This is a genomic window from Bradyrhizobium sp. AUGA SZCCT0283 (assembly GCF_018130385.1).
Taxonomy (GTDB): Bacteria; Pseudomonadota; Alphaproteobacteria; order Rhizobiales; family Xanthobacteraceae; genus Bradyrhizobium.
This window is the reverse complement of record NZ_JAFCLU010000023.1, coordinates 1-55,923: the sequence shown is the minus strand read 5'-3', so window position 1 is coordinate 55,923 and position 55,923 is coordinate 1. Positions and strand designations below refer to the sequence as shown.

Below are 55,923 nucleotides of genomic sequence, written 5' to 3'. Positions count from 1 at the left end.
CAATTTGTTAAGAGCCGGCCATCGGAGCGCAGTCAAGGCCGCAAACCGGCGGAGCCGGTCGTATGCACCGCGAGCCTTTATTGCGACCGTCAGTCTGGCAGTGGTCCCCAGGCAATCGCGGCTCGACATCCTCCTGAGCGCACGCAACAAGACGCTCCGATGCGAATGATGGCGTTCGGAACACAGATGTTGAATGCTTTCTCAGTTCGAGCGGCACCGTGCCGCTTCATGCGGCACCGCTGCTGTGTCATCAAAATCAATCAATGTGCAGACAAACCCTTCGATCACCGGCAGCTGGCGCGATATCGTCGCTGTTATTTTGCCGGTCTCGCCGTCTCGCGCGGGCGAAGCAATCCAGAGCCTGCAGACGGTCGGGATCGCTTCTCCGCTGCCGCTTCGCTCGTTGCGCTAGTGGGGGACGAGCTGCACTTCCAAACGATATCAGGAGGTTGGCATGACGGGGTCTCTGATATGGCTCGCCTTTGTCGGGCTGATTTCCACTCTCTATGTGAAGAAATTGTGGATCTTAGACAAGGTTTTTGGCCTCGGCACATCCGATCCGATCATGGGCTCGGGGGCGATTACCTCGCATCTTGTGGTGCCGCTCTATTTCGCCAAGCGAGGTTTTGAAAACGCGGCGCGGTTTATCAAGCGATGACCAGAATGCAGGCAGCGGATGTCAGAGCTATCGTCGCCGAGACTCTGGCCGAACAACAGAGGATTGGTCGAGACGATATCGATGCAATGGTTCTCAAAGCCGTCGCGACAACACTGACTTCATTTGGAATCGACGAAGATGATCGCAAAGAGCTTCGCTCGGACTTTCAACACTTGCGGCGCTGCCGTAGAGGCGTCGAGCAGGCACAAAGCTATGCATTCAAGGCTGTCATCACGGTGATTGTAACTGGTTTTGTCGTGGCTGTATGGCTCGGCATCAAGGCAACGCTCGGCAAATGACCGGACATCAACGATGAGCGCGAGTTCAGGTGCGGCGGATGTATCGGAGTCGCGAGGTCGACGCGAATAACAATGACGTTGCCGATGTTGCCCGCTCACGTCAAACTGAAAGCTCCGACCGATGGCCGCGTAACGCTGACACTACAATCTTCCAGGGCTTCAGGAGCGCACGCTGAAGAGTATGTTAGCTTGAAGGTGATGACCGCTGGAGGGCGGTCGTCAGGCGGTCAAGCTCGCCATGCTGGAGGAATGCTGTCTAAGAGCTAATGACCATTTAGAAATTATACAACGGGCGTTTTGGATTTCCTTCGGGATTGCGTGTAGCCATCTTGCAGAACTGGCGTTCGACCTTGATTGGTCCCCCTCCGGAACTTTTGGTTCCATCGGGCGTTCTCGTCTCGCAGAAATCGGCGGCCCGGGAAGGGTGCAATGTCGAAATTCCCTGTTGGAATCGTCGTTCTGGGAGTGTCCTGCCTGTTTCTGGCCACTGCGCCGTCGAGCACCGCTCTGGCGAGAGGCCTACACATGCGGATTGGCGGCGGCCCCATCGGCATTGTGAAATCCGTTGCCTCGCTGGCTTTCCGAGGCCTGTATGACCGGCGCGGCGAGCGCGTTAGAACGGCAAACCTCCATGACGAGGCGACCGGCGCGTTGTCGCGCGCCGATGTCACCCGCGGCGCCGACTGGGTCATAAAGCCGGTGGCACGGGTGCAGGTCGGAGCCGCCGCCGCGCTGGCGGGATGGCAAGGCCGCCGTGGCGCGAGCGGATGGTGGCAGCATGGTGATGGCGGGTATGGATGGGTGGGTCCGTTGTTCTGGCCGTTCGCCTATTACGACATCTACGACTACACGCTCTGGGGCGATGGCATCGGCTTCTGGGGCTATGGCTATCGCGATATCTACGCGGCGATATTCACGCCCTATGGCTACGAGGACCTCACCCGCTATATGGCGTCCTCGCGCAGCCGGCGGCATGGCAGGCTGCCTTCGCTCGCACAAATCTGTGGCGATGATGCAAGCGAGTTTGCCGGTCTGCCGATCAAACAGATCAGGCAGGGGATCCTGCTGAGCGAGGAGCAACGCGCGGCGCTCGACGACCTTGCCAACGCGTCAGTCAAGGCCGCCCAAATCATCCGCGCGGCCTGTCCGGTCGAGGTCGCGCTAACGCCGTCTGGCAGACTCGCCGCGATGCAACAGCGCCTGGAGGCGATGAAATCCGCGATCGCGTTTGTAACGACGCCATTCGAGACATTCTACGAGCTGTTGGACGACGACCAGAAGGGGAAGCTCGCCGAGTTTTCCGGTCAGCGCGCACCATTTGCGCCCAAGGTTCCGGCCATTCAGAGCTGCACGCCGCCCGAGGTGCTGCCATGGCCCGGCAGCGAGATCGAGGCGAGGCTGCATCTGAACGACTTACAGCGTGAGGGGCTGGACGCGCTTCAGCGGATGAGCGCGCTTGCCAGGAACACGCTGAATTTCAATTGCCAGCCGGACGAGAACCTCAATCCGCCCGACCGCCTTGCGACAGCCGATACACGGCTCGACGCCATTCTAGACGCGATCAAGCTGTTGCGGCCGGCCCTGGACGATTTCCTCGCAACGCTGAGCGACGAGCAAAAGGCTCAATTCGAGACCATCGGGGCAAAGCGCACGAGCTGACGGATCAGCCGGCCGGGAGCTAGTGGTCCGATTCCAACATTCACGTCCCGCCCCACAAGGATCGGGCTTGCATTCGCGCCCGGCGCAAATGACCACGGCCCGGGGGCGCGATGAAGTCAGTTCGGCCTGCGCCAGCATATTCCAGCCGAAGATTGCCATCAGCTGATGCGGCGTCGCGCCGTTCTCCGCGGCGACGGTCGCGCCGGCCTTGCGGAGGCCGGTGGGCGCGGCCGGGGACGCCGGCGGACTTTGGGGTGCCAGTAAACCCCTAGGAGGGAGAGCCACCCCGGCCCCCCGCACCGCCCATTGTCCGGTTATTCAGTTAGGGAGCGGAGAAGGTTCGATCCCAGTTGCTCTCCCTCCGGCGCTTTGTCCGGTGGGATTCAATTGCAAAGGCGCAATATAGCCATTTCCAATTCGATTTTCGGTTCGCCAGATTCTAGAATCTCGCTCTTACTTGTCCGAAGGCCGGTTTCTCTCCGATCCTCTGAACTCCGCTAGTTCAGCACGGACCTCGAGATCCGATCGTTCCACCCGCAAATGAGCTTTTACCTGAAAGAGGTTGTTGGATATTCTCGAATGGGCGAGAGCCTCCGACTACGAAATCAGGCGATAGCACAACAAAGTTTTTCTCTGATCCGCCATCTCGAGGTTCAATTCCTCCCACCCCAGCCACACATTCTTGCTTTCGGCCAGGCTCCCTAAGAAACGCGAGACTGCCGCCCGGGGCGGCATCCAATTTCACGCGCTGAAACGAACTCGCGGCGGACGAGCGTGAACACAACACCAGAGCAACGAGAGCCGTTCGTCAGTCGCAAAACCAATGCATTCCAGGCACTTCCCTGACCACTAAGCACGCCCACCCGAATTCAAAAATGTTGCCGAAGAGGGTCGAACTCCCAACCTTCGGATTACAAAGCCACGGTACGCTGCGACCCTCCAGTGCTTTCAATGTCGCGGGGGTTTCGCCGATTCCCGCGCCGTGCTCGGCTAGGCTGCCGCATCGCGAAACAAGGGCGGCTCGTTGATTTTTCGAAAGGGAGGCTTGAACCGGCTCGACCGCGTGAGTCACCGCGTTGGGCCTTCATACTCTTCGTGCGTACCCACAAATTTGATGAGAGCGATTTTGAACTTGTAAGAGAAAAGGACAACAAGTCTACTCGAGCCACAACTTCATTCGCACAGGTTGGCGCCTGTTCAGTCCCAAGGATCTTGGGACATGGCCAAATACGCTTTATCGGCGCAAGGACGTGAAATAGCGGCTCGGCCGTTCGGCGCCTCAAATTGCTCTGCTCGGCCGGGGGCCCTCGCGGATAACGGGCCGTTTTGTGCTTTTGGCAATAGCTCGTGGCGGAATAGCCATGCTTCGCGTGCGCCTTGATCATTGCCGGTCAGCCGGTAGACTGGCAAAGCTCGGGCGGCGCAAAGCAACGGAGCAGGCGAGGAAACATATGGCTGGAGACGGCGGAAAGCCGGAAGCAGGTTCGTCCGCGGGGCCGGGCGCGGACAGCTATGTCGCCATGGTTGCGCGTGCCAAGGCCCTGATTCCAGAATTGCGCGATCGTGCCTCAAGGACGGAAGAGCTTCGGCGCCTGCCGCCGGAGACAGAGCGCGATTTGCATGACGCCGGCTTGTTCCGAATCGTGCAACCCAAACGCGTTGGAGGGGCCGAGCTTGACTATGTCGCTCTGGTCGATTGCGCCGACGCGCTGGGGCAGGCGGACGCCTCCGTGGCGTGGAATTTCGCCAATCTTGCCAGCCATCACTGGATGCTGGGCATGTTTGACCGGCAGGCGCAGGACGCTGTCTGGAGCAGGAATGCCGATGCGCTGATCGCGTCATCCTTCATCTTTCCAGCCGGTCGCGCGAGAAAGGCGGATGGAGGATATGTCCTTCGCGGTCACTGGCCGTTCTCCTCGGGTGTCGAGTCTTGCGACTGGAACATGCTTGCCGGCGTGGTGTCTTCCGAAGATGAGGCTGACGGCATCGAGTATCGTATATTCCTGCTCAACAGGAGCGAGTACAGGATCAACGACACCTGGAATGCGACGGGACTGTGTGGCACCGGATCGAACGACGTATGGGTCGAGGATGTCTTTGTTGCGGAGAAAATGACCGTCGCGGTCAGCGAGCTGACCGGCGGACCGACGCCGGGAAGCGTAGTCAATCCAAACGCGCTGTATGCGCTGCCGGTATTCTCTCTCTTCCCTTACGTGTTGTCGGGTGTCGGCTTGGGTAATGCGCAAGCCTGTCTGGATGACTACGTCGAATTCACGCGGCATCGGGCCTCGACCTACAATCGGGCCAAACTCAGCGACCTGCAGACGACCCAAATCAAGATCGCAGAGGCCTCCGCCAAGATCGATGCGGCGCGCCTCGTCATGCGCACGAACTGCATCGATGCGATGGCCGATGCAAGGCGGGGCCATGTTCCCGACCTCGCGGCAAAGACGAGACTGCGGCGGGATGGTGCGTTCGCGGTGAAGCTCTGCACCGAAGCGGTCTCGCTGTTGTTCGCGGCAAGCGGTGCGCGCAGCCTGTTCACGTCGGGCGCGCTGCAGCGGCAATTCCGCGACGCCCACGCGGTGAATTCGCACCTCGCATTCAATTTCGATGCGGCGGGAACCAACTATGGACGCGTGGCGCTGGGCCTGCCGTCCGAAAATCTGACGCTCTGAGGCCTGGCGGATGTCTGACGCACCCAAACATCCGGCCGATCCGGCCAATGAATTTGCCAGCGACAACTCGGCGATCGATCCCCGGGACTTTCGCAATGCACTTGGCACTTTCGCCACAGGCGTCACTATCGTCACGGCGATGGCGGCCGATGGAAGGCCGTATGGCGTGACCTGCAACTCGTTTGCCTCGGTGTCGCTCAATCCGCCGCTGGTATTGTGGAGTCTCGGGATGTTTTCTCAGGGACTCACGATCTTCCAGAATGCCAGCCATTTCGCGGTGAATGTTCTCGGAGCTTCCCAGGAAGCACTGGCATCGCAGTTTGCAAAATCGTCGGAGGACAAGTTCGCCGGCGTGAGCTGGACGCCGGGGCTTGGCAATGCGCCGGTGTTGACCGACAGCGTCGCCAATTTCCAATGCCGCGCGGCCAATCGGTATTACGGCGGCGACCACATCATCTTCCTGGGCGCTGTCGAGGCCTACACCTATAATCGGCAGGAACCGCTACTGTTTGCGCGTGGCAGCTTCGGCCGGTTTATTGCCGGGGACGGCAACAAGTCCTCGTGAGCGGATCGCCGAATCTCGCTGGAGATCCCGCGGCCCTGCGGTCGACCCGCAATTTAATTCTTTGCCATCTCCGCGCGATACCAGTCGCCGATCTCGCTGGCTGTCATCAGTGCCACACCGTCGTGACCTAGGACGTAGTCGAGCAGCGCTTCCAGATACTTGATGCGATGCGGAACGCCTGTGATGTAGGGGTGAATCGAGATAGCCATGATCCGCGCGTTCGACGCGCCTTCGAGATATAGCCGGTCGAACTGGTCAGTGCAGCGTTTCAGGAACTGCTCGGAAGGCAGATGCTGCAGCGCGTGGATGACGATATCGTTGGTTTCGACCGAATAGGGGATCGTGGTGATGGTGCCGTGAGGCGTGGCGATGTCCTGCGGCAGATCGTCGATTACCCAGTCCGCGACATACTCGATGCCGTTGAGGCGAAGCAGATCAAGGGTTTCCTCGGTCTCCGTGAGGCCGGGGCTTTCCCATGACCGTGGCGGCTTCCCTGCAAATTTCGAAATTGTCTCGACCGAGCGCTTGATGGCATCCGCCTGGCTTTCGACCTTGTGCATCGGACCCTGAACAAAGCCGTGGCCCATGAATTCAAAGCCGGCTTCGAGCGCTGCGGCTGCGACGCGCGGGTAGGTGTTAACGACATTGGCGTTGAGCGCCAGGGTCACTGGCATTTTGCGATCGGTCAGCGCCTTGAATTGGCGCCAGAAGCCCGCGCGCATCCCGTATTCGTGCCAGGACCAGTTCGGCACGTCGGGCAATAGTGGCTGACCCATCGGCGGGCTCAGCACTGTGCGAGGCATGGCGCTCTCGATCCGCCATTCTTCGACATTGAGGATAACCCATACCGCAAGCTTCTTGCCGCCGGGAAGCGTCAGCTTCGGTCGGTCGACCTGTGCTTGATAGGGGATGCGATCGCTCAGTGCCACGGCAAGCTTCCTGGTGTAGCTGGACTATTCGGCGGCCTTGGAGGAGCCGGATGCGCCGGCATTGACGCGCGGCATGACCTTTTCGGCCATCAGGATCATTGACTGGCGTCCGAGTTCGCGATCCTTCCAATCCTTGCCGGCGTAGAGCAGTGTGCCGAAGGGCCCGGTCTCCTCCTGAAACGCCAGCAGTTGATCGGCCACGCTCTCCGGCGTGCCATGAATGATCAGCTTGTCGCAGATCGATTCCAGCGTCACTTCGTCGTCGGGCTGATCGCGGCGCGTTTTGAACAATTCGATACGGCCACCGCGCTTCAGCTTGGTGAACAGCGAGCGATAGTAATAAACATAAGGCCCGTTCGGATCGATGGCGTAGGCCTTCGCCGTTGCTGCGTCCTTGGCGACGAACACGCTCTTGGCAACGCGCCAATTTGCTGTATCCGCAGGACGGCCGGCGCGTTCGCAGCCCTCCACGTATTTCGGCCAGTGGCTTTTCACCCAGGCCGGCATCAGGAAATTTGCTGAGATCGGCTCCCAGCCGCGTGCGGCGGCTTCCGTCACACCCTTTGAGAACGGTGCCACCGCCGTGACCACGATCGGTGGGTGCGGCCGTTGCAGTGGGCGCGGAATGAAGCCCTGGCCGATGTCTTCGATCAGGGTCTTCTGAACCGATATGTTCCAGAATTGGCCCTGAAGATTATAGGGCGGCTCGCTGGCCCAGATCTGAAGTACCTGATTGATCGCCTCGAGGAACATGGCATTCCTGTCCGCCTCGAGATTGCCGAACGCTTCCGCGTCTGACAGCAGGCCGCCGGGGCTGATGCCGAAGATCAGGCGTCCGTCGAGCATATGATCGAGCATCGCGATCGAGGCTGCAATCGCCGCCGGATGTGCGTTCGGCATGTTGACGGTACCGGTGCCAAGCTTGATCTGCCTGGTCGCCGCCGCGAGCCACGCGATGAAAGCTATGCAGGAAGTAATATTCTCCGCTTTGTCGGTGACGTGCTCACCGACGTAGGCTTCAGTGAAGCCGAGTTCATCGGCCAGCAAGAAAGCCTCGCGGTCCTCCTTGAGCGAAAGCCGCCAATCCTTGTCGACAGGATGGATCGGCATCGTAAAAAACCCAAGCTTCATGGTCTGCTCTTCCCCAAAGGCAGGCTTTTTGTTGGGACGGAACGTGCGTCGTTCGTCGCACGAAAACAAGCTCAAAGTCGAAATAATCACCCGACAACAAACTTGACCTTTGGCGGTCTCAGCCGTCTAATCCCGCAAAAATGCCGATCGTTGGCCGGGGAGGTCACCAAAAATGAAGGCCTCGGCTTTCGCTTACGCCCGCGCAACCAGCGTCGCAAATGCGCTGGAATTGCTGACCGCGCATGGCGAAGGGGCCAAGGTGTTGTCGGGCGGCCAGAGCCTGTTGCCGGCGATGAATCTTCGCCTGCTCGCGCCCGATCTCATTGTCGATATCGGTGAGTTGGCCGAGTTGCGCGGGATTGTGGTGAAGGAAGGCGCCCTCAGCATCGGTGCGCTGACACGTCACGCCGATCTATTGAAATCTCCGGAAATAGCAACCCATGCTCCCTTGCTGACGGATGCGGTCGCCCATGTTGCCCATCCTGCAATCCGCAACCGTGGCACCCTCGGGGGAAGCCTTGCGCACGCAGATCCGGCTTCCGAACTGCCGGCATGCATGCTGACGCTTGGCGCTACGATCATTGCTCGCGGGCCGGGTGGCGAGCGGCGGATCGCGGCAAGCGAGTTCTTCGCCGGGATCTACGAAACTGCGCTCAAGCCGCAGGAACTGTTGGTCGCGGTTGAATTACCGGTGACCCCGAAATATTCGACGCATTTCTTTCACGAGTTTGCCCGTCGACATGGCGACTACGCAATCGTGGGTCTCGCAGCGCAGGCCTTCGTCAGGGATGGGCGGTTTACTGATCTTCGCCTTGGTTTCTTTGCCGTGGGCGATCGCCCGTTGCTGGCCAGGTCTGCCGGCAAACTGGTCGATGTCGCGATCACGTCTGCGGTGTTGTCCGAGGCGTTTTCCGCATTGGATGAAGAGCTCGACCCTCTGGACGATCATCAGGCGACACCCGCCATGCGCCGGCATCTGGCGAAGGTCCTGTTGGCGCGTTGCGTATCGTCGCTGCTTGGCCGCCCTGATCTCCGCATGGGAGCATCAGCGTGACGACTGCGGTTACGATTTCGCTGAATGTTAATGGTGAACGTGTTGAAGCGAGCGTACTTCCGCGCCTGAATTTGGCGGATTTTCTTCGCGACCATCTCAAGCTGACTGGCACGCATGTCGGTTGCGAACACGGGGTGTGCGGAGCATGCACGGTCCGCGTCAATGGCGATATCGTCCGTTCCTGCTTGCTGCTTGCGGTGCAGATGCACCATGCGACGGTTGAGACGATCGAGGGTCTCTCCGACAGCGGCGAGATTGCCGATTTGCAGTCTGCATTCCGGGAGCGTAACGCATTGCAGTGCGGCTTCTGTACGCCGGGAATGCTGATGGCGGCACAGGATCTGCTGAAGCAGTCGCCGTGTCCGGATCGAGAACAGATCCGCGAACATCTTTCCGGCAATTACTGCCGCTGTACGGGCTACCAGGCCATCATCGACGCCATCGAGACCACAGCGCGGGCGCGCACCGGACGCTTGCCATGACGTCGACACAGGCAAATCCTGAAACGCTTTCTGCGCTGGACCGTCCGAATTCCTATATCGGCAAGACAGTGCCGCGGCCGAACCTTGACCGGCTGATGCAGGGGCGCGGGCTCTATGTCAGCGACATGGAGTTGCCGCGCATGGCGCATGTCGTATTCCTGCGCTCGCCGCATGCGCACGCAAAGATCAATGGTATCGACGCTTCGGCGGCCAAGCAGATGCCGGGAGTGATTGCCGTCGTTTCAGGCAAGGAACTCTCGACGGTCATCACGCCGTGGGTCGGCGTACTCTCGCATTTGAAGGGCCTCAAATCCGCCCCGCAAAGTGCCATCGCGGTTGACCGCGTGTGCTGGCAGGGCGAAGCGGTCGCGGCCGTGGTGGCGATCAGCCGCGCTCTGGCCGAGGACGCCGCGGAGCTCGTCTCGGTCGATTATGAGGAGCTCGATGCCGTAACGGACATGCGCACCGCGCTTGATCCAGCTACAGCCGTGATCCATGTCTCGCTGGGCGACAATCTGGCTTTTGAGCGCAATCACGATGCGGGCGCCGTCGATCAGGCCTTTGCCGAATCGGACGAGGTGGTGGAGGCAGAGTTCGTTTTCGGACGGCACACCGGCGTGACGCTGGAACCGCGCGCGGTGGTAGCAGACTGGAACGCCGCGGAAGCGAGACTGACCATCTATCAAGGCACGCAGGCGCCGCATATGGTGCAAAATATCGCAGCGGTCCACCTCGGTTTGAAGGAATCGCAAGTTCGCGTGGTCTGCAAGGACGTTGGTGGCTCCTTCGGTATCAAGGTCCATATCTATGCCGACGAGATGGCGACCTACGCGCTTTCCAAGCTGCTGCGGCGCCCGGTCAAGTTCGTTGCCGACCGGGTCGAGAGCTTCAACACCGATATTCATGCCCGCGACCATCGCTGCAAGGGAAAGATCGGCGTCAAGCGCGATGGCACCATCACGGCATTCGAGATCGACGATCTCACGGGGATCGGGCCCTATTCGATGTATCCGCGCACCAGCGCGATCGAGGCCAATCAGGTCGTCAATCTCGTCGGCGGCCCCTATGTGACCAGGAATTATCGCGCCCGGGCCCGCGTCGTGTTCCAGAACAAGAACGTGATGTGCCAGTACCGTGCCGTTGGCCATCCGATCGCCTGCTCGGTGACGGAAGGCCTGGTCGATCTGGCGGCCATGAAGATCGGCATGGATCCGATCGAGATCCGTCGTCGCAATCTGATTGCCGATGACGCTTATCCCTGTGCCTCGCCGTCAGGTTTGCGCTTCGAGCAACTGTCGCACCATGCAGCGCTCGCCAAGCTCGTCAAAATGATGGACTACGACGCGTTGCGCGCCGAGCAGACCGCCCTGCGGGCGAAGAACATCCATCGTGGTATCGGCATTGCGAGCTTCATCGAGGTTACCAATCCCAGTGCGGCGTTTTATGGCGTCGGCGGTGCGAAGATCTCCTCGCAGGATGGCGTCGCGGTGCGGCTGGACGCGCAGGGGTCAGTGATCTGCCAAACAAGTATCACTGAGCAGGGACAGGGATCCGAATCGCTCACGGCACAGATCGTCGGAAGCGTACTTGGCGTCTCGATGGATCGCGTCCGTGTGATTCTGGGCGACACCGATAATACGCCGTATGGCGGAGGCACTTGGGCCTCGCGCGGCGCCGGTATCGGTGGGGAGGCCGCACTTCAAGCCACCAAGGTACTGCGCAACAACATCCTCGACGTGGCGGCCGCCGTCCTGCAATCGACGCCAGGGGAACTCGACATTGTCAACAATGGCGTCGTGGATGCCGTCGATGGCACGCCGCGGATCGACTTGAGCGAACTCGCGCGCATTGTCTATTTTCGTCCCGATACGCTGCCGCCGGGCATCCAGCCCGAGTTTATGGCTACCAGGCACTTTGTCCCGCGCGAATACCCCTTCGCCTTCACCAACGGCGTTCAGGGCTCCTGGTTGGAGATCGATACCGATACCGGTTTTGTGAAGCTGCTCAAGCATTGGGTGGTCGAGGATTGCGGCACCATCATCAATCCACAATTGGTCGATGAGCAGATCAGGGGAGGCGTGGTGCAGGGCCTCGGCGCCGCACTGTTCGAGAAATGCGTGTATGACGAACGCGGCCAGCTCACCAATGCCAATATGGCCGATTATCTGGTCCCGATGTCCGGTGAGATGCCTGACATCGATGTCGGGCATGTGGTTTCGCCGACCTTGGAGTCGGAGCTGGGAGCAAAAGGCGCAGGTGAGGCCGGCACGGCGGGGGCGGCTGCGGCCGTCACCAATGCGGTCAACGACGCACTCCGGCCGTTTGGGACAATCATCACAGAAATTCCGCTGACCCCGCAGGTTATCCTGACCGCGTTGGGGCGGATATAATACGGCGACAAGATCGATCAGCCAGAACGAGAAGCCATATGGATCAACCCCACCGTGCCATTCAGACCGAGTCCAACGAAGTCCTGTATGACGTATCCGATCATATCGCGGTCATCACGCTCAACGCTCCCGCGCGCATGAATACGATTTCCGGGCCGATGCTGAATGATCTGACGCGGCTGCTTATCAGGGCAAATGAGGATCGCGACGTTCGCTGCGTCATCCTCACCGGTAATGGGCGCGCGTTCTGTGCCGGTCTGGATTTACGTAAGGAGCGCAGTGGCGATGGCCTCAGTTCGGCTTCGTCAGCTACCTCGCTCGACCTCCGCAACACGCCGCCGACCGTTCTGCAGGCGATGGACAAGCCGACGATTTGCGCCGTGAATGGCGGGGCCGCGGGTTACGGCATGGATACGGCGCTCGGCTGCGACATTCGCATCATGGCTGAATCGGCCAAGCTGGCGGCTGCCTTCGTCAAGCGCGGCGTGGTGCCGGAATCAGGCGGCACGTGGTTTCTGCCGCGCATGCTCGGCTGGGCCAAAGCATCCGAATTGATCTTCACCGGCCGCACGCTCTCGGCGCGGGAAGCTCTCGACTGGGGTCTTGCCAACGAGGTCGTGCCGGATGCCGCCCTGATGGGCCGGGCGCGCGAGGTGGCACGCGAGATTGCGGCCAACGCGCCGCTGGCGGTCCAGGCCGCCAAGCGCATGATGCGAATGGGACTCAACGAAACGTTTCCCGATCATGTGCATCACGTCTATCTGCAGCTCTTGCCACTGTTCAAGACGCAGGACATGCAGGAGGGCATCAAGGCGTTCATGGAGAAGCGGGAACCGAACTTCGAAGGCCGTTGATTGCCGTTCGCGCTATTCGGCTGCCGCACTCGCGATCGCGCCCGCCTGCCGGTTGGTGACAACCACCTTGATCGCATCGTCGACGCGCTCGCGGGCATATCGCAGCGCAGTCGGCAGATCGGCCAACGGAAATGTGTGGGTATGGATTTTCGTTGCGTCGAAACGCTTCTCCGCCATCAGCGCCATGGCGCGGCGGGTGGCGCTGCGGCCTTCGCCACGAATTCCATAGGCATAGATATTGTTCTTCACGAGATGCGCAAGATCCATCGTGACTGGGTCGTGCGGGAACGCGGCGAGGCAGATTTTCCCGCCGCGATTGGTCATGTGAATGGCCTGATTGATCGTCGCCTCGGTGCCGGCGCACTCGACCACATAGTCCGCGCCGATACCGCCGGTGAGGTGCCTGACCACCTCAACCGCGTCCTCGTCGTTGATATTGACGACGCGATCGGCGCCGAGCTCCCGGCCGATCGCCAATCTTCTGTTGCGCGTCCCGGTCAGGATGACCGGGCTGGCGCCGAGCGCCTTGGCAACAGCCACCGCGAGTAGTCCGATCGGCCCCGGGCCGATCACCACGACGCTCTCGCCTGCAACCAACCCTCCCAACTCCGTCAGCCCATACATCGAGGTACCCGCGGTGACGACCAGCGTCGCCTCGGCGTCGCTCATCGTGTCGGGCACCCGCGCCAGTGTATTGATGTGATTGACGGCATATTCGGCAAAGCCGCCGTCTGTCGTGAAGCCGTTAGCGCGATGGCCTTTCTCCGGCTTCCCGTAGTTCAGACACGACGTATACATGCCCTGGCGGCAGCGCTTGCACTGGCCGCAGCCGGCGTGGATCTCCACGCTGATCCGCTCTCCGATCTCGAATTCGTCGACGTCGAGTCCGAGCGCGGCAACCGTGCCCATATACTCGTGGCCCGGCGTGAAATTCTTATTGAAGGGCAGGCCGCCTTCGATGCTGGCCGGTGATCCGGAATGAATGATTTCGAGATCGGTGGCGCAGATCGCAACCGCGTCGATGCGGATCAGGACTTCGGCGCGTGCCGGAACGGGCACGGGTTTTTCAAGCAGCAACAGCTGCTCCGGGTCGCCCAGCACCCATGCCTTCATCCGGTCGGGAATGGGAAGTGCCGGCGATGTCTTCACGCCTGAAGGTTGGTACATGGGCGTATCCTCTCGCGCCGGATGCTACCGGAAATCGCTGGCCGACAAAATTGCTGAATACGGGTGGCGCCGGGGACATTTGCTGCACAGCAAAATGCCTTGTCGCAAAACCTTCATGCGCGGCCTATACTTGCACACCGGTTGGTGATGAGATTGTCAATTGCCGCCCTAAACCGGAGTGACCCATGAAGACCGTCCGTTTTGTACTTGCCTTGCTCGCGCTGTCCCTGATTGCGCCCTGGCAGTCCGCCAAAGCGGCCGACGTCATCTGCTACAATTGCCCGCCGGAATGGGCCGACTGGGCTTCGATGCTCAAGGCGATCAAGGCCGATCTCAACTACGACATCCCGCACGACAACAAGAATTCCGGCCAGGCGCTGGCTCAGATCCTCGCCGAGAAGAGCAATCCTGTCGGCGATATCGGTTATTTCGGTGTCACCTTCGGCATGAAGGCCAAAGCGCAGGATGCGCTAGAGTCCTACAAGCCGGCGAAATGGGACCAGGTCCCCGCCGGTCTGAAGGATGCCGACGGCTACTGGACCACGATTCATTCCGGCACGCTTGGCCTGTTCGTGAACAAGGACGCGCTCGGCGGCAAGCCGGTGCCGGCCTGCTGGAAGGATCTTCTGAAGCCCGACTATAAGGGCATGGTCGGTTATCTCGATCCGTCGTCGGCCGCGGTCGGCTATGTCGGTGCGGTCGCGATCAATCTGGCGCTCGGTGGCTCCGAATCAAACTTCGATCCCGCGATCAATTTCTTCAAGGATCTGCGGAAGAATGATCCGATCGTTCCCAAGCAGACTTCCTACGCCCGGGTTGTCTCCGGCGAGATGCCGATTCTGTTCGACTATGATTTCAATGCCTATCGCGCGAAATATTCAGAAAAGGGCAACTTTGAATTCGTGATCCCCTGCGAAGGGTCGGTGGTGTTTCCCTACGTCGTTGGCCTCGTCAAGAATGCGCCCGACAAGGACAAGGCCAAGAAGGTGTTGGACTATCTGTTGTCCGACAAGGGGCAGGCGATCTGGACCAACGCCTACCTGCGCCCGGCGCGGCCGATCGACCTGCCCGAAGCCGTGAAGAAGAAGTTCCTGCCTGACAGCGACTATGCGCGCGCGAAGAACGTCGACTGGGGACAGATGGAAAACAAGCAAAAAGGCTTCGTCGACCGCTATCTCGCCGAGGTCCGCTGAGGCAATATGGTGCCCTTCGCTCGGGCGCTTTCTTCTGATGTCACATAAGTCCTTTGTCTGGCTTTGCCTGCTGCCGCTAGCGGTACTGACGGTGGCGTTCTTTCTGCTGCCGATGGTACGGCTGGTCGTGACCGGCGCGGAAGGCCCGCAGGGGCTGGCGGGCTATCTCGCGATCCTGAGTGAGCCGCGTTACCGCGCGACCCTCGTCAACACGGTTCTGCTCGCCGCCGCGACCACCGTCGTGACCCTTATCGTAGCGACGGTTGCGGGGATGTTCCTGCAGCGGCATCGTTTTCCCGGGCGCGCCGTCCTGATTGCGATGCTGACCTTTCCGCTGGCGTTTCCCGGCGTGGTGGTCGGCTTCATGATCATTCTTCTCGCCGGGCGACAGGGCCTGATCGGCGATTTCTCCAACCGCCTGTTTGGTGAGAAGCTGGTCTTTGCCTATTCGATCTACGGCCTGTTTCTCGGCTATCTGTATTTTTCCATCCCGCGAGTCATTCTTACCATTATGGCCGCGGTACAGAAGCTCGATGTCGGCCTGGAAGAAGCCGCGCGTTCGCTCGGCGCGGGCCCGTGGGCGGTACAGCGCGATGTCGTTCTGCCGGCACTGGCGCCGGCCTTCGTCGCCTCCGGCGCCATTGCGTTTGCGACCGCGATGGGTGCGTTCGGAACGGCGTTTACTCTGGCGACGAACATCGATGTACTGCCGATGCTGATCTATACCGAATTCACGCTGGCCGCGAACTTCTCGATCTCGGCCGCGCTGTCGGTCGGGCTTGGCATCATCACCTGGTTCATTCTTGCGCTTGCACGTTCCTTCAGCGGAAGCGCCGTTGCGGCGACTGGATGAGGCCATGCGTGATCGCCTGATCTTCACCGGCCAACTCATTTTCACACTGCTGGTCGCCGCATTCCTGGTTGTGCCGGCGATCCTGTCGATTTCCGCCGGCGTCACGGTGAACTACTTTCGCGGCATCCAGTCCGGCGTAACCCTGCAATGGGTCGTGCAGGTATGGGAGCTCTATGCCGGCACAATTCTGCTGTCATTCGTGGTCGCTTTTGCGACGCTTGCCGTGACGCTCGCGGCAGGCGTTCCAGCCGCCTATGCCTTGCATGTAAGGGCAGGGCGCCTGTCGCGCGTTGTCGAGGAGATCATCACCTTGCCGCTCGCGATCCCCGGGCTGGCCATCGCGCTGGCACTGCTCTTGACCTATGGCGGTTTTGGCGACTTCCGCCGTTCCTGGCTGTTCATTCTTGCAGGCCATGTCATCTTCACCATGCCGTTCATGGTGCGGTCGGTGATGGCCGTATTCGCGACCGTCGACATCAAGACGCTGGACGAGGGCGCGGCGTCGCTTGGCGCATCGCCATGGCGGCGCTTCCGCGATGTGATCGTGCCCAACGCCGTGCCGGGGATACTGGCAGGCAGCCTGATGGTGGTGACGCTGTCGCTAGGCGAATTCAACCTGACCTGGATGCTGCACACGCCACTGACCAAGACGCTGCCGATCGGGCTCGCTGATAGCTACGCCTCGATGCGGCTGGAAGTGGCGTCGGCCTATACGTTGATCTTCTTCGTGATGATCATTCCGCTGCTGGTTGCCATGCAATTGTTTGCCGAGAAGGAACAGAAGAGATGAGTGCGCAGGCCGGACACGGCGCCTCGGTGCGTATCGAGGCCTGCGGCAAGACCTTTGCCGACGGAACGCGCGCGCTCGAACCCGCAACGCTTGAGATCGCCCGTGGTGAAACCCTGGTGCTGCTCGGCCCCTCCGGCTGCGGCAAAACCACCATGCTGCGTATCATCGCCGGCCTCGAATTACCCGATGCCGGCGGCAGAGTGCTATTCGACGACAAGGACATGACGGCGGTGCCGATCGAGCGGCGCAACGTCGGCATGGTGTTCCAGTCCTACGCGCTTTTCCCCAACATGACCGTATCGGACAATATCGGCTATGGCCTGAAGATCCGCGGGATACCGAACAAGGAGCGGGCGGCACGCGTCGCCGAACTGGTGGCGCTGACCAACATCTCCGGGCTCGAGAACCGCCGGATCGACCAGCTTTCCGGCGGGCAGCGGCAGCGGGTGGCGCTGGCGCGCGCGGTTGCGATCCGACCGGGCATCCTGTTGCTCGACGAGCCGCTGACGGCGCTCGACGCCGCATTGCGCGACCGGCTGCGCGGCGAACTGAATCGCTTGCTGCGCGCGCTCGGTATCACCACGATTTATGTGACCCACGATCAGTCCGAGGCCATGGAGCTCGGCGATCGTGTCGTCGTCATGCAGAAGGGAGCGATTGCCCAGATAGGCACGCCGCGCGAGATCTACTTCACGCCACGACGTCGCTTTGTCGCCGAATTCATTGGCGCCGCGAATATTGTCGAAGCGGCCATCGAGGGCGGCTACCTCGTGTTGCCGGGCGGACGGCAGCCGATTCACTGCGATGTGGACATGCCGGCGGCGGTCGCGATGATCCGCCCCGAAACCATTCGCGTCACGTCAGCCGGAAGTGCGTCGCTTTCGGGCACTGTCGACAGCGTGAGCTTCATCGGTGACAGGCAACGGCTGGTCGTCAGTGGCGCGTCCAACAGGTTGCTCACCGTCGACGCGCCTAATACGGTTCGAGTCAGGTTGGGCGAACGGATCGGATTGTCAATTTCGCCGGACGCCGTCCGCCTGTTGCCGCCCGAGAACTGAGAAGGTCGATGTCGCCAAAACCGGTTCATATTGCCCAGATTTCCGATCTGCACATCAAGCCGCCGGGATCGCTTGCCTATGGCAAGGTCGATACAGCGAAGGCGCTCGAACGATGCATTGCCACACTAAACGAATTCGACCCCACACCCGATTTTGTGGTGATCTCTGGTGATCTTGCCGACACGCCGACGGCTGAAGAATATCAGTATCTCAAGCGGCTGCTGGCGCCACTAAAGCTTCCGTTTGCCGGTATTCCCGGCAATCACGATTCGCGCGAGTTGATGCGGGCCGCGTTTCCTTCCGCTTCGTACGCCTTCGTGTCCGGGCCGCTCAATCAGAAGATCGAGGTCGCCGGCCTCGATCTGCTTTTGCTGGATTCAAGCGTGCATCGAAAACCGCATGGCGAACTCGATGGGCCTACACTGCAATGGCTCGAGGGGATGCTGGCTTCGTCGCCCCACCGGCCGGCGCTGCTGTTTTTGCACCATCCCCCGTTCAAGGCGGGCATTTGGCACATGGACCGCCAAAATCTCCTCAACGCGGGCGATCTCGCGCCCATCGTGCGCCGTCATCCCCGCGTGCAGCTGATCGCAACCGGGCATGTCCATCGCGCGACACTGACCATGTTTGCGGGCGTGCCGACCACAATCTGCCCGGCCCCGAACCATGCCGTCGATCTCGATCTGGCCGAACTGCGCGAACCCTCCTTCAAGGTCGAGCCGCCCGCCTTCCATCTCCATAGCTGGTTTCCGGGCGAGGGATTCGGCACGGTCGTCACCCATCAAGTCCCCATAGGTAGCTTTGACGGCCCGCATCCGTTTTTTGGACCGGACGGCAAGCTCCTTTAGTCACCGCGCGCCCCTTGGTCGGCATTCGCTGCCCCGGGGGTAGTCCACGTTCCGGACCGATTGCAAAGCGCAGAGTTCGAGCGCAATCTTTCCTCAAGAGAGGCGGCTGCAATTGCGCAAGTCTGCCCGGTCAGGGGGAAATGTATGCGTCTGTTCCATTTGCTGATTCCGGCACTCGCGCTGTTCTCAAGCCACCAAGCGATTGCGCAGGGGAGTTATCCCGACCGGCCGATCAAGATGATCGTGCCTCTTGCCGCGGCAAGTGCTGTCGACGTCGCCGCGCGGATCGTGACCCAGAAGATGGCCGACAATATGGGCCAGCAGATCGTGATCCTGAACCAGCCGGGCGCGTCGGGGCTGATCGGAGCCGAGGCCGTCGCCCGCGCCGAACCGGACGGCTACACGATTGGCGGGTTCAACGACAGCGTCATGACCATGGTGCCGAACCTGCAGTCCAAGATGCGATGGGATATTCTGAAGGATTTCGAGCCGGTATCGCTGGTTGCGACAGTGGAATGGGGGCTGGTTGCCAACAATCAGGCCAGCTTCAAGAGCGCAGCGGATCTGATCGCGGCCGCGAAGGCCGCGCCCGGGAAGATCGATTATGGCTCGGGCGGGCCGGGAAGCCCACAGCATCTGGCGATGGCGATGTTCGCATCGGCTGCCGGCATATCGCTGACGCATGTGCCCTACAAGGGCGCCACCCAGGCCGCGACCGACATTGCCGCCGGCCAAATTCCCGTCGGCTTCCAGGGCCTGGGCACGGTCGCAACGCTGGTGCGCGGCGGTCAACTCCGGCTGATCGGGGTGACCACCGAGAAGAGATTGCCGCAATTCCCTGATGTGCCGACCGTCTCGGAATCCGGACTGCCCGGCTTCCTCTTCAACTCATGGTTTGCAATTCTGGCCCCTGCCGGCACCCCGAAGGACATCATTGCCCGCCTGAATGCCGAGGTGCTGAAGGCCGTCGGCGATCCCGAAGTGCGCCGCAAACTTGAAGAGCTGGGCTTCGCGGTGCGCGGCAGTTCGGCCGAGGCGTTGCGCGCCATGACGCGCGATCAGCTCGCCAAGTATGAGCGCGTGATCAAGGAAATGGGAATCGCCAAGGAATAGCCCGCCGACGGCGGCAATCGGACTCGGAGTTGCGTTTTCGGGAAGATCGATCGCAGGTCTTTTTACCAATGTCGAAGGAGTCGTCTTTGCGGCATCCGGCTATTTCTACGCGACCGGCATGGTTTACGGGTTCATGGCCGCATTTGTGATACTGTTTTCCGCCTATCAGGGATGGGGACGGGCGACGGCTCCGCTGCTTGTCAGCCTGTTGAGGGTTGCCTGTCGTATTGGCCGGCGGATGGATGCTGCAGCAGCAAGCGCCCCGGCTCGATTGGCTGTACCATCTTGTCGCAGGTTCCACGGTTATTGGAGCGTTAACGCTGGGCATGGTTTTCGCCTTTCGGCCGCCAAATAGACGCGTTTTGATGCTTTCCGGTTGAAAAGCTGACCAGCGTTGATTACGGAAGAGCGGTAATCCCGTGTCCCCTGGAGTTTGACTGGCGTGCCTCAACAAAGGACGGGTGAAGCTCACGGATTCTCGAGCAGCAAACTGTCGGTCTTGCGCAAGCACCCGATTTTTGCCGACCTCGAGCCGGAGGCTTTCGAGCAGCTCTGCCGTTACGCCAAACACGCCACGCTGAAGCGGGGCGCCACGCTGTTTTCCAAAGGGGATCCCGGCCACAGCCTGTACGCGGTCATTTCGGGTACGGTGAAGATGAGCATTTCCTCGCCGGATGGCCGCAACGCGATCCTGAACATTGTTGGGCCTGGGGAAATTTTCGGCGAGATCGCGCTGCTCGACGGACAACCCCGCTCGACTGACGCCATCGCAAACAGCAATTGCGAACTCTTCGTCATCGACCGGCGCGAGTTCATCCCCTTTGTGAAGGCTCAGCCGGCGTTGGCAATGAAATTCATCGAATTGCTCTGCGAGCGGTTGCGATCGACCAGCGATCAGGTCGAGCAGATTATCCTGCAGAATCTGCCAGGACGGCTGGCCAGTGCGCTGCTTCGCCTGTCCGAAAAGCACACCTCTGCTCCGCAGGGCCGAACCATCGCGATCACGCAGCAGGAGATCAGCGAGATGGTTGGCATGACCCGGGAGAGCATCAACAAGCAGTTGCGCGCCTGGGCAGGGCGCGACTTGGTGCGCCTCGAGCACGGTGCCATCGTTGTGCTGAATGCCGAGACGCTTCGTGAAATGGCAGAGGCAGGGGCGGGACACGACGGCGAATAGGCCGGCGATGCACGTCGCGAAGGCGGGCAGTGAAGTCCGGACGCTCTGGACTCATTGACTGGCAGGTACGGGATTGGCGCCACGTTCAATCGTGAATTCCGCGTCAATCAGCCCACGCGAGTGATTCAGGTCCGATTGCGACATCAGCAAGGTCAGATCCTTGCCCTTGAGGGATGCAAGTACCTCCGACAGCCGTTCCGACAGCGCCGGCGCGATGCCTTCGAACGGCTCGTCGAGCAGCAGGCACTTGGTGCCAATGGCAAGCGCCCGGCCGAGCGCGACCAGTTTTTGCTGTCCTCCGCTCAGCAATAACGCCTTGCGCTGCCGCATCTCGGCGAGTTCGCCGATCACCTCATAGACGAAGTCGAGCCGGGCCCTGCGGTCGAGATGCTCCGCGACCCACAACGGCAACATGATGTTTTCCTCGACCGTCAACTGGGGCACCAGGCAGCGATCCTCCGGCATATAGCCGATCCCGAGTGCCGCGCGCGCATAGCGTGGACGGGACGAAAGGTCGCTGCCTTCGAACCGCACCATGCCCCTGGCCGGCGTGAGGTGCCCCATGATCGAACGCATCAGCGTCGTCTTGCCCGCGCCGTTACGGCCCACCAGACTGACCATGGCGCCTTTCGCGACGTGCATTGTAAAGCCGCGCAATGCCGGCATCGACTGTATCTCGACGACAAGATTGTCGATTGCGAGCAATGGCGCCGCGTCGTTCATCGTACGCCCCCGGTGACATAGCGGCGGACTTCCTGATTATTCAGGACCTCGGCGGGCACCCCGTCGGCCAGAACCCGGCCCTGATAGAACGCCACGACGCGATCGGCATAGCGGCTGACGATTTCCATGTCGTGCTCGACGAATACGATGGTCGCTGCCTCGGGCGCCACGGCGTGGATAACGCGATCCATGGTCGCGAATTTTTCTTCCGCCGATACTCCGGAGGTCGGTTCATCCAGCAGCAGCAGTTTTGGACGGCGCACCAATGCCATGGCGATGTCGATCAGTTTGCGCACGCCGCCCGCAAGCTCCGAGATCGGGCGATCGGCCAGATCGGCAAGGCCAAAGCGCTCCAGCAATTCGACGGCCTTGTCGCGGCGACCTTGGGTCTCTGCCGGCGCCCGGAGTGACATTCGTGTGCCGATGCCGGAAATCGCCACAGTGAGATTTTCGGCGGCGGTGAGTTCGACAAACAGTTGTGGAATCTGGAAGGAACGGGAGATGCCAAGCCGGGCTACGCTTCGCGGCGAATGTCTGCCGATGTCCATTCCGTCGAGCAAGATCGTTCCGCTGTCGGGTTTGAGATAGCCGGTGACCATGTTGACGAAGGTGGTCTTACCTGCGCCGTTGGCGCCGATAAGGCTGATCTTCTGACCAGCCGGAATATCGAGGGTGAGCGCATCGGCCGCGACCACCGCGCCAAAGCGCTTCTCGAGCCTGCGCACCGAAAGAACCGGGTTCACGGTGCGGCTCCTCGTTCGACGGTGAGGTGAGCCGTCGTCGAGATGCGCCGCTTGCGCCGGTCCCTGATCCAGAGCGAGCCGATGCCGCGCGGCAGAAACAGAATGACGCCCAGAAGGAAGACGCCGAGAACCAGTTGCCAGGTATTGGGCAAATAGAGATTCGAGAACGAACGGACCAGCTCCAACGCCATCGAGGCGACGAAGACGGCGGCCACGCTCTGGTTGCCGGCAAGTACTGCCACGAAGACGAATTCGCCCGATGTGGTCCAGTATGCGAATTGCGGATCGATATGCCGCTGCGCCATCAGGGCAAAGGCGCCGCTGGCGCCGGCGAAGATCGCGGCTATCAGGAAGTTGATCGATATGATCCGGTTGGCCGAGAGGCCGAGATATTCGACTCGCAGATTGTTTTCGCGCACCGCCAGGCTGGCAAGACCGAATTCGGACCGGAACAGGATGGTTGCGGCGATGCCGGCAAATCCGGTCACGATGACCGAGATGGCATACAGCATGTAGTCGGCCTCGCGCGGATCGGTGAAGCTCATGCCAAACAGGCTTGGCCGTCCGACATTGAACCCGTCGGAGCCGCCAAGCGCGGTCGATTTGACCAGCGCGCCGTAAAACACCATCGATAGCGCCAACGTCAGCATGCCAAAGAAAATCCCGCTATAGCGCGCGATCAACGGCCCGACGACCAGGCCGAGCAGGCCGCCGCAAAGCGCGCCGACGATCACCTGCGCCACCGCGTCGGTGAGACCCCAGGCATTGGCGATCAGCGCCACGCCATAGCCGCCGGCAGCAAAGAACAGCCCCTGGCCGAACGACACGTTGCCGGTGCGCGCCAGCACGACGATGCCAAGGGCGATCAGCGCATTGGAGGCGGCAATCGTCGCCAGCGACAAGGTCCAGGTCGGCAGCGCGCGTCCGGCCAGCGTCACCGCGGCGACAAGGGCGATCATGACGACGGGATGCAGGCTTTTCCTCATCAAATCCGCCTTGCCGTCTCGCGCTTGAACAGACCCTCAGGGCGAAACATCAGCACTGCCGCCATGATCAAATAGATCATGAACAGTTCGGCTTGCGGCATCAGATGCACCGAAGCAGCGCGCGCCAGCCCAACCAGAATCGCACCGATTGCCGCGCCCTCGACGCTGCCAAGCCCTCCGATCACGACGATAGCGAAGCTCAGGATGATGACGTCCGAACTGAGGCCCGGCTGCATCGATATTTTCGGTGCGGTCAGGGCGCCGGCGAGGGCGGCGAGCAGGGCGCCGAACGCAAAGGCGATCGCATAGACGCGGTTGACACGTACGCCCATGCTCACGCTCATTTCCTCATTGTGTATGACGGCGAGCACGATCTTTCCGATCACGGTGCGATTGAGGCCGAACCAGATCGCAAAGCCGACCACGGCGGAAATCGGTATCAGCACCAGATCGTAGCCGACGTAATAGAGTCCGGCGAATTCGAGATTGCCGAACAGCTCATATGGCTGCGTCGCATAGATCGGATTGACGCCCCAGATCAGCTTGGTGACGTCTTCAAGGATCAGAAACACGGCATAGGTCACCAGCAGCAGCACCACTTCGTCGCGGCCGTAGAACATTTTCAGGAGGCCCCGTTCCAACAGAAGTCCGATGGCGGACGCGATCAGCACCACCGAGAGCAGCATGGCGACGAAACCAACGCTTGGGGGGAGGCCGCGCGCGGCCACCATGGTTACCGCGGTTGCCGCGATATAAGCGCCGAGGGCGTAGAAGCTGCCATGGGCGATGTTGAGAATCTTCAATACGCCGAATACCAGCGTCAAGCCGAGGGCGACGATGAACAGCCACGAGGCCTGAATCAGGCCATCGAGAATGATCGTCAAAAAGAAATTCATGGCAATCGAGTCACGCGGGTCGTTGGTGGGCAGAAAAAGGCGGCGCGGAGCTTAATCACGTGCCGCCGTGTGCGCATCAAAGGATGCCAGTGCGGCCTAATTGCACTTGGCGCCCTGCATGCCGCCTTTGATCCAGTCGATCGACTTCACGCCCGGGGGCGGGTTGACGCATTCGGCGGCGAAGTACTGGATATCGACCAGATCGACCCGCTTAAGATCCGGATTGTATTTGGTGCGGCTGATGGCGATCGGCTGGATCGCCTGATGGCCGTCGGCGAGCTTCATCTGGATGAGCCCGCCGGGCGACGGCCACTCCAGACCGGTCATTGCCGCGACCATTTCATCGGTCGAAGGCTTCCTTCCACCGTTCTTGCTCATGGCCTTTTCGGCCGCGGCCTTCAATCCAAGAATCGATTGGGCAATGCGATAGGCGGCCTGGACCGGATAGACGCCGTTGGCGGCCTCGTAACCCTTGAACAGCCAATCGTTCAGCGGCGACTTCTGCGACATCAGGCCATAGGCACCGCGCGCGCCGATGATGGTGCCGTCGGGCATCTTGTCGCCGAGCGGCGGCAGCACGTGGTCGGCGGCGCTGAACACGAGCTGGCTGCGCTTCGGCAATCCGCGGGGAGCCGACTGCAGGACGAAGGCCTGCAAGTCGCCGCCCCACAGGCTCGAATAGACGACGTCGGAGCCGGCGCCTACCAGCGCGGAAATTTCGGTGCCGTACTGACCCGCGCCGAACTTCGGCAGCAGGTCCGTCTGAACCTTGACGTTGGGGTAGAGCTGCTGAGCTGCGGCGACGAAGTCGGCCCGGCTGTCCTGGCCCCAGGCGTAGTCCTGATTGATCGCCGAAAGCGTTTCCATCTTGACGTTCTTGGCCTTCATGTATCTGACGAGGCCGACGTTATCCATCGTGGCATGGGCAGCGGTACGGAATACGTAGTTGTATTTGGCTTCCTCGAAGATACGCGGTGTGCCGCAATCCATCAGCACCAGCATCTTCTTCAACTCTTCTGCGATCGGCGCTACCGCCAGGCAGTCGCCCGAGCTGATATAGCCAAGCACGACGTCGACACTGTCGCGCTGGTACAGGTTACGCAGCTCCTGGACCTGCTTGGTGGCGCCGCCGTTCTCATCGATGATGACGGGCTCGATCTTCAAGCCGCCGAAGCCGACCTTCTCGTAGGGCGAGGGGGCCGCCCCCTTGTTCAGCTGATCGATGACGAACTGCGCGCCGTTGCGGGCGGGAACACCAAAACTATCCGCCGCCGGTCCGGAGAGGAACGTCACGATGCCGAGTTTGAAGGTTTCCTGTGCAGATGCCGGGGCCGCCAGCGTAAACGACGACGTTGCGATGGATGCGAGTAGGACAGCGCAGATAGTCCGCCAAGAACGGTCCATGGTCTCCTCCCTGATGTCGGCGGCTGTTCCCGCCCGATTATCCGCGCCGTTCAACGGCGTCGGCCGTCATTGACGCGAGTTTAGGCAAGCTTTGACGGCCCGTCTATACGCGCCATGCCGAGAAGGGAGGAGCGAGGATGGCCTGATGCCACCCTTTGGCGACGTTCACATGTCAAACACTGCGACCGCGCGGATCGGTGAAGCCGTCCCGCCGCGCCACTTCATCGGCAGGCCGATGAAGGTGAACTGGCCGCGGCCAAGCAGCGTTTCGAGATTGCACAGGCTCTCGATATGGGTGATGTCGAGGTCGAGGCAGGCCTTGTGGACGAGGGCATTCACCTTGCCCTCAGGTCCCGGCCGCATCGAATCGATACCGAAATGCACGACGCCCTGCTGCGCCAGCCATTCGGTGGCGGCGACGTTCACGCCAGGATTGTCGCTGGAATATTCCTTGTGGGGGAATGTTCGCTCATGGTGACCGGTGCAGAGCAGCACGGTGCCGCCCTTCGGCACCGGCACGCCGGCTTTCGTCACCGCCACCTCGAGATCGGCAGGCGTAATCTCGGCGCGCGGCGCAATGTGCCGCAGATCGATGCAGATGCCCGGCACGATGCATTTTTCCAGCGGATACTGATCGATGGATATGCCGCCCTTGCCGAAATGTCTGGGCGCGTCGATATGGGTACCGGCGTGGTCCACCATGGAGATGAACATCGACGCCAGCCCGTGCACATTGCCCGACTCGGCAAAGGATTCTTCGTGGGTCTTCCAGACGCCATGGATGACCGGAGGGTGGCCGGGATAGCTCGGGGTGCGATGATAGAGCTCTCGGCTAAGGTCGACAATCTTCAAGCGGAGTCTCCCCGCCGCGAACTGCGGCGTCCGTTCTAGAATCCAAACGCCCTCGGCAGCGCCAGCGACAGCCAGGGTACGTAGGTTACGATCATCAGCACCGTAAACATCACGTAATAGAATGGCCAGATGCCGCGCATCACCTCATCGACCGAAACCTTGCCGATGGCGCAGCCGACGAACAGCGTCGTTCCGACCGGGGGTGTCAGCAGGCCGATACCGAGATTGAGCAGCATCACGATTCCGAAGTGCACGGGATCGATGCCGAAGCTCTTCACGACGGGTAGCAGGATCGGTGTACAGATCAGCAGCAGGGGGGCGAGATCGAGCGCCGTTCCAAGCACCAGCAGCATGATGTTCAACCACATCAACAGCACGTATTTATTGCTCGATATGGCAACGAAGAACTCGGTCATCTTTGCCGGCATCTGCATCAGGGCGGCGACATAGCCGAAGCATGACGCGGTGGCCACCAGCGTCAGCACCATCGCCACGGTCTGCAGCGTCTTGTAGACCAGTAACGGCAGTTCGGACCACTTGTAGTCGCGATAGATGAACATCGTGACGAAGAACGCCCAGACGCAGGCGACCGCGCCCGCCTCGATCGGCGTGAACACGCCGGTAAGGATGCCGCCCAGCACGATCACCAGCGTTACGATCCCCCATATGGCGTCACCGAGCATCCTGATCGCCTGTCGGATCGGCACAGGCTCGCCCTTGGGATGCTTGTCGCGATAGGCATAGAACAAGCAGAGCAGCATCAGCGAGAAGCCCAGCAGCAATCCGGGAATTACGCCGGCCAGGAAAAGGCTCGTGATCGACACCACGCCGCCCGTCGCCAGCGAATAGATCACCGAATTGTGGCTCGGCGGAATGATGATGGCCTGCAGCGAGGCGCTGATCGTCACATTGGTTGCGAACACGCGCGGATAGCCCTTGGCCGCCATCTGGGGAATCATCACCGAACCGATCGCCGATGTATCAGCAACCGACGATCCGGAGATGCCGCTCATGATCGTGGTCGCCAGGATGTTGACCTGCGAGAGGCCGCCCCGCATGCGCGTGAACCCGACAACGACGGCTGCGAAGTCGACCAGTCGCTTGGCCATGCCGCCCTCGGCCATGATGGCGCCCGCCAGCACGAAGAACGGGATGGTCAGCATCGAGACCTTGCCGACGCCGCTGGCAAATTGCTGCATGACCGCGCCGACCGGCAAGTCGATCCAGAGCGCGCCGACGAGCGAGGACAATGCCAGCGCATAGGCGATCGGCATGCCGATCGCGAAGAAGAAGCACATGCTGAGAAGCAGAATCGCGATATCCATAGAAATTACTCGATCGGTACGTGGGCGTCGCTGCCGTCCCGCGGCGGCGGGCCGATGGTCAGGCGTTCGACGACGAACAGGAGCATCATGGCGCCGCTGACCACGATCGGAAGATAGGTGATGCCGACCGACAGCCATGGAAATTCGTCCACCGAATTTTCCCAAGTGGTGTGAACGAGCCGCAGCCCCCACACCACCATGAAGATCGCAATCACGCCCATCAAGACTTCGCTCAGGAAGAGAGAAGCGCGGCGTAACAGCGGTGGCAGCAAATCCGTCCCCACCGTCATGTTCATGTGGATGCGCTGGCGATAGCAGTTGGCCGAGCCGATGAAGGTGATGCCGACGGTCAGCAGCACGGCCATTGGCTCAGGCCATGACGCGGCGCTGTTCAGGATGTATCGGGTATAGACGGCCCACGGAATGACCGCCGAGACCAGCACGAGCGCCACGCAGGCGACTACGGCGCCGGTCCAGTAAACCGCATCGGTCACACGCCGGAAAATTCCGGCCGCAGAATTGGACATTTTGACCTCGGAGAACAACGGCGCTTCAAGTCGCTTCGGTGGCGCGGAGAGGTGGTGGCCGGAACGGACGTCGTCCGGCCACTCACCGATCGCGACCCCGGCGCTAGTTCACCGCCTCGATGCGCTTGACCATCGCCGCGTATTTCGCGCCGTATTTGTCCCAGACCGGTTTGACTGCATCCTGGAATGGCTTCTTGTCGATGTCGGTGATGATCTCGGTGCCGGCCGCCTTCATTTTTTCGATCGCGGCGTTCTCCGCTTCATACCAGAGCACGCGCTGCTCGGCCTGTGCTTCCTTCGACAGTTTTTTGATCAGCGCCTGATCTTCCGGCGACAGCTTTTGCCAGGAGATGCGCGAGAAGACCAAAAGCTCCGGAATGATCAGGTGTTCGGTCATCGTGAAATACTTGGCCACCTGATAATGGTTCTGCGCCATGAACGATGGCGGATTGTTCTCCGCGCCGTCGACCACACCTGTCTGCATCGAGCTGAACACCTGATCGAAGCCGAGCGCGACGCCGTTGCCGCCCAGTGCGTTCATGGTGTCGACAAAGAGCGGATTGCCCATCATGCGGACCTTGAGGCCCTTGAGGTCGGCAATGGTCCGGATCGGCCGCTTGTTGTTGTAGACGTTGCGCGAGCCCGCGTTCATCCAGCACAGCGCGATCAGGCCGGTCTTTTCGTTCGCGGAAATCTTCGCCAGCAATTCATCGCCGATCTCGCCGTCGATCACCTTCTCCATGTGCTTGGAGTTACGGAAGACGAACGGCATATTGAAGACGTTGACGTCGTCCACGACGGGGCCGACGGCGCCGACCGAAATACGGGCGATCTGGAGCGCGCCGAGTTGGGCCTGCTCGATCATCTCCTTTTCACCGCCGAGTTGCATCGAGGGGAACATCTGGATCGTCAGCCGGCCATTGGTGGCGGCTTCCAGTTTCTTGCCCATCCGGACGACGGCTTCGACCGTCGGATAGCCCAGCGGGTGAACGTCCGATGCCTTCAGCACCATTTTCGTTTGAGCAAATGCGGATGATAGCGGCGTCGTGGCCGCCATCGTAGCCCCGAGCCCTGCGCTCAACTTGATGAAGTCGCGGCGTTTCATGGTATTCCTCCTGATGTTGTTTATCGTTTTATGGACTTTTCGAACTCTAAGATCGCTCGTCGAAGTACTCCGGATTGATATGTTGAGTAGCCGAGATGTTCTCGAGAAGGCTTTCAAGGTGGACTTCCATCGCCCGCCTTGCGCCCTCTGCGTCATGCGCCTCGATCGCGGTCAGCACAGCCTCGTGTTCGATGATCACCTTTGCGATCCGCCCGTGTTGAGGCAGGGTCAGCCGGCGATAGCGGTCGACGTGGACCTTCACCTGCTGGATATATTTCCAGATTCCGGGATAGCCGGCGACATCGGAGACCGTAGCATGAAACATTTCGTCGGCCTGATGGAACGTTTCACTGTCTCCGGCGGCGCTGGCTTCGCGCTGCCGTTCCAGGATCGACTGCAGCGCCAGGATCTGGCTCGGCGTCGCGCGTTCCGCGGCGAGCCGCGCGGTGGTTTCCTCCAGCGCCTTGCGGATGATGATGGCTTCCGGGAGCGCTGCAACCGGAATGCGGGAGACGAAGATGCCGGATTGGGGATAGATCTCCAGCAGGCCCTCATCTGATAATTTGAGAATCGCCTCGCGAACGGGGGTGCGGCTCACTCCGTAGGAGAGCGCGATCTGCGCTTCCGAGATGGCTTCGCCGGGTCGGCGCTGCAGCGACACCAGCTCGATCCGGAGATCCGAATAGATCTTCGACGCCGCCGTCGCTGCGCGTGGGCGGCCGTTGCGGCGATTGCCGGCGGCCATTCGGCGAACCCTGGGTTCGGCTTTTTTCGATGCGCGTGCGGGCATGATTGCTTTCTCGATTGATATATTAGTATATGAATTGCCTTTGACAACCGGAAATCGAGCCGTCCACCATTTTGGTGCTGCGTCCGCCTGCGGCCCGGCCTCCGATGGGGCGAGTGCGGTGGCGACTAATCCCGATCGCTGATGAAGCCGGCACGTTTCCGCTGTTCATGCTGTCCGGCGCCGGTCAACAAGTCGATCAGGTCCTGGGCTTGTTGCGGGTGGGCGGCGGCGACCGTGATGCCCGCCGCGTACATCGTTGCGAGTTCGCAGCCCGGCGGCAGTGCGCCGGACAAGGTCACGCCATGGGTGCTGATAATCTCGGTCGATTGCGTGCACCCGATCGGACGCTGCGCATCGGACGCGGCCAGCTCGCGCATCGCCGTAGCGCCATTCGGGAAGATTCTGAGCCGGGCGGCGACGACATCGGCGATGCCGAGCTGCTGAAGGACATTTGCAACGTGAATGCCGGCTGTCGAGGCCTTGGTATCCGGCACGTAGATCGCGTCCGACGCCAACAAGACCTCGCGCAAATCAGCGGCATCGCTGACGGCGGCCTGGGGATCGCCGGTGCGAATGGCGAGGGCGGTTTCTACCAGGCCGACATCGGAAATCGTCGCGGCAACGACCAGCTTCTCCTCCGCCAGTCTGGCGAGGAGCGCCGCGGTCAAAATGACGATGTCCGTAGGCGTCCCCTTGCGCAGTTTGTCGGCCATGACGCCGACCGCGCCGAACTCACCCGCAATATCGAAACCGGTTTCTGCCTTGAAAGCCGATGCCAGGCTTCCGACCAGGCCATGCGCCGCGCCGCCGCTCAGGATGTTCAGGGTGCTCATGAGGTGAATTCCATGGCGGCAATGATCCTGTCGCGCGTAATCGGCAGATCGCGCACCCGCACGCCGAGTGCATCGAACACCGCATTGGCGATGGCGGCCGTAACCGGGCCATGGGCGGCCTCGCCGGCGCCGACCGGGTCGATATCAGGTCGCTGGATCACCTCAACCTCGACATCCGGCACTTCGCTGAAGCGCAGGATCGGATATTCCGTCCAGCTTGTGCTGGTGATGCGTTGCCGGTCGAAGCGGACGCGTTCCTTCAGCACCCAGCTCGTGGCTTGAATGGCGCCGCCCTCGATCTGGTTGATGACGCCGTCGGGATTGATCGCTTCGCCGACATCGACGGCTAGTGTCAATTTCCTGACACTGACCTCCTCGGCACCCTCGATCTCGGCGATCGCAGCGCAATAGGCGCCGGTGTTCTTGTAGCGGGCAAAGCCGATGCCATGACCGATGCCCGGTCGCTTCTCGGGCTTCCATTTGGCGCGAGCGGCAACGGCGCGGATGACATCCTTGGCCCGCTCATCCCGCAAGTGACGCAGCCGGAACGCAATCGGATCCTCGCCGCGCTCGGCGGCGATTTCATCGAGGATGGATTCAATCGCAAACACATTGCCCTGACCCCCAAGTGTCCGCAGCGCCGAGGTGCGGATTGGCATGGTGGTCAGGCGATGGCTTTCGATGTGCCACGACGGAAAATCATAAAGCGGGATCGAGTTGCGATCGCCCCCTCCGCCATTGGCCTGCGGCGGATTGGTCGAGATCGTGCGCGGAAAAGGATCCGCCAGTTCGAAACCCGCCAGCAACGCGGGCTGTGCCGCGCGCCCCGGCCGCGCCGCATGGCCGTTGCTCCAGATGGAATGTCGCCAGTCGATGATTTCACCCTGCGCGTCAAGATCGACCTCGATCTCGACCGCCATCGCTGCCCCAAACGGCGCATCCGACATCTCGCCCTGGCGCGACCACTGCACCCGCACCGGCCGGCCGCTGGCGGCCTTAGCAAGCAGTACGGCATCGAGCGCGACATCGTCGGCGGCGTTGTGCCCGTAACAACCGGCGCCTTCCATGTGCTCAACCGTGATATTTTCGACAGGCAGTTTGAGAACCAGCGCCAGATCGGCGCGCAAAAGATAGACGCCCTGGCTATGGGTCCAGACATGGACGCGGTCGCCGTTCCACTGCGCCATCGCGCAGGACGGTGCGATTGACGCGTGCGCAATATAGGGGCGGGTATATTGCCGCCGGATGGTCCGCGCTGCCGTGCCGGGTGACGCTGCCGTTTTCTTGTCGATGATCGTCGATTCCGATGGCTGAGCCTTCAGGAACGAAGCCAGATCGCTTTCATCGGGCAGGGGCTCGCCGTCGGACCAGGACGCGCCTTTGCGCAAGGCGTTGAGAGCCGCCTCCGCGCCATGCTCGGTCTCGCTGACGACACCGGCAAAACTGCCGTCGCGTACGATGGCGACGAGACCGGCCACCGTGCGAGCGCCATCCTCCTTCAATTCTGTAAGTTTCGCGCGCGCGTTCTCCGGCCGCAGCATGCGGCCATGCAGCATTCCCGCCAACGCCTGATCGTGGATGAATCGCGGCCGGCCCAAAACCTTGTCCGGAATGTCGATCCGCTGAATTGAATTCCCGGCCAACGCTCGGCGCGATGCGATCTTTGGCGTTACTCCGAGCATGGCGTCACGATCGAGCGAGACTTCCTCGGCGAGTTCCCAATAGCTGGTCCTGACATTGCCGGGGCCCGAAATGGTGCCGTCTTCGATGTCGAGCGCCTCGATATCGACTCCCAGCCGTTCCGCCGCCTGCTGAAGAAAGATCCGGCGGACTTCGGCACAGGCGTGGCGTAGCGCGCGGCCCGATTGCTGGATGGAGAGACTGCCCGAGGTGACGCCTTCGTTGGGGCTACTGGCGGTCGACGCCCGGATCATCTGCACGCGCGACAAGTCGATATTGAGCTCGTCGGCGGCTATCTGCGCCAGCGCCGTCACGATGCCTTGCCCGATCTCCACCTTGCCCGGCGAGACCGTCACCTGTCCATTGCTTGAAATTTTCAGCCACGAGGACAGTTTCGGGTTTGCCGCGAGGCTTACCGGCAATTTGGGCGGGGTCGGAGCGGGGGCCGGCTGGTTCATCCTGGCGCCATTTCTTCCGCCGCGCGCAGCACTGCCCGCACCATGCGATTATGCGAACCGCAGCGGCACAGGTTACGGTCGAGCGCCTCCTTCACCTCCCGGCTTGTCGGCGACGGATTTCGCTTCAACAGCGCCGCTGCGCTGATCAGGATGCCGGAGACGCAATAGCCGCATTGCAGCGCCTGCTCGGCGATGAAGGCGCGCTGCAGCGGGTGCGGCCGCTCGCTCGTTCCCAGCCCTTCGAGCGTCGTGACATCCTTGCCTGCCACCGACCAGAGCGGCGTATCGCAGGCCGACACCGCGCGATCGCCGATAATCACATTGCATGCGCCGCACTCGCCGGCGCCGCAGCCGAAATGCGGTCCGGTCATGCCGATCTGCCCGCGCAGAATATCCAGCAATGACCGGTCGGGATCGGCATCAATTTCCATCTCGGCGCCGTTGAGGCGAAATCGAACGCTCGGCATCGAGGGCGAACCTTCTCGCAGCTTGCTATTGCGGCGGCTTGTCGAATTTCTTGACCACTTCCGCCCACTTCACAATATCGCCGCGCAGGAATTTGTCGAATTCCTCCGGCGTCATCGACATCGGAACTGCGCCCTGCTGGGTCCAGAGCTTGACGACATCGGGCCGTTTCACCACCGCGTTCACGGCTGCATTGAGCTTATCGATGATCGGCTTTGGCGTGCCCGCGGGCGCCATCAGGCCGAGCCAGATGGTGGCCTCGTAGCCGGGAATGCCCGCCTCGATCACCGTTGGTGCGTTGGGCAGCACGGTTGAGCGCGTCTTGCCTGTCGTCGCCAGCGCGCGCACCTGATTTTCGGCGACGTTGGGGGCCATCGCCGGAACCGCATCGATCATCATCTGGACCTGGCCGCCGATCACGCCGCTGCGCGCCTCGCCGCTGTTGCGGTAGGGCACGTGCAAGATGTCGATGCCGGCCATGGCTTTGAACAGCTCGCCTGCCATGTGGTACGGCGTGCCTTGGCCTGATGACGCATAGTTCAATTTTCCAGGCTGCGATTTGGCAAGCGCGATGAATTCCTGCAGCGTCTTCGCCTGCACGGACGGATGAACCACGATGACGAGGTCGGAATAGTTGACCGGCGCGATCGGTGCGAGATCACGCATCAGTTCGTATTTGCGTTGCGGCACCAGCGACTCATTCGCAGTCTGGGTGTTCGACATCATCAGCAGCGTATAGCCGTCCGGTGGTGACTTGATGGCTTCCTGCGTGCCGATCACGCCGCCGGCGCCGGTTCGGTTCTCGACGATGAAGGGCTGGCCAAAGCTCTCCTGCAGGATGTTGCCGATCTGGCGGGCGGTGACGTCGGCAGGTCCTCCGGCCCCGAAGGGAACAATCACCTTCACTGGCCGAGAGGGATAATCCTGCGCCTGCGCCCCAGTGAGCGATGTTGCGAGCAGAGTTACAGCCAGAGCCAACGCAATTCTTGAGCCCATCATTTCGATCCCCCGACTCTTGTTTTATTCTTTCCCGCAAGTTTAGCTGCAATGGGAACGGGCTGTCGACGAAAGACTGGCTGCGTGCCCTTGGAATAAAAGATAGCCTCGGGTGTAACGGACCGAGCAGGAACGAGAGCCCGAAGAGAAGGCTCAACAAACGATTGGTGGGAGCGCCTATGAAGAACTCAATCTCGCGACGCAATGTGCTTCAGGGGGCCGGCGCTGTTCTCGCAGGTGCAGCATTTTCCACGCGCGTGATGGCCGCAGCACCGCCACCGGAAGCGGTGACGCCGGGGCTGATCGACGCGGCGAAAAAGGAAGGCAAGGTCATCTATTACACCTCGACCGATTTGCCGGTCGCGGAGAAACTGGCCAAGGCGTTCGAGGCGAAATATCCGGGCATCGCCGTCCGCGTCGAGCGCACCGGTGCCGAGCGCGTGTTTCAGCGTATCGGGCAGGAATATTCCAGCAACATCCATGCCGTCGATCTCGTGAACTCGTCCGATGCCGCGCATTTCATCGTTTGGAAGCGTGACGGCATTCTGGCGCCTTACGTGCCAGAAGACGTGGCAAAATTCTATCCGGCCGAGCACAAGGACCCCGATGGCCAGTTTGCGAGCTTCCGCGTCTGGCTCAGCATCATCGCCTACAACACCAACCTGGTGAAGGCGGAGGACGCGCCGAAGAGTTTTGCCGATCTGCTCGACCCCAAATGGAAGGGCAAGATCGTCAAGGCGCATCCGGGCTACAGCGGCACCATTATGACCGCGACCTACCAGATGCAGCGCGATCTCGGCTGGAGCTTCTTCGAGCAGCTTGCCAAGCAGAATATCATGCAGGTGCAATCATCGGCCGATCCGCCGAAGAAGCTCGATCTCGGTGAGCGCGCGGTGATGGCCGATGGCAACGAATACAACATCTTCCAGATGAAGGAGGCGGGCCGACCGGTCGAGCCGGTCTACGCCATGGAAGGGTCGCCGCTGATCATCGGACCGAACGGCGTGTTCAAGGATGCGCCGAATCCGAACGCGGCAAGGCTGTTCCAGTCATTCAGCCTCAGCCGGGAGGCCCAACAGCTCATCGTCGATGTCGGCGGCCTCCGCTCGGTGCACTCTCAAACCGTCGAGAAGGCAGGGCGCAAGCCGCTCAAGGACATCAAGACCATGAAGGATGATGCCGCGGCGGTGGAGAAGGAGAGCGAGGCCATCAAGGCGCGCTACACGAAAATCTTCCGCGTTTGACCGATGGCCTCCGGACTGCCCAGGATTTCGGTCGCTGAAACGCTTGCCGAAAAGATCGCCGCACTGCAATCCGGTCCATTGCCGGCTGCAACCGCGCGCAAATGCGAGGACCTGCTGATCGACGTGGTCGGGCTGTGCGTCACCGCGCGCAACGAGGACTACGTCAGAAGCGCGCTGGCGGGCTGCGACGATGACGGCCCCTGCACGGCGATCGGGCATCGGCGCACGCTGAATGCGGCGGGCGCCGCCTTCGTCAACGGGACGGCCGCGCATGGCGAGGATTTCGACGACACCTTCGAGGGCGGCCCGGTCCATGCTGGCGCCGTGATCGTGCCGGCGGTGCTCGCTGCCTGCGAGCGGCATAATCCGGATGGCCGCATGGCGCTGATCGGGATCGCCGTCGGCACCGAAGTACTCTGCCGGTTGAGCCTCGTGGTGCCGAAAGCCGTCCACAAGGCCGGCTTCCATCCGACGGCGATCTTCGGTGCGATGGGCGCGGCCGCCGGTGTCGGTGCCGCGCTTGGCCTCAACGTCAGGCAGATTGTCGATGCGCTCGGCGTCGCCGGCAGCATGGCCGGCGGCATCATCGAATATCTCGCAGAAGGCGCCTGGACCAAACGGCTTCATGCGGGATGGGCGGCGCAATCGGGCATCCGCGCGACGCTCCTGGCGCGGGGAGGGTTCGTTGGTCCACGCACCGTGTTCGAGGGCGTGCACGGACTGTTCCACGGCTTCGCGCACACCACGGAGGGCGACTACGATGCGCTGACAGGCGATTTCGGCACGCGCTGGGTGACGGACACGCTGGCCTTCAAGCCTTATCCATGCGGAACGATGGCGCAGCCCTATATCGATTGCGCGCGCCGGCTGGCCGCGCGCGGCATCAAGCCCGAGGATGTCACCGAGATCGTCTGCGAGGTGGCGGAGGGAACGGTGCACCGGCTATGGGAGCCGCTCGCCGACAAGCAGCGTCCGCGCAACGGCTATGCCGCCAAATTCGCCGTACCATATCTGTTGGCCACCGGCTTCGTGCATGGCGGCGTCGGGCTCGGCGCGTTCACGGAACATGCGATCGGCGATAAGCGCGTGCTGGCGCTCGCCGCGAGAGTGAAATTCGTGATCGATCTCGACAATCCCTATCCGAACAATTACACCGGCCACATCCGCGCCACGCTCGGGGATGGCAGTGTGGTCGAAGAGCGGCAGCCTTATTTGCGCGGCGGCGCGCAGGAGCCGCTGACGCGGCAGGACGTGATCGACAAATTCAGGCTCAACGCCGAGCATGGCGGCTGGAGCGCCGCCCAAAGTGAAGTAGCGTTGAAATTGATGGCGGGGCTGTATAATGGCCGTATCGATCTCTCCTCATTGCGCGGGTAGCGGCTCATGACCCAAGAACTTGCCGGCAAAGTCGCCATCGTCACGGGCGCAGGCCGCAACATCGGCCGCGCGATCGCGCTGACGCTCGCGGAGGGCGGGGCCTCTATCGTGGTGAACGCGCGCAGCAACCGCGCCGAGGTGGACGCCGTCGCGCGCGAGATCGAGACTGCCGGCGGCAAGGCGCTGGTTCATATCGGCGACGTCGCCGACGCCGTAGCGGTGCAGGCCATGGCGGATGCGGCCGTCAAGCAATTCGGCCGTATCGATATCCTCGTCAACAACGCGGCGCTGCGGCGCGAGAAGCCGTTCGCCGAGATGAGCTATGCGGCGTGGCGCGAAATCCTCGACGTTACGCTCGACGGCACGTTCCTCTGCGCAAAAGCCTGCCTGCCGGCGCTACGCAAGTCGGGGGCGGGAACCATCGTCAATATCGGCGGCCTCAGCGCGCATACGGGCGCGAAGAACCGCGCGCATGTGGTGACGGCGAAGGCGGGCATTATCGGCCTGACGCGGGCGCTGGCCCACGATCTTGCCGATGACGGCATCACCGTGAACTGTGTGGTTCCCGGGCTGATCGGCACGCCACGGCCCAAGGACAAGCCGGAGCCGGCGCATCATTTGGTCCATCAGACCATCACCGGCAATCGTGGCCTGCCGGAAGACGTTGCTGCAACCGTGCGTTTTCTGTGCGGGCCCGGCACGCGCTACATCAACGGGCAGGCCATCCACACCAATGGCGGCGCTTATTTGGGCGCCTGATGCATGGCTAAAGGCCGTTTTTGCAGGTGTACTGCCGGACAAACCCTCTCGGCGACTGCGGCGTTTGATGTTACCTAGAAACGCATGAACCAGCACGCCAAGGTCGATATCCGCCACTCCACCTGTCCGCACGATTGTCCGTCGGCCTGCGCACTCGACATCGAGGTGATCGACGGTCGTTCGATTGGCCGGGTCCGTGGCTCGAAGCTGCAGACCTATACGGCGGGCGTCGTCTGCGCCAAGGTCGCGCGTTACGCCGAGCGCATTCATCATCCCGACCGGCTGCTCCATCCGATGCGCCGTACCGGACCGAAGGGTTCAGGTCAGTTCACGCGGATTTCCTGGGATGGCGCTCTGGATGAAATCGCCGCGCGTTTCGATCAGGCCGAGCGCGAATTCGGCGCTCAGTCTGTCTGGCCCTATTACTACGCCGGCACCATGGGGCTCGTCATGCGCGATGGCATCAATCGCCTCGCGCATGTGAAGAAGTATTCCCGTTTCTACGGCACCATCTGTGCGACCGTCGCGCGCATCGGATTTGCCATCGGCACCGGCAAGATCGCCGGCGTCGACCCGCGCGAGATGGGTGTCTCCGATCTCGTCGTGATCTGGGGCACTAATCCAGTAAACACGCAGGTCAACGTGATGACGCATGCCTCGCGCGCCCGCAAGGAGCGCGGCGCGAAAATTGCGGCGATCGACATCTACAACAACGACACGATGAAGCAGGCCGATATCAAGATCCTGCTCCGACCGGGTACCGACGGCGCCTTCGCCTGCGGCGTCATGCATGTGCTGTTTCGCGAGGGGTACGCGGACCGCGCCTATATGGATCGCTACACCGATTGTCCTGACGAACTGGAGGCGCACCTCGCTACCCGCACACCGGAATGGGCTTCAGCGATCTCGGGCGTGCCGGTGGAAGAGATTGAGGCATTCGCGCGCGTTGTCGGCCAAACCAAACGTTCGTTCTTTCGCCTCGGCTACGGCTTTACCCGCAGCCGCAACGGAGCGGCGCAGATGCATGCAGCGCTGTGCATCCCGGCGGTGACTGGCGCCTGGCAGTATGAAGGTGGCGGCGCCTTCTTCAACAATGCTTCGATCTGGAAGTTCGACGAATCCATCATCGAGGGGCATGACGCGATCGACCACACGACTCGCTGGCTCGACCAGTCCCAGATTGGGCGTATCCTGACCGGCGACGCGGAAGCCTTGAAGGGTGGACCGCCGGTCAAGGCGATGCTGATCCAGAATACCAACCCGATGACGGTGGCGCCCGAACAGGCGCTCGTGCGAAAGGGCTTTGCCCGCGAAGACCTGTTCATGGCGGTGCATGAGCAGTTTATGACCGAAACGGCTGTTATGGCCGACATCGTGCTGCCGGCGACCATGTTCATGGAACACGACGATCTCTATTACGGTGGCGGTCACCAGCATATTTCGGTCGGCGCCAAGCTGATCGATCCGCCTGGCGAGTGTCGTTCCAACCATGAAGTGCTGCAAGGCCTCGGTCGTCGCCTCAACGCCGTGCATCCTGGGTTTGAGATGTCGCCGCGTGAGCTGATCGATGCCACGCTGAAAAAGAGCGGCCATGGCGACATCGAGACGCTGGAGGCCGATCTGTGGCGCGATGTCCAGCCGGATTTTCGCACTTCGCATTATCTGGATGGCTTCGCGCACGCCGACAAGAAATTCCACTTCAAGGCCGATTGGGGGCACCCTCCCGTCGGTAACCCCGGCCTGGGGGCCTGGGACAAAATGCCGTCGCTGCCGGACCACTGGACCAATATCGAGGAAGCGGACGAGCAACATCCGTTCCGTCTCGCCACCTCGCCGTCGCGCAGCTATCTCAACACTACTTTCAACGAGACGCCGGGATCGCAGGCTCGCGAAGGTGCGCCTTCGGTGATGATGCACCCCGAAGACGCCTCGAGCCTTTCGATTGCCGATGGCGACGCCGTGACGCTTGGCAACATGCGGGGCGAAACCACGCTGACCGTGAAGCTGTTCGACGGGGTGCGCCGCGGTGTGCTGATCGCCGAGTCCGTCCATCCGAACAAGGCCCATATCGGCGGCCGCGGCATCAACATGCTGACCGGGGCCGAGGCTGTTGCTCCCATCGGTGGCGCGGCGTTCCATGACAACAAGGTCTGGGTGAAGAAGGCCGCGCCTGCAGCCTAATTCCCGCTTGCAGTCCACCGCCATCCTGCCGCAAATGCTTGTCGTGCAACGGCAAACAGGCGAGCGGGACAATGACCGACACGAGCAGCGTGATACGCGAAAAGCGCGGACAGGCGTTCTGGATTACCATCAACCGGCCGGACAAGCGCAACGCCATCAATGCCGACGTGGTCGCCGGCATTGCGCGCGGCTATCGCGAAGCGCATGACGACAGGGATGTTCGCGTCATCGTGCTGACGGGCGCAGGCGACAAGGCGTTCTGCGCCGGCGCCGACCTGCAGAACAGCGGCGCCGCCTTCGCGATGGATTATTCCAGGCCGAATGTCGACTACGCCGATCTGCTGCGGCTGTCGCAGAACGCCACCAAGCCCGCAATCGCCCGCGTGGGCGGCGTCTGCATGGCCGGCGGCATGGGTCTGTTGTGCATGACCGACATGGCCGTCGCCGCCGATCATGTCATCTTTGGGTTACCCGAGGTGAAGGTCGGCGTGTTCCCGATGCAGGTGCTGAGCCTGCTGCAGTCGATCGCGCCAAGGCGGCTGGTCAGCGAATGGTCGCTGACCGGCGAGCCGTTCGACGCGCAGGCGGCGCAGGCCGCCGGGCTTTTGAACTACGTGGTGCCTTCGGCCGAACTGGACGCCAAGGTCGACTGGCTGGTCAGCCGCATCGTCGACAAGTCGCCGACCGCGATCCGGCGCGGTAAATATGCCATGCGGGCGATCGCCTCGATGTCGTTCGACGAAAGCATCGCCTATACCGAAAGCCAGATCGCGTTGCTGGCGATGACGGAAGACGCCAAGGAAGGCCTGAAAGCCTTCGGCGAGAAACGCAAGCCCTCGTGGACGGGAAAATAGCTTGGCTGCAGTCTATGTGAGCCTTGGAGAGAGCCCGAAAGTAGATCCAATGACTTACGATGCTTGTTAGGTGTTATCCCGAGAAGGGACTAGGGCAGCTTTTGTTCGTTCCTCACGACGTTTCTTGGAGCCCGAGATCAGCTGTTTGCGCGTGCGCTTGGCATATGTTGGTAGTTGGCGTGTCGATCGATGACGGGCCGCGGCGCGTAACTCAGCATCTGTGAGATCGCTGTCGGCACCTTCCGTGAAGCCACCGTGACGGAACGAGGTAAATGAGAGTTCAGTTCGAAGCCCGGCTGCGGCGACTATCTTTTTTACAACGCTCCGGAGATAACGCAGATCCTTGCGCTCCGTAATCCATGGGAGCGGCATATGCGACCTGCGATGCTTATGATCGCGCCGAAAAATCAGGCCCAAAACGGTCGTTTCCTTGATGGCGTCGAGCTCCGCCATCAGTTCGGGGAAAAGAGGCTCGCCGGTTTCGTCAAACAGGGGCCACCAGGCTTCCTCGCCATTCTTCGGATGCACGATTTTCACGCTGTTCGGCCGCTCTTTGGGCCGATAGTGCGAGATTTCAAAGGCACCAAACACGTGTTCTTCGCGCTGCAACCATTCCCAAGTCAGCAATGCCGCCGTTCCCACGGAGCTGTACCCGAGTTTCTTTGCGGTCATTCTGAATGCGATAAGCTCGTCCCATGTCGCCGTGGGTGTTTCACGCGCGGGTTGGCCGGGCGCGCGCGTTTTTAGGCCCATCCGCGAGAATGGATTGATCTGCGGCACTTTTGTTTCCTGAGCGCGCTGACCAACAAACCAGGCGCGCCTACAAGCGGTCATGGCTGCATTTGCAAAGCGACGACGCTCGCGCTTGACGATGTTACCATTAGCGTCTTCGTTTTCCACGACGAGCAGCTTCGCGTAAATTGCGTCGACGAATCCTTTTGTAAAGTCTGTAATCTGCTTCGAGCCCGCGCGGCTGCCATCCTTCAGCTTGTGGTTGGCGAAAAGTGCCAAGCCTTGCTCGTAAAAGCGCTGTGTTTTGTGGTCGATCTCTTTCCATTTTTGATGTGTTTTGAAGACGCGGACCAGCCAATCGAAGGTGCCCGGTACAGGAAAAGCTGGAACCATGTCGGTTAATCCTCTTGAGCGCCAGCTGTCGAACGCAGGCAACAGGACATTCTCGGCTCGCTCTATGGCAGCTAGGCGTTCCGCCCCTAGCGCTTCAGCCTTGACGGGGCAGCTCTGTTTGCGGGCCCAAGTCGGCGGTTCAAAGAAGTACGCCCATCGACCACTCTTCAATGGTTTTCGCCGGCAGTAGCGGGGAAACTTCGATGCAGTGTCGGGCGGTTTCATACCAAAGAGGACAAATCCTTGCCTTCCGATCTATCTAGATCCAAGGCCCTGGCTGGTGCCGTGAAGTTATCAATAACGGCCTTCGACCAAACTGGCTCTCGAGCGCGCCCAATTCCGTGATAGCCAGTTGGCGGTGGCGCCTCGCCGCGCACCACGGCGCGCGCGAGTTCACCTGTATTGCGGTAGTCCAGATAGGCGGCGGCCATGTCGGCACGCATGAGTGCAGGCCATGTGCCGATGGGTGGATAACGGGCAGGAAGGGGAGTGCGTGATGGCATGAGCGGCAGCTCGTGCGCCAACGCGTCAATCGTCTGAACGCCGAATTGATGGCTCCGACGGAATGGCACGCTCTTTGGTAAGACGGTGCCCTAGCAGAAGACCCACAAAGTACTGATCTAGATAGTTCAGCTTGCCATTGATCTTTTCTTGCATGCTTCCACACCTTTTGTCGACCGGACCTTTCGATACGGAAAACGAGAAGACTTCAGAGAAAAAGGGGTGCCGAGATCTGGTGTGGGAATTGGCAGGCATAGAGTGCAAATAGGACGGGTGATGCGATCAGAGTAGTCTCGTGTGTGTAGTCGCTTGGCAAAGCCTGGTACTTCTTTCGCAAGCTGGCACGAAAGATGACCTACTGTTGGTTTGGCACTGTACGGACCGTCTGGATTGCACCTACGGTCAAGTGGGGATCGTGAAGCACGATGCAGGAACGCTGGGCGTCTCGGGGGTCACCAATGGCGCCCCCAAACATGCTTCGTGGGCCGCCGGAGATGATCGCAGGCATAAGGGTAGACCATAAAGCGGCGCGAGCCGCTAACCGCGGCACGATTTTCATCGTGCCTGTTCACGCCGCTGGTCGAGAGTCAGATGATTTTGGTGGATCATCAGCGCTCAATCCGACAAATCTGTCGTTCAGCATACATTGAAACCGCGATAAGCTTTCCCTTGTCGGAATGACAGACGTCAAAGCAGGCCGCTACCACTGTTCGAGTTACGCCTGGAATCGATGTGCAATTGCCCCGAACCGGCATTCGCCTCGCAGGAATTCTCCGTGATACATTCAAGTGATGGCGCGACAGCCTTCAGCGTTGGGCGCGTCCGCTGGCCGCGGACCGGGCTCTCGTGCACCGAGCCGCAAGGCGTCTCGGCCATCCGGCTTCGATCCCTCGCGCGATCATGAGTCGCTCGCCGGAGGCACTCGCCTTCGGGTCCCGCCGTCATTTCATTCCGGCGTCGTTATCACTGCCCCTCTGCGGGTGCCTTCTTAACCGGTCTCGCGACTGCAGTCGGTCCCGCGTCCCGCCGCGGTTCTCGCGTCGGCGCTATGCTGACGCTCCTGCGGCTGCTTCTCTCTCCTGCCTGCGCTTCGCTTCGGCGCGATTTCGCCAGTCACCGGTTGGGAACGAAATTGGAAGCTAGATCCGACAGGGGGCTATCGCCACCGGGCCCACGTTCGGTTTGGGCCCGGTGCGGCTCTTGAGCGTTTGCAAAGGGACGATTGATCCATAAATAGTCCATTTAGCTTAAGATGAGCTATTTATGAGCCGTTAGCTTGACGATCTGGAATTCGGAGCTATAAAAGGACCGTAGAGGCTAATATGCGCCGTTCATGGACCTTCCCTGATGCCGAAAACCCAACGCCCTCTTTCCCCTTATGCCGCTGACGCGGTGGCCCTTCTCGGCCAGCTCATTCGCAAAGCGCGCATCGAACGCAAGCTCAAGGCCATCGATGTGACCGACCGGGCAGGGATCTCGCGCGGTCTCCTGCGGCGCATCGAGACGGGCGACCCCGGATGCACGATCGGCGCGGTCTTCGAGGTCGCGACGATTGTCGGTGTGCGACTATTCGATACCGATCAGACAGCACTATCCAGGGCCGTCGAAGCCAATCGCGAAATAATGGCGCTGCTGCCGAAATCGGTTCGCAATCCACGTCTTGAGGCCGACGATGACTTCTGATGCCAACTACACTCAGGCCTTTGTCTGGGTCTGGCTCTCGGATCAAACAGAACCCGTGGTCGCCGGCCTTCTATCGGCAATCGGCAAGCAACTCGTATTCAACTACGGGCGAAGTTACCTCGCGCGCAACGATGCCATTCCGCTCTACGAACCGGAATTGCCGCTGCGGAGCGGAATTTTGCCGCTCACGGCGGGGTTGAGCATGCCGAACTGTATCCGAGATGCGGCTCCAGACGCTTGGGGCCGCCGTATCATCATCAATCGAAAATTCGGAGTTCAAGGCAAGAATGTCGATCCGGGTAGCGTCGATGAGCTCACCTTTCTGCTGGAATCTGGTTCAGACCGCATCGGCGCACTGGATTTTCAGGCGTCTCCTGCGAATTACGTGGCGCGAGAAGGAGCCGAGGTCCCTCTCCACGAACTCCTGAACGCCGCAGCACTGGTTGAAAAGGGAATTCCCCTGCCGGCCGAACTCGACCGGGCCCTTCTCCATGGAAGCTCGATCGGAGGCGCACGCCCCAAGGCGATGATTTCGTCGGGCAACAAGAAATTTGTTGCGAAATTCTCATCGCAGAACGACCTCTACGGCGTCGTCAAGGCCGAGTACATCGCCATGCGTCTGGCCGCCGATGTCGGTTTGACCGTCGCTCCCGCGAGCCTTGAGCGCGCGGCGGGAAAGGACGTCCTACTGATCGAACGTTTTGATCGGGCGAAAGTGGAAGGAGGCTGGAGCCGGAAAGCCATGGTTTCCGCCCTCACGCTGCTCGAGCTCGATGAACTCATGGCCCGCTATGCCAGCTATGAGCAACTCGCGACCATCATTCGCCACAGGTTTCGAGCGCCAAGGGAGACGCTCAAAGAGCTCTTTGCACGGATGCTGTTCAACATTCTCTGCGGAAATACCGATGACCATGCGCGCAATCACGCCGCATTCTGGAACGGCAAGGAACTCTCCTTGACCCCTGCCTATGACATCTGTCCGCAAAATCGGACAGGTGGAGAAGCCACCCAAGCCATGCTGATCATGGGTCAGGAGCGTGCAAGCCAGATCGCTCTATGCCTGAAAGCGGCACCGCTGTTTCTGATGAGCAACGCCGAGGCAATCTCGCTTGCCACCAAACAGGTCGAAACAATCAAGCGGCGCTGGTCCGCTACATGTGACGAGGCGAAGCTCAGTCAGGTCGATCGAAACTTCCTCTGGCGACGCCAGTTCTTGAACCCATATGCCTTCCTGGAAGCACCGGAAGCCGTAACAAAGCTGATCGATTAGAAGCGCACCTCAAAACGGCAAAATGTTAGATAACTGAGCCCTGCAACGTCTCGGCCGTTCGCGTCGATGCCCTGCGCAGAAGAGAGTCGATTCACCCGTCCGCGGGTGCGGCCGGCCATGTTGATCTTGCCCGCGACCTATCTCGTCGTCATGCCGGAGTCGACAGGCTTGACCTCATTTCCAATCAACCAATGGGTCGGCCCTTCGCGCGCGCCCTGGTAAGGCACGCCTTTGGTTGCTGTCGTGGGTCAGAGAGTGAGAGGCGAGCCGGATCGTCTGTGACGGGTCGGAGGCCGAGAGAGAGTCTCGCGGCCGCCCGTCGTGGAGTAACCGACATGGCAAACGCCGTTCAGAAAATCAAACTCAGCCCGTCCCGCGATATTCCCTTCAACAAGCTGGTGCTCAGCCAGTCCAACGTCCGGCGCGTGAAGGCCGGCGTCTCGATCGAGCAACTGGCAGAGAGCATCGCCCAGCGCACCTTGCTCCAAAGCCTGAGTGTGCGGGCGGTCGTCGACGCCGATGGCCACGAGACCGGCATATTCGAAGTGCCCGCCGGCGGACGACGCTACCGGGCGCTCGAACTGCTGGTGAAGCAGAAGCGGATGGCGAAGACGCAACCTGTCCCCTGCGTCGTCCGTGACGGTGGGATCGCCGAGGATGACTCCCTCGCTGAGAATGACGAACGGGTCGGCCTGCATCCGCTTGATCAGTTCCGCGCGTTCCAGAGTTTGCGTGACGACGGGATGACCGAGGAGGAAATAGCGGCACGCCACTTTGTGACGCCAGCGATCGTCAAGCAGCGCCTGCGCCTCGCATCGGTGTCTACAAAGCTGCCCGGGGTTTATGCCGACGATGGCATGACGCTCGAGCAGCATCGCATCGAGTTGACCGGCTTCACCGACGCAATACGGGATCGACTCCGCGCCTATGGGCTATTCCTTGAGATCATCTCGTGGAAGCTGCGCATGTTCGTCCCGACCGACGACGGAGGCGTGAGCGCGCTCGCTAGGATTCTGGACGGATACCCTATCGAACGCGTCGCGGAACGAGCGGCGTGATCATGCCGGGGCAAGCTCGCGAACTGGCACTCCGTCTCGCGCGCGAGGCCGAGGCGGTGTGTCGATACTATCTCTCGAATGGTCGACGTGCCGGTCGCTACTGGCTGGTCGGGGATGTCAAGAATACCCCTGGTCGATCCATGTTCGTCCGGTTGGAAGGGAGCAAATCCGGCAGGGGCGCGGCCGGCAAGTGGACCGACGCCGCCACGGGCGAGCATGGCGACCTCCTCGATGTCATTCGCGAGACCTGCGGCCTGGCCGATTTCTACGACGTCGCCACCGAGGCACGGAGATTCCTGAGCCTGCCACGGCCTGAACCGGATTCGGCGGCTCGATCGCGTCTGGCGCCGGCTGGATCGACGGAATCGGCACGCCGTTTGTTCGCCATGTCGCACCCGGTCCCGGGCACGCTCGTTGAGACTTATTTGCGAACACGCGGGATTACGGCTTTACCGCAGACGACCAGTCTGCGCTTTCATCCGCGTTGCTACTATCGCCCGGACAAACATTCGCCAACCGAGACCTGGCCGGCGATGATCACGGCTGTCACCGATCTTGGCGGCACGATCACAGGCGTGCATCGCACCTACCTTGCGCCTTCTGAGCTTGGCTCTTCGGGCAACGGCAAGGCACCGATCGACACGCCGCGGCGTGCGATGGGTCATCTCCTCGGCAACGCGGTTCGCTTCGGTGCGGTGGATGACGTTGCGGCCGCCGGCGAAGGTATCGAGACCATGTTGTCGCTGCTTTGTGCCATGCCCGAAATGCCGATGCTTGCTGCGCTCTCAGCGGCACATCTCGCCGCCATCCTGTTTCCTAGGACGCTGCGTCGGCTCTATATCGTCCGCGACGACGATCCGGCGGGCGATGGCGCGATGGCGGAATTGGTCGACCGGACACGCACGGCCGGGATCGAGGCGGTTGCATTGTCGCCGTGCTGCGACGATTTCAATGACGATCTGCGCCGGTTCGGCGTCACAGCGCTGCGCGGGGCTTTGCGGGGACAGGTCGTTTCTGGAGATGTCACGCGATTCCTGTCGGCCTGAATGGACGCCCAGAACACGAGCGAAGGCCTTCTCAGGATCCCATCGAACCGGATCGTCAGTGCGCACTTGGTGGGCGGAGAGGAGCCGCACCCACGGCCTCCTTGAGAGGGCGACCTTTGCGGCAAACGGCCCGGTCCCGCAAGGGCTCCGCCGACTATTTTCCGTCGCGGCCATTTTTTTAGCCCCATCGCAAGCGCGATGAGACCTGAGGGGAGGCCGCTTTACATCGCGAACCAAAATAGTCGGCTTCCGCCATCCTCCGCTTCGCTTCGGCCGCTTTCGCTTTTCGCTTCGCGGTGCAGGTCCTGGCCGCCCCGCCGCCTTTTGTCGCCACGAAGGCCGCGATGGGCGCGGTCAATCCGACCAAAGGAAGCACGCCATGACCACCGATCACGACGAGACCAGCTTTGAACCATCGCACGCATCATCCCCGACTGATCACATCCTCACCGAACTCCAACTCCACGGCTACCGGCCTTTTCAGGACGAACCTGACCCGAGGCCGCTGCCCGAAGCCCGCACCGTCACGACCGCCGTCGCCGATATCTTCGACGCCCTCGTCGCCACCTTAAGTGAAAGCCGCCTCGAACCCGACCTTGCGGATCTACTATGGTCGACCGTCAATCTCTTTCACCGTGCCAACGAGCGCATCGAACGCGAACTCGACGACAACGAGCAGGCGCAGCGGCGTAGTCAACGTGATCAGGACGGCTCCGAGATCCGCTCGGTCGAGCTGGAACGCCTCACGGCTGAGGGCATCACACTGATCGAACGCCGCAACACCATGGAATTCTTCCGCGACCAGGCGGCCGAACACTTCGTGCGTCATACCGGGTCGCACTGGCATCCGCGCAGCGGTTCCATGGTGAACCATCGTGCGCTTACGGCAGCAATGATCGACAGCCGCGACTTTCTCGCAGCCAAGCGCCGATCCGAGATCGAGTTACTACTGCCAGCCGGGCCAAAGATTGCCTTTACCGGCGGTCTCGACTTCAACGACCACCACCTGATCTGGGACAAGCTCGATCAAGTTCGTGCCAAGCACCCGGACATGGTGCTGCTGCATGGTGGGTCGCCGAAAGGCGCAGAGCGCATCGCTGCTCGATGGGCCGATCATCGCAAGATCCCTCAGATCGCCTTCAAGCCCGACTGGCCCAGACATGCCAAGGCAGCACCCTTCAAACGCAACGACCAGATGCTCGACGTGCTGCCGATTGGCGTCATCGTCTTCCCGGGCACCGGAATTCAGGAGAACCTCGCCGACAAGGCAAAAAAGCTCGGCATCCCCGTCTGGAAATTTGGCAGCGGCGCGTAAGCGCCGCCCGCACTCGACGACAATCGCGCCCCGCGACCAATAGAATTTGAGGCCTGCTATCCCTTCGCATTGTGCAACTATACGCCTGCGACACCGACGCACCGTCGGCAAAAATCGTTCACAGATCGCATAGGTGTCTGCTATCCTACCTGGCGCGCCGTGGTGGTGGAAGGCGTGATCCCTAATCGTGTTGTGGGAGCCATCACCGTGATTGCTATCGGCATTCTTCTCAACATTCTTGGCCTGGGCATCTTTTGTCGGGCGCTTTTCGGGCTCGCGACTAATGCCCTGCCGACCTTCTTCGGTTTGACCGTGGGCCTCTGCGTCTATCAAGCTGGAACAGGTCCAGTCGGTGCTACCGTCTTTGGTGTGGTTGCGAGTGTCATCGTGCTGGTGCTTGGGCAATTCGTCTTCACGCTACTACGCGTGCCAATTCTCCGCGTTGTGATCGCTTTGCCTTTTGCCGTTCCGGCCGCGTTCGCCGGCTATCAGGCTGCCTATGAGCTATCAGGTCACACGATGACGTCAGGTCTCTGGCGGGAAATCTTCGCCGTGATGGGTTCCATCGCCGTCGGCGCCACAGCCTGGGTACGGTTTGCGGTCCTCTCGCCCGCGGCACCGGGCATGTTCGGACGGCGACCGGCGGCGTCGTAGTTCCTGGCCCCGGCCTGATGAAATTTGTGCGGCATTCCTCGCCTCTACGAGTTTGATCGGAGCGAATATCAGTTCGGATACGCTGCCCGACGGTATCGAGGAGAGCGGCTGCCGACGGTTCGCTTGGATCAGCTCTTACCCTCTGCTGGCGCGATGGCGGCGGCGCGGGTGGGCGTTTGCCGGCCAGTGCTTTGGGTGGGAGTACGTGTTGGTTGCAGGGGGAGCGGGGCCCTTGCGCCACGCCGGCGTTTGAGGTTGCGGGCCAAGGATGATCGCCAATTCTCCTTGGGGTTCTGTTCCGGGAGCTCGCACCATTTCGGTCTCATTGATGGCCTGATCTAGCCGAAGACCGGCTGCGCCTCGATTTCCTGCCGCAATGTCGTCGTTCGACTTTCTTCCCCTGGCGGCTACGCCGCCATTCCTCGCGAGGCAAGAAAATCGCCCGCCCGACATCCTCCGCTACGCTTCGGTCCGCAAGCGGATGCCGCGTCAATCGTCTTCGGCCTGTCGATCGCCATCGAGACCGCGATGGTCGCGGCTCGGAAACAGAGATCAAGGAGAACCATCATGGCGAACATCGGCACCTTCACCAATACTGAAAACGGCTTCGTCGGCGAAATCGTCACGCTGACTTTCCGGGCCAGGAACGTCCGCCTTATCCCCGAAACGAACGGCAGCAGCGAGAACGCCCCGAGCCACCGCGCGTTCGTTGGCCGAGCCGAGATCGGTGCAGCCTGGTCCAAGCGATCCGGCGAAGGTCGCGACTACCTCTCGGTCAAGCTGGACGATCCGAGCTTCAATGCTCCGATCTACGCGAACCTCTTTGAGGACGAGAACGGGGAGACCTTCACACTCATCTGGTCCCGCGGCCGCAAAGCCAACGCCGACTGAGGCATCCCCGACGTGCCCCGCCTGGTATCGGGCGGGGCACTTACGGAAATCGGCAGACTGACGGCATCAACGGTTATCCAACGGCGCGAGCACCGCTCGCCATTGGGTATCGTTGCGTTTACCGAAGAGGGTGGGAGTCGCTTCCATCAGAAGAGTGGATTTTCAAACAGCGACGAACATCATCACAGCAGTGTCAGCAAGGGAAAACCCAAGCCTGAAAGCATCCTTATTCCGCATGAAGGATTCCGGTGCTCGCTCGCACCTATTTAGGGCTTTAGGCTTGGACTGGAAGGAAAGGGGAGCCGTTTCGTGCTCAATCGCCTCCACGTTCGGCGCTCGCCGGGCTTTCGGCCCGGCTCGCGCAAAAGCACATTCGTCAGTGCCAAATATTAGGATGGAATCGTTCACTTTTTCTTGGAGAGTTTGGCCCGGTCGCTGCGCGCATCATCATCTGGTAGCACAAGATCGATATGGCTCACGCCTAAGGTCGTTGCGAGTTCAAACAGTGTAACGATGGTCGGATTGCGACGTCCGCGTTCGAGACCGCTGATGTATTGTTGGGTAAAGCCGGATGCTTCCGAAAACTTCTCCTGCGTGAAGCCCTTCTGCTTCCGCAATCGCTCGAAGTTTCGGCCAACCAACTTGCGCATATCCATTCGCGCAAGTTGCTTCTTTACATACTATGAGGTTTATCTCCTATAGTATGTATTCCCAAGTGCATGGGCATTCGGATGCCGAATGGCAGCCTTTGCAAAGCTTGGCTGTGAACTGCGCCGAATAGGACTAAAGTGAGGCTATCGCTGAATGGGGACAGGCGCACCCCGCGTCGCCTCTCGAAGGAGTTACATGCCGTCACCCCCGCTTGATCCCGATGTTGCGGACCTGGCACCGGATGATCCCGTGCTGATGGCCTACGACGAGCAACACGTCGTCACCTATCTTCGGCTGCTGGATGCTGACGCTGACAATGCGGACTGGCGGGAGGTAGCAAGAATCGTTCTTCACATCGATCCCGAACGCTACCCGGAGCGCGCACGCAGCGCCTTCGATAGCCATCTGGCTCGCGCCAAGTGGATGGCGAATCACGGCTATGGGCATTTGCTGCGCAGCGGACCCACCGATCGGTAGGATAACGATCTGCAGAATCAAATCGGGAGGGAAGAATCTTCTGTGCTGCAGATAATTCGCGTAACTAAACGGTGGGATACGTTATGCAACCATAAATGGCCCACATTTAAAGTGTTGCAATGCGGCATTGTTACGCGTGAGGATCAGTACAATGCCGGATTTCGATTGGCGCTCGCCCGAGGCCTATTCAAAACTGCAGAACGCCGACCTGACCGGTCTCGCCTGGGAATGCCTCCGTCGTAATCCCGAATACCGTAAACATTATTGTACGCTTGCGAATCCTCGCGCCGGCGCTCCGGTCGAATTCCGGAAGAAATGGGGCTTGTCTTTTCGCGGCTGACCCGCAAAAGGCCTGTCACGAGCAGATCGTTTTTTGGGCGCCTGAAGTTCTGCCGACGGTTTTGTCGGTAGGGGCTTCGTCGTCGCAAATTTCAGCTCAACCGATCGCTCTTGATCTGACAAGACTGTCGCCCGGCGAGTTGCGGCAGAACACGGATGGCTGGCATGCCGTGCTGCGGCTCGGCGGAGCCACGCATCGCTTGTGGATGAAGGAATTACCCGCAGCCGGCGCATTGCAATCAATAGAGCTGCCAATGGACTCGTCGTTTGAACTCCGCGCCCAGGCCGCCCATTCGCTCTGGCGTACGCTGAGCGGCCGTTCTCCTGGTCCACCGCCGTCTGGGCTTTCTCCGCAGCGGCGCCAGCGATTTGCGTTGGTTCTGCGCGCACTGGATGGGCGCAGTGAAAACAAGAGCTATCGCGCGATCGCCGAAGGCCTCTTTGGCAAGAAGCGCATTCCGGAGTGCGCCTGGAAAACGCATGATCTGCGCAATCGTACCATCCGCCTCGTGCAGCGCGGCCTCGCCTTGATGCGCGGCGGCTATCGCGAACTGCTGCGTCCAAGACGCAAGGACAAATAGTCCCTTCAGGGTATCGAAAATCCACCCCTCGATCTTCGGCATCCCCCTGCGCGGGGCTGCTCCTCCATGATCACCGCATACACGCTCGCACCGCCAGCGGTCGCGCGATCTCATCATGGAGCCCTTAAATGCCCGATCCCATGGCCGGTCTGCCGCCACGTTTCCTACGGACGCCCGAGGCCGCACGATATCTTGGCCTCTCCGGACGTACCCTGGAAAAGCATCGTACCTACGGCACCGGTCCGACCTACCGGAAAATCGGCGGCCGCGTCGTTTACGCGCTGGATGATCTGAAGGCCTGGGCCGATCTCGGCGCCAAGACATCGACGTCCGATCCCGGGAAGGGGACTGTCCTGCCTGCCAAGAAACACCCGGCTCTGCGCCCCTATGCGGGCCAGGAACGTCGCTGATGCCGCGGGAGCATTGGTAATGCAGCACAAATCTCGATCCGAGCGCAATCAGCTTGAACTGTTTCGTGCCTTGCCGGGTGACCTCGCGCCGCGCGACGTACAGGACTTGATGGCCTATCCATTCTTCTCACTCGCCAAGTCAAAGCGCGTTGTGCCGATCGATTTCCGTGCGGGCACAATCTCCATTCGCGTCGAAGCGGTGCCTGACCATGGTATGGCAACGATCTGGGATGCTGATGTCTTGATGTGGGCCGCTTCCCAGATTGTCGAGGCGCGTGACGCGGGCCTGAAAACCTCGCGCCTGATGGCCGCCACACCTTACGAGATTCTGACCTTCGTTGGCCGTGGCACCAGCGCGCGCGACTACGATCGCCTTAAGGCTGGTCTCGACCGGTTGCAGGCGACGTCGGTGCTGATGTCGATCCGTCAGCCCGCAGAACGGCGGCGGCATCGTTTCTCCTGGATCAACGAATGGAAGGAGACGGCCGACGCCAATGGGCGCCCAACGGGCCTCGAACTGATCCTGCCGGATTGGTTCTATGCCGGGGTTCTCGATGACGCGCTCGTGCTGACCATCGATCGCGCCTATTTTGGTTTGACCGGCGGACTCGAGCGTTGGCTTTACCGGCTTGTCCGCAAGCACGGCGGTCGCCAGCAGGGCGGCTGGAGTTTTGATTTTCTGCATCTCCACGCCAAGTCCGGAAGTCTTTCGCCGCTCAAACACTTCGCCTTTGACCTGCGCGAGATCGTCCGTCGGCAGACCTTGCCCGGCTATGACGATCACGCGCGACCAAAACGGCATCGAACGGTTGAACTTTGCGCCCCATTGCAACGATCCGCTCGGGGAGCGGCTTCGCAAGCGCGGGCTCACGCCTCAGGTTGGAGATAAGCTGTGAATCAACTCATGCTATCGGGGACCACAACCCTCGTGCCATCGCGGACCGGATCCTCGTGCTATCGGGGACCGGAATCGGTTTCAAGTGTCTGTTATCAGGCCCATTCGAAGCGCCGTAACTCTTCTAACCAGAAATCCTTCGGATTTCTTCTAACGGGCGTCGTTTTCCTCACTGTGCATAACTGGCTGGGCGATCTGCGTGCTCGTCCGCGGCCGTCGGACCTCCGGGTCGACGGAGCGGCCGCATGAGCGATCTCACGCAGGTCGAGCTTCTTTGGCTCGAAAAGCGCATCGAGAACCGAATTCGCTTCGGTCGCGCCGCCGAGGAGAGGATTCTCGACCGTAACAGGCGTGTCCTGTCATTCGCACCCGGCAGCATCTTTGCGTTCGTGCGCTGGGTATCGAACGATTTTGGGACGGTCGTTTCCCGCATCGACATCTTGCGGGCGGTCGTAGCGGGCCAGCGCTGCTCAACCGTCCCTTACGTCAAACCCGGCGGAGATATTCTCTTGCGCCTTTCAGGCTGGCCAAAGGTCGAACGCGTGTTGCAGTTGATCGATGCCATCGAGGCGCGCGGCATTGATCCTGTCGACGCCGCGCCCGACTATTGGCATCACGTTCACAACCGCCTGTCTGTCAACGAAACCCCGCGTGCCTACACAAAGTCACGCCATCAGGTCTGGCTCCATCGGCGGAAAGTCGCACCGTGACGACCCGAAACCGAACGCTCCTAATGACGATCGGCGCAGCTGCCATTCTCGCCGGCACGATCGTCGCAAAGCCGTTTCCAATCTACATCTGGAACAGTTCAGAGAGTGTCCCTCTTGGCCTCTATCGCATGCGCACGGCCAGCAATTACTACGTCACCGAACTCGTCGCTGTTCAGCCGCCCGAGCCGCTGGCGACTTACCTGGAGCGAAATGGCTACCTGCCGACAGGAGTTCCGATGTTGAAGCGTGTGCTAGCGCATCCCGGACAAACCGTCTGCAGAAGCGGCAGCACCATTACGGTCGATGGCATCGCGGTCGGCGAGGCGCGGGAGCGCGACAGGCGCGGACGGCCGTTGCCGGTCTGGGAAGGGTGCGACGTCGTCGAAGACGGAAAGCTCTTCCTCATGAACTGGCAAGCCGCGGACTCTTTCGACGGGCGTTACTTCGGAATGACCCCAGCGACGGCTGTCATCGGTCGCGTACTTCCCGTGTGGACATGGGAGGATTGATCGTGCATTCCATGTGCACCCTGTCTGCCATTCCTCAGTTCGATCGAGGGCGGCACAATTCCTCCGTCCGACCAAGGTCGTCGCAGCCGCCGCGCGCCGCGGCCGTCCAGGGAGGCCGAACGGCCGGCGCGAAGCAGCTTCACCCTGGACGGTCGCGAGCACGGTGGCAGGCTCGTCTTCTGTTGGGATTGCCGCTTGTAGCGCTGTGGCGGCTGCCTTGAATGCAGTTCTGATGGTCGCGTCCGCCGCAAATGAGCTGAATCGCATTCTGTCGAAGCTCTTCGCAATCTTGGCGGTGTGTGGTTGGGAGCAGGGGCAGAGCGACCGGGGATGGCAAGGGAAAAGCGCCGCCTTCGGTCGGGCGCATGTGGTTGATGGCGTTGAGGTTCTACGAGGCGACGAGAGTGGTCATGCCGTCGCTGCACGCCGAAACCTCAGACAAATCAACGTATCGAGCGCCGTCGGTCGTCGAAAGTTGGCGGTGAGGTATCATGAGACAGCGCGATAGTGAGGTTCGCGTTCGTCCCGGACGCATTCGCGACAGTGGGCGTGGTCTGTCGCGTCCGAAGAGCTTTGTCGGCCAGGTCATGCGGGCCGCAAAGAAGGCCGGACATGTCGGCCACAGTTTTGGTCGTGGCAAGGGCGGTGCGAGCCGGTCCCGCTTCGGTCGGGGCCGGCGTGCTGCGCTCTCCCTGTCGTTGCGATCGACCTC

The 55,923-nt window shown here is 61.1% G+C and carries 54 protein-coding genes and 4 pseudogenes; 37 read left to right on the top strand and 21 right to left on the bottom strand.

Features of this window, described 5'->3' with window-relative positions; translation table 11 throughout:
* Positions 1-193: 193 nt before the first annotated feature.
* The 4 genes from JQ624_RS27030 (at position 194) to JQ624_RS27015 (ending at position 2,616) form a co-directional block, all read left to right on the top strand.
* On the top strand, positions 194-412 hold the full coding sequence (locus tag JQ624_RS27030) for a hypothetical protein (protein WP_212421954.1): 219 nt from the start codon (positions 194-196) through the stop codon (positions 410-412).
* Between the two features lie 42 nt (positions 413-454).
* Entirely contained in the window at positions 455-658 is a 204-nt protein-coding gene (locus JQ624_RS27025; RefSeq protein ID WP_212421953.1) for a hypothetical protein, read from the top strand.
* 5 nt (positions 659-663) lie between these two features.
* Entirely contained in the window at positions 664-957 is a 294-nt protein-coding gene (locus JQ624_RS27020) for a hypothetical protein (RefSeq protein ID WP_212421952.1), read from the top strand.
* A gap of 429 nt (positions 958-1,386) precedes the next feature.
* Positions 1,387-2,616, top strand: a complete 1,230-nt coding sequence (locus JQ624_RS27015) for a Spy/CpxP family protein refolding chaperone (RefSeq protein ID WP_212421951.1) — start codon at positions 1,387-1,389, stop codon at positions 2,614-2,616.
* A gap of 1,068 nt (positions 2,617-3,684) precedes the next feature.
* On the opposite strand, the pseudogene JQ624_RS38770 reads toward JQ624_RS27015, so the two are convergent.
* A pseudogene (locus JQ624_RS38770) lies at positions 3,685-3,765 on the bottom strand (hypothetical protein); the annotation flags it as partial.
* Between the two features lie 302 nt (positions 3,766-4,067).
* On the opposite strand from JQ624_RS38770, the gene JQ624_RS27005 reads away from it, so the two are divergent.
* Both JQ624_RS27005 and JQ624_RS27000 read left to right on the top strand, forming a co-directional pair.
* Complete coding sequence (locus JQ624_RS27005; RefSeq protein WP_212421950.1) at positions 4,068-5,294, top strand: acyl-CoA dehydrogenase family protein; 1,227 nt, start codon at positions 4,068-4,070, stop codon at positions 5,292-5,294.
* A 10-nt stretch (positions 5,295-5,304) separates the two neighbouring features.
* Positions 5,305-5,859: a flavin reductase family protein gene (locus tag JQ624_RS27000; RefSeq protein ID WP_212421949.1), complete on the top strand. Its 555-nt coding sequence runs from the start codon at positions 5,305-5,307 to the stop codon at positions 5,857-5,859.
* A 53-nt stretch (positions 5,860-5,912) separates the two neighbouring features.
* Here JQ624_RS27000 and JQ624_RS26995 read toward each other — a convergent pair whose 3' ends face one another.
* Both JQ624_RS26995 and JQ624_RS26990 read right to left on the bottom strand, forming a co-directional pair.
* The gene (locus JQ624_RS26995) at positions 5,913-6,788 is read right to left on the bottom strand and encodes a polysaccharide deacetylase family protein (RefSeq protein WP_212421948.1); all 876 of its coding nucleotides are present in this window, start codon (positions 6,786-6,788) and stop codon (positions 5,913-5,915) included.
* 24 nt (positions 6,789-6,812) lie between these two features.
* Complete coding sequence (locus JQ624_RS26990; RefSeq protein WP_212421947.1) at positions 6,813-7,919, bottom strand: LLM class flavin-dependent oxidoreductase; 1,107 nt, start codon at positions 7,917-7,919, stop codon at positions 6,813-6,815.
* Positions 7,920-8,091: 172 nt separating this feature from the next.
* On the opposite strand from JQ624_RS26990, the gene JQ624_RS26985 reads away from it, so the two are divergent.
* The 4 genes from JQ624_RS26985 to JQ624_RS26970 are packed head-to-tail and all read left to right on the top strand — an operon-like array spanning position 8,092 to position 12,699.
* A complete protein-coding gene (locus JQ624_RS26985; protein WP_212421946.1) occupies positions 8,092-8,973 on the top strand; it encodes a xanthine dehydrogenase family protein subunit M in 882 nt (293 codons plus the stop codon).
* Positions 8,970-9,455: a (2Fe-2S)-binding protein gene (locus tag JQ624_RS26980; protein WP_212421945.1), complete on the top strand. Its 486-nt coding sequence runs from the start codon at positions 8,970-8,972 to the stop codon at positions 9,453-9,455. The genes JQ624_RS26985 and JQ624_RS26980 overlap by 4 nt, the downstream gene beginning before the upstream one ends.
* Positions 9,452-11,845, top strand: coding sequence for a xanthine dehydrogenase family protein molybdopterin-binding subunit (locus tag JQ624_RS26975; RefSeq protein WP_212421944.1), 2,394 nt, complete (start codon positions 9,452-9,454; stop codon positions 11,843-11,845). Before JQ624_RS26980 ends, JQ624_RS26975 begins: the two co-directional genes overlap by 4 nt.
* A gap of 38 nt (positions 11,846-11,883) precedes the next feature.
* Entirely contained in the window at positions 11,884-12,699 is an 816-nt protein-coding gene (locus JQ624_RS26970; RefSeq protein ID WP_212421943.1) for an enoyl-CoA hydratase/isomerase family protein, read from the top strand.
* Between the two features lie 12 nt (positions 12,700-12,711).
* Here the strand turns inward: JQ624_RS26970 and JQ624_RS26965 are convergent, their stop codons facing one another.
* Positions 12,712-13,866, bottom strand: coding sequence for a zinc-binding dehydrogenase (locus JQ624_RS26965; protein WP_212421942.1), 1,155 nt, complete (start codon positions 13,864-13,866; stop codon positions 12,712-12,714).
* 185 nt (positions 13,867-14,051) lie between these two features.
* On the opposite strand from JQ624_RS26965, the gene JQ624_RS26960 reads away from it, so the two are divergent.
* The 7 genes from JQ624_RS26960 to JQ624_RS26930 all read left to right on the top strand — a co-directional run bounded on the left by JQ624_RS26960 (position 14,052) and on the right by JQ624_RS26930 (position 20,898).
* Positions 14,052-15,059 (top strand): ABC transporter substrate-binding protein, encoded by a 1,008-nt coding sequence (locus JQ624_RS26960; RefSeq protein WP_212421941.1) that lies wholly within the window; start codon positions 14,052-14,054, stop codon positions 15,057-15,059.
* A 37-nt stretch (positions 15,060-15,096) separates the two neighbouring features.
* A complete protein-coding gene (locus JQ624_RS26955; RefSeq protein ID WP_212421940.1) occupies positions 15,097-15,912 on the top strand; it encodes an ABC transporter permease in 816 nt (271 codons plus the stop codon).
* Between the two features lie 4 nt (positions 15,913-15,916).
* Positions 15,917-16,702: an ABC transporter permease gene (locus tag JQ624_RS26950; protein ID WP_212421939.1), complete on the top strand. Its 786-nt coding sequence runs from the start codon at positions 15,917-15,919 to the stop codon at positions 16,700-16,702.
* Positions 16,699-17,760, top strand: a complete 1,062-nt coding sequence (locus tag JQ624_RS26945; protein WP_212421938.1) for an ABC transporter ATP-binding protein — start codon at positions 16,699-16,701, stop codon at positions 17,758-17,760. The genes JQ624_RS26950 and JQ624_RS26945 overlap by 4 nt, the downstream gene beginning before the upstream one ends.
* An 8-nt stretch (positions 17,761-17,768) precedes the next feature.
* On the top strand, positions 17,769-18,608 hold the full coding sequence (locus tag JQ624_RS26940; protein WP_212421937.1) for a phosphodiesterase: 840 nt from the start codon (positions 17,769-17,771) through the stop codon (positions 18,606-18,608).
* A gap of 144 nt (positions 18,609-18,752) precedes the next feature.
* Positions 18,753-19,721 (top strand): tripartite tricarboxylate transporter substrate binding protein, encoded by a 969-nt coding sequence (locus JQ624_RS26935; RefSeq protein WP_212421936.1) that lies wholly within the window; start codon positions 18,753-18,755, stop codon positions 19,719-19,721.
* A 442-nt stretch (positions 19,722-20,163) separates the two neighbouring features.
* Positions 20,164-20,898: a Crp/Fnr family transcriptional regulator gene (locus tag JQ624_RS26930; protein ID WP_212422008.1), complete on the top strand. Its 735-nt coding sequence runs from the start codon at positions 20,164-20,166 to the stop codon at positions 20,896-20,898.
* Positions 20,899-20,949: 51 nt separating this feature from the next.
* On the opposite strand, the gene JQ624_RS26925 is transcribed toward JQ624_RS26930, so the two are convergent.
* From JQ624_RS26925 to JQ624_RS26860, 14 genes are all read right to left on the bottom strand, one after another.
* Positions 20,950-21,621: an ATP-binding cassette domain-containing protein gene (locus tag JQ624_RS26925; protein ID WP_212421935.1), complete on the bottom strand. Its 672-nt coding sequence runs from the start codon at positions 21,619-21,621 to the stop codon at positions 20,950-20,952.
* Positions 21,618-22,364, bottom strand: coding sequence for an ABC transporter ATP-binding protein (locus JQ624_RS26920; RefSeq protein WP_212421934.1), 747 nt, complete (start codon positions 22,362-22,364; stop codon positions 21,618-21,620). The genes JQ624_RS26925 and JQ624_RS26920 overlap by 4 nt, the downstream gene beginning before the upstream one ends.
* Positions 22,361-23,350, bottom strand: a complete 990-nt coding sequence (locus JQ624_RS26915) for a branched-chain amino acid ABC transporter permease (protein WP_212421933.1) — start codon at positions 23,348-23,350, stop codon at positions 22,361-22,363. Before JQ624_RS26915 ends, JQ624_RS26920 begins: the two co-directional genes overlap by 4 nt.
* On the bottom strand, positions 23,350-24,246 hold the full coding sequence (locus JQ624_RS26910; RefSeq protein ID WP_212421932.1) for a branched-chain amino acid ABC transporter permease: 897 nt from the start codon (positions 24,244-24,246) through the stop codon (positions 23,350-23,352). The genes JQ624_RS26915 and JQ624_RS26910 overlap by 1 nt, the downstream gene beginning before the upstream one ends.
* Before the next feature lie 96 nt (positions 24,247-24,342).
* Entirely contained in the window at positions 24,343-25,650 is a 1,308-nt protein-coding gene (locus JQ624_RS26905; protein ID WP_212421931.1) for an ABC transporter substrate-binding protein, read from the bottom strand.
* Between the two features lie 165 nt (positions 25,651-25,815).
* On the bottom strand, positions 25,816-26,502 hold the full coding sequence (locus JQ624_RS26900; RefSeq protein WP_212421930.1) for a cyclase family protein: 687 nt from the start codon (positions 26,500-26,502) through the stop codon (positions 25,816-25,818).
* 35 nt (positions 26,503-26,537) lie between these two features.
* On the bottom strand, positions 26,538-27,827 hold the full coding sequence (locus JQ624_RS26895) for a TRAP transporter large permease (RefSeq protein WP_212421929.1): 1,290 nt from the start codon (positions 27,825-27,827) through the stop codon (positions 26,538-26,540).
* A gap of 5 nt (positions 27,828-27,832) precedes the next feature.
* Entirely contained in the window at positions 27,833-28,354 is a 522-nt protein-coding gene (locus JQ624_RS26890) for a TRAP transporter small permease (RefSeq protein WP_212421928.1), read from the bottom strand.
* Between the two features lie 103 nt (positions 28,355-28,457).
* Positions 28,458-29,459, bottom strand: a complete 1,002-nt coding sequence (locus JQ624_RS26885) for a TRAP transporter substrate-binding protein (protein ID WP_212421927.1) — start codon at positions 29,457-29,459, stop codon at positions 28,458-28,460.
* Positions 29,460-29,505: 46 nt separating this feature from the next.
* Complete coding sequence (locus JQ624_RS26880) at positions 29,506-30,204, bottom strand: GntR family transcriptional regulator (RefSeq protein WP_249130098.1); 699 nt, start codon at positions 30,202-30,204, stop codon at positions 29,506-29,508.
* A 170-nt stretch (positions 30,205-30,374) separates the two neighbouring features.
* The gene (locus JQ624_RS26875; RefSeq protein ID WP_212421925.1) at positions 30,375-31,082 is read right to left on the bottom strand and encodes a substrate-binding domain-containing protein; all 708 of its coding nucleotides are present in this window, start codon (positions 31,080-31,082) and stop codon (positions 30,375-30,377) included.
* The gene (locus JQ624_RS26870) at positions 31,079-33,220 is read right to left on the bottom strand and encodes a molybdopterin cofactor-binding domain-containing protein (RefSeq protein ID WP_212421924.1); all 2,142 of its coding nucleotides are present in this window, start codon (positions 33,218-33,220) and stop codon (positions 31,079-31,081) included. The genes JQ624_RS26875 and JQ624_RS26870 overlap by 4 nt, the downstream gene beginning before the upstream one ends.
* A complete protein-coding gene (locus JQ624_RS26865) occupies positions 33,217-33,687 on the bottom strand; it encodes a (2Fe-2S)-binding protein (protein ID WP_212421923.1) in 471 nt (156 codons plus the stop codon). The genes JQ624_RS26870 and JQ624_RS26865 overlap by 4 nt, the downstream gene beginning before the upstream one ends.
* Before the next feature lie 25 nt (positions 33,688-33,712).
* Entirely contained in the window at positions 33,713-34,681 is a 969-nt protein-coding gene (locus JQ624_RS26860) for a tripartite tricarboxylate transporter substrate binding protein (protein ID WP_212422007.1), read from the bottom strand.
* A gap of 179 nt (positions 34,682-34,860) precedes the next feature.
* Between JQ624_RS26860 and JQ624_RS26855 the strand changes: the two genes are divergently transcribed.
* From JQ624_RS26855 to JQ624_RS26835, 5 genes are all read left to right on the top strand, one after another.
* Positions 34,861-35,925: an ABC transporter substrate-binding protein gene (locus tag JQ624_RS26855; RefSeq protein WP_212421922.1), complete on the top strand. Its 1,065-nt coding sequence runs from the start codon at positions 34,861-34,863 to the stop codon at positions 35,923-35,925.
* Between the two features lie 3 nt (positions 35,926-35,928).
* A complete protein-coding gene (locus JQ624_RS26850) occupies positions 35,929-37,302 on the top strand; it encodes an MmgE/PrpD family protein (protein ID WP_212421921.1) in 1,374 nt (457 codons plus the stop codon).
* 6 nt (positions 37,303-37,308) lie between these two features.
* Positions 37,309-38,061 (top strand): SDR family NAD(P)-dependent oxidoreductase, encoded by a 753-nt coding sequence (locus tag JQ624_RS26845; protein WP_212421920.1) that lies wholly within the window; start codon positions 37,309-37,311, stop codon positions 38,059-38,061.
* 84 nt (positions 38,062-38,145) lie between these two features.
* On the top strand, positions 38,146-40,242 hold the full coding sequence (locus JQ624_RS26840) for a molybdopterin oxidoreductase family protein (protein WP_212421919.1): 2,097 nt from the start codon (positions 38,146-38,148) through the stop codon (positions 40,240-40,242).
* A gap of 71 nt (positions 40,243-40,313) precedes the next feature.
* Entirely contained in the window at positions 40,314-41,096 is a 783-nt protein-coding gene (locus JQ624_RS26835) for an enoyl-CoA hydratase/isomerase family protein (RefSeq protein ID WP_212421918.1), read from the top strand.
* Positions 41,097-41,162: 66 nt separating this feature from the next.
* On the opposite strand, the gene JQ624_RS26830 is transcribed toward JQ624_RS26835, so the two are convergent.
* Positions 41,163-42,446, bottom strand: coding sequence for a hypothetical protein (locus JQ624_RS26830; RefSeq protein ID WP_212421917.1), 1,284 nt, complete (start codon positions 42,444-42,446; stop codon positions 41,163-41,165).
* On the bottom strand, positions 42,443-42,664 hold the full coding sequence (locus tag JQ624_RS26825; RefSeq protein ID WP_212421916.1) for a hypothetical protein: 222 nt from the start codon (positions 42,662-42,664) through the stop codon (positions 42,443-42,445). Before JQ624_RS26825 ends, JQ624_RS26830 begins: the two co-directional genes overlap by 4 nt.
* A 1,405-nt stretch (positions 42,665-44,069) precedes the next feature.
* Here JQ624_RS26825 and JQ624_RS26820 point away from each other — a divergent pair.
* From JQ624_RS26820 to JQ624_RS26790, 7 genes and pseudogenes are all read left to right on the top strand, one after another.
* Positions 44,070-44,405 (top strand): helix-turn-helix transcriptional regulator, encoded by a 336-nt coding sequence (locus JQ624_RS26820; protein ID WP_212421915.1) that lies wholly within the window; start codon positions 44,070-44,072, stop codon positions 44,403-44,405.
* Positions 44,395-45,675, top strand: a complete 1,281-nt coding sequence (locus tag JQ624_RS26815; protein ID WP_212421914.1) for a type II toxin-antitoxin system HipA family toxin — start codon at positions 44,395-44,397, stop codon at positions 45,673-45,675. Before JQ624_RS26820 ends, JQ624_RS26815 begins: the two co-directional genes overlap by 11 nt.
* Positions 45,676-46,010: 335 nt before the next feature.
* Positions 46,011-46,547, top strand: a pseudogene (locus tag JQ624_RS26810) (ParB/RepB/Spo0J family partition protein); the annotation flags it as partial.
* 188 nt (positions 46,548-46,735) lie between these two features.
* Entirely contained in the window at positions 46,736-47,779 is a 1,044-nt protein-coding gene (locus JQ624_RS26805; protein ID WP_212421913.1) for a toprim domain-containing protein, read from the top strand.
* Between the two features lie 379 nt (positions 47,780-48,158).
* The gene (locus JQ624_RS26800; RefSeq protein WP_212421912.1) at positions 48,159-49,094 is read left to right on the top strand and encodes a DUF2493 domain-containing protein; all 936 of its coding nucleotides are present in this window, start codon (positions 48,159-48,161) and stop codon (positions 49,092-49,094) included.
* A 162-nt stretch (positions 49,095-49,256) separates the two neighbouring features.
* Entirely contained in the window at positions 49,257-49,748 is a 492-nt protein-coding gene (locus tag JQ624_RS26795; RefSeq protein ID WP_212421911.1) for a hypothetical protein, read from the top strand.
* A gap of 567 nt (positions 49,749-50,315) precedes the next feature.
* Positions 50,316-50,639 carry a DUF736 domain-containing protein gene (locus JQ624_RS26790; protein WP_212421910.1) on the top strand — a complete coding sequence of 108 codons (324 nt, stop codon included), beginning with the start codon at positions 50,316-50,318 and terminating at the stop codon, positions 50,637-50,639.
* 404 nt (positions 50,640-51,043) lie between these two features.
* Here JQ624_RS26790 and JQ624_RS26785 read toward each other — a convergent pair whose 3' ends face one another.
* The gene (locus JQ624_RS26785) at positions 51,044-51,295 is read right to left on the bottom strand and encodes a helix-turn-helix domain-containing protein (protein WP_212421909.1); all 252 of its coding nucleotides are present in this window, start codon (positions 51,293-51,295) and stop codon (positions 51,044-51,046) included.
* A 190-nt stretch (positions 51,296-51,485) separates the two neighbouring features.
* Between JQ624_RS26785 and JQ624_RS26780 the strand changes: the two genes are divergently transcribed.
* The 8 genes and pseudogenes from JQ624_RS26780 to JQ624_RS26745 all read left to right on the top strand — a co-directional run.
* A complete protein-coding gene (locus tag JQ624_RS26780) occupies positions 51,486-51,767 on the top strand; it encodes a DNA -binding domain-containing protein (RefSeq protein ID WP_212421908.1) in 282 nt (93 codons plus the stop codon).
* A gap of 151 nt (positions 51,768-51,918) precedes the next feature.
* Complete coding sequence (locus JQ624_RS26775; RefSeq protein WP_212421907.1) at positions 51,919-52,107, top strand: transcriptional regulator domain-containing protein; 189 nt, start codon at positions 51,919-51,921, stop codon at positions 52,105-52,107.
* A 61-nt stretch (positions 52,108-52,168) separates the two neighbouring features.
* The gene (locus JQ624_RS26770) at positions 52,169-52,687 is read left to right on the top strand and encodes a DUF2285 domain-containing protein (protein WP_249130097.1); all 519 of its coding nucleotides are present in this window, start codon (positions 52,169-52,171) and stop codon (positions 52,685-52,687) included.
* A 128-nt stretch (positions 52,688-52,815) separates the two neighbouring features.
* Positions 52,816-53,097, top strand: coding sequence for an AlpA family transcriptional regulator (locus JQ624_RS26765; protein ID WP_057854240.1), 282 nt, complete (start codon positions 52,816-52,818; stop codon positions 53,095-53,097).
* Positions 53,098-53,116: 19 nt separating this feature from the next.
* Positions 53,117-53,993: pseudogene (locus tag JQ624_RS26760) on the top strand (replication initiator protein A).
* Between the two features lie 244 nt (positions 53,994-54,237).
* On the top strand, positions 54,238-54,702 hold the full coding sequence (locus tag JQ624_RS26755; protein WP_212421906.1) for a DUF2840 domain-containing protein: 465 nt from the start codon (positions 54,238-54,240) through the stop codon (positions 54,700-54,702).
* Entirely contained in the window at positions 54,699-55,211 is a 513-nt protein-coding gene (locus JQ624_RS26750; protein WP_409334377.1) for a S26 family signal peptidase, read from the top strand. Before JQ624_RS26755 ends, JQ624_RS26750 begins: the two co-directional genes overlap by 4 nt.
* A 491-nt stretch (positions 55,212-55,702) precedes the next feature.
* A pseudogene (locus JQ624_RS26745) lies at positions 55,703-55,923 on the top strand (type VI secretion protein); the annotation flags it as partial.

Bases quoted from the DNA above. Each gene is read 5' to 3' on its own strand.
- JQ624_RS27030 (WP_212421954.1), top strand. From the start codon at position 194: ATGCTTTCTCAGTTCGAGCGGCACCGTGCCGCTTCATGCGGCACCGCT.
- JQ624_RS27025 (WP_212421953.1), top strand. From the start codon at position 455: ATGACGGGGTCTCTGATATGGCTCGCCTTTGTCGGGCTGATTTCCACT.
- JQ624_RS27020 (WP_212421952.1), top strand. From the start codon at position 664: ATGCAGGCAGCGGATGTCAGAGCTATCGTCGCCGAGACTCTGGCCGAA.
- JQ624_RS27015 (WP_212421951.1), top strand. From the start codon at position 1,387: ATGTCGAAATTCCCTGTTGGAATCGTCGTTCTGGGAGTGTCCTGCCTG.
- JQ624_RS27005 (WP_212421950.1), top strand. From the start codon at position 4,068: ATGGCTGGAGACGGCGGAAAGCCGGAAGCAGGTTCGTCCGCGGGGCCG.
- JQ624_RS27000 (WP_212421949.1), top strand. From the start codon at position 5,305: ATGTCTGACGCACCCAAACATCCGGCCGATCCGGCCAATGAATTTGCC.
- JQ624_RS26990 (WP_212421947.1), bottom strand. From the start codon at position 7,919: ATGAAGCTTGGGTTTTTTACGATGCCGATCCATCCTGTCGACAAGGAT.
- JQ624_RS26985 (WP_212421946.1), top strand. From the start codon at position 8,092: ATGAAGGCCTCGGCTTTCGCTTACGCCCGCGCAACCAGCGTCGCAAAT.
- JQ624_RS26975 (WP_212421944.1), top strand. From the start codon at position 9,452: ATGACGTCGACACAGGCAAATCCTGAAACGCTTTCTGCGCTGGACCGT.
- JQ624_RS26970 (WP_212421943.1), top strand. From the start codon at position 11,884: ATGGATCAACCCCACCGTGCCATTCAGACCGAGTCCAACGAAGTCCTG.
- JQ624_RS26965 (WP_212421942.1), bottom strand. From the start codon at position 13,866: ATGTACCAACCTTCAGGCGTGAAGACATCGCCGGCACTTCCCATTCCC.
- JQ624_RS26960 (WP_212421941.1), top strand. From the start codon at position 14,052: ATGAAGACCGTCCGTTTTGTACTTGCCTTGCTCGCGCTGTCCCTGATT.
- JQ624_RS26955 (WP_212421940.1), top strand. From the start codon at position 15,097: ATGTCACATAAGTCCTTTGTCTGGCTTTGCCTGCTGCCGCTAGCGGTA.
- JQ624_RS26950 (WP_212421939.1), top strand. From the start codon at position 15,917: ATGCGTGATCGCCTGATCTTCACCGGCCAACTCATTTTCACACTGCTG.
- JQ624_RS26945 (WP_212421938.1), top strand. From the start codon at position 16,699: ATGAGTGCGCAGGCCGGACACGGCGCCTCGGTGCGTATCGAGGCCTGC.
- JQ624_RS26940 (WP_212421937.1), top strand. From the start codon at position 17,769: ATGTCGCCAAAACCGGTTCATATTGCCCAGATTTCCGATCTGCACATC.
- JQ624_RS26935 (WP_212421936.1), top strand. From the start codon at position 18,753: ATGCGTCTGTTCCATTTGCTGATTCCGGCACTCGCGCTGTTCTCAAGC.
- JQ624_RS26925 (WP_212421935.1), bottom strand. From the start codon at position 21,621: ATGAACGACGCGGCGCCATTGCTCGCAATCGACAATCTTGTCGTCGAG.
- JQ624_RS26915 (WP_212421933.1), bottom strand. From the start codon at position 23,350: ATGAGGAAAAGCCTGCATCCCGTCGTCATGATCGCCCTTGTCGCCGCG.
- JQ624_RS26910 (WP_212421932.1), bottom strand. From the start codon at position 24,246: ATGAATTTCTTTTTGACGATCATTCTCGATGGCCTGATTCAGGCCTCG.
- JQ624_RS26905 (WP_212421931.1), bottom strand. From the start codon at position 25,650: ATGGACCGTTCTTGGCGGACTATCTGCGCTGTCCTACTCGCATCCATC.
- JQ624_RS26895 (WP_212421929.1), bottom strand. From the start codon at position 27,827: ATGGATATCGCGATTCTGCTTCTCAGCATGTGCTTCTTCTTCGCGATC.
- JQ624_RS26890 (WP_212421928.1), bottom strand. From the start codon at position 28,354: ATGTCCAATTCTGCGGCCGGAATTTTCCGGCGTGTGACCGATGCGGTT.
- JQ624_RS26885 (WP_212421927.1), bottom strand. From the start codon at position 29,459: ATGAAACGCCGCGACTTCATCAAGTTGAGCGCAGGGCTCGGGGCTACG.
- JQ624_RS26880 (WP_249130098.1), bottom strand. From the start codon at position 30,204: ATGGCCGCCGGCAATCGCCGCAACGGCCGCCCACGCGCAGCGACGGCG.
- JQ624_RS26875 (WP_212421925.1), bottom strand. From the start codon at position 31,082: ATGAGCACCCTGAACATCCTGAGCGGCGGCGCGGCGCATGGCCTGGTC.
- JQ624_RS26870 (WP_212421924.1), bottom strand. From the start codon at position 33,220: ATGAACCAGCCGGCCCCCGCTCCGACCCCGCCCAAATTGCCGGTAAGC.
- JQ624_RS26865 (WP_212421923.1), bottom strand. From the start codon at position 33,687: ATGCCGAGCGTTCGATTTCGCCTCAACGGCGCCGAGATGGAAATTGAT.
- JQ624_RS26860 (WP_212422007.1), bottom strand. From the start codon at position 34,681: ATGGGCTCAAGAATTGCGTTGGCTCTGGCTGTAACTCTGCTCGCAACA.
- JQ624_RS26855 (WP_212421922.1), top strand. From the start codon at position 34,861: ATGAAGAACTCAATCTCGCGACGCAATGTGCTTCAGGGGGCCGGCGCT.
- JQ624_RS26850 (WP_212421921.1), top strand. From the start codon at position 35,929: ATGGCCTCCGGACTGCCCAGGATTTCGGTCGCTGAAACGCTTGCCGAA.
- JQ624_RS26845 (WP_212421920.1), top strand. From the start codon at position 37,309: ATGACCCAAGAACTTGCCGGCAAAGTCGCCATCGTCACGGGCGCAGGC.
- JQ624_RS26840 (WP_212421919.1), top strand. From the start codon at position 38,146: ATGAACCAGCACGCCAAGGTCGATATCCGCCACTCCACCTGTCCGCAC.
- JQ624_RS26835 (WP_212421918.1), top strand. From the start codon at position 40,314: ATGACCGACACGAGCAGCGTGATACGCGAAAAGCGCGGACAGGCGTTC.
- JQ624_RS26830 (WP_212421917.1), bottom strand. From the start codon at position 42,446: ATGAAACCGCCCGACACTGCATCGAAGTTTCCCCGCTACTGCCGGCGA.
- JQ624_RS26825 (WP_212421916.1), bottom strand. From the start codon at position 42,664: ATGCGTGCCGACATGGCCGCCGCCTATCTGGACTACCGCAATACAGGT.
- JQ624_RS26820 (WP_212421915.1), top strand. From the start codon at position 44,070: ATGCCGAAAACCCAACGCCCTCTTTCCCCTTATGCCGCTGACGCGGTG.
- JQ624_RS26815 (WP_212421914.1), top strand. From the start codon at position 44,395: ATGACTTCTGATGCCAACTACACTCAGGCCTTTGTCTGGGTCTGGCTC.
- JQ624_RS26805 (WP_212421913.1), top strand. From the start codon at position 46,736: ATGCCGGGGCAAGCTCGCGAACTGGCACTCCGTCTCGCGCGCGAGGCC.
- JQ624_RS26800 (WP_212421912.1), top strand. From the start codon at position 48,159: ATGACCACCGATCACGACGAGACCAGCTTTGAACCATCGCACGCATCA.
- JQ624_RS26790 (WP_212421910.1), top strand. From the start codon at position 50,316: ATGGCGAACATCGGCACCTTCACCAATACTGAAAACGGCTTCGTCGGC.
- JQ624_RS26785 (WP_212421909.1), bottom strand. From the start codon at position 51,295: ATGGATATGCGCAAGTTGGTTGGCCGAAACTTCGAGCGATTGCGGAAG.
- JQ624_RS26780 (WP_212421908.1), top strand. From the start codon at position 51,486: ATGCCGTCACCCCCGCTTGATCCCGATGTTGCGGACCTGGCACCGGAT.
- JQ624_RS26775 (WP_212421907.1), top strand. From the start codon at position 51,919: ATGCCGGATTTCGATTGGCGCTCGCCCGAGGCCTATTCAAAACTGCAG.
- JQ624_RS26765 (WP_057854240.1), top strand. From the start codon at position 52,816: ATGCCCGATCCCATGGCCGGTCTGCCGCCACGTTTCCTACGGACGCCC.
- JQ624_RS26755 (WP_212421906.1), top strand. From the start codon at position 54,238: ATGAGCGATCTCACGCAGGTCGAGCTTCTTTGGCTCGAAAAGCGCATC.